The 57,671-nt window shown below is 43.0% G+C and carries 50 protein-coding genes and 1 other RNA gene (2 of these 51 only partly in view); 22 read left to right on the top strand and 29 right to left on the bottom strand.

Annotation, left to right across the window (positions count from 1 at the left end):
- Together AAFN85_RS23985 and AAFN85_RS23980 are read left to right on the top strand one after the other, a co-directional pair.
- Positions 1-755 carry the 3' end of a GMC family oxidoreductase gene (locus AAFN85_RS23985; RefSeq protein ID WP_347530270.1) on the top strand. It extends 955 nt beyond the left edge of the window, so 755 of the gene's 1,710 nt are visible here — the last part of the coding sequence; its start codon lies beyond the left edge, outside the window; it ends in the stop codon at positions 753-755.
- A 111-nt stretch (positions 756-866) separates the two neighbouring features.
- Entirely contained in the window at positions 867-1,586 is a 720-nt protein-coding gene (locus AAFN85_RS23980; RefSeq protein WP_347530269.1) for a ThuA domain-containing protein, read from the top strand.
- 129 nt (positions 1,587-1,715) lie between these two features.
- Here AAFN85_RS23980 and AAFN85_RS23975 read toward each other — a convergent pair whose 3' ends face one another.
- The 4 genes from AAFN85_RS23975 to AAFN85_RS23960 all read right to left on the bottom strand — a co-directional run bounded on the left by AAFN85_RS23975 (position 1,716) and on the right by AAFN85_RS23960 (position 5,538).
- Complete coding sequence (locus AAFN85_RS23975) at positions 1,716-2,975, bottom strand: nucleoside permease (protein WP_347530268.1); 1,260 nt, start codon at positions 2,973-2,975, stop codon at positions 1,716-1,718.
- A 195-nt stretch (positions 2,976-3,170) separates the two neighbouring features.
- On the bottom strand, positions 3,171-3,773 hold the full coding sequence (locus AAFN85_RS23970; RefSeq protein WP_347530267.1) for a bifunctional nuclease family protein: 603 nt from the start codon (positions 3,771-3,773) through the stop codon (positions 3,171-3,173).
- A 22-nt stretch (positions 3,774-3,795) separates the two neighbouring features.
- On the bottom strand, positions 3,796-4,773 hold the full coding sequence (locus AAFN85_RS23965; protein ID WP_347530266.1) for an electron transfer flavoprotein subunit alpha/FixB family protein: 978 nt from the start codon (positions 4,771-4,773) through the stop codon (positions 3,796-3,798).
- Between the two features lie 27 nt (positions 4,774-4,800).
- Complete coding sequence (locus AAFN85_RS23960; RefSeq protein ID WP_347530265.1) at positions 4,801-5,538, bottom strand: electron transfer flavoprotein subunit beta/FixA family protein; 738 nt, start codon at positions 5,536-5,538, stop codon at positions 4,801-4,803.
- Between the two features lie 46 nt (positions 5,539-5,584).
- Between AAFN85_RS23960 and AAFN85_RS23955 the strand changes: the two genes are divergently transcribed.
- Positions 5,585-5,926 (top strand): tetratricopeptide repeat protein, encoded by a 342-nt coding sequence (locus AAFN85_RS23955; RefSeq protein ID WP_347530264.1) that lies wholly within the window; start codon positions 5,585-5,587, stop codon positions 5,924-5,926.
- A gap of 46 nt (positions 5,927-5,972) precedes the next feature.
- Complete coding sequence (gene chrA / locus AAFN85_RS23950) at positions 5,973-7,172, top strand: chromate efflux transporter (protein WP_347530263.1); 1,200 nt, start codon at positions 5,973-5,975, stop codon at positions 7,170-7,172.
- A 253-nt stretch (positions 7,173-7,425) separates the two neighbouring features.
- Here chrA and dnaB read toward each other — a convergent pair whose 3' ends face one another.
- A complete protein-coding gene (gene dnaB, locus AAFN85_RS23945; protein ID WP_347530262.1) occupies positions 7,426-8,979 on the bottom strand; it encodes a replicative DNA helicase in 1,554 nt (517 codons plus the stop codon).
- A 305-nt stretch (positions 8,980-9,284) separates the two neighbouring features.
- Here dnaB and rlmB point away from each other — a divergent pair, with 305 nt between their 5' ends.
- The gene (gene rlmB / locus AAFN85_RS23940; protein WP_347530261.1) at positions 9,285-10,052 is read left to right on the top strand and encodes a 23S rRNA (guanosine(2251)-2'-O)-methyltransferase RlmB; all 768 of its coding nucleotides are present in this window, start codon (positions 9,285-9,287) and stop codon (positions 10,050-10,052) included.
- A gap of 75 nt (positions 10,053-10,127) precedes the next feature.
- Here rlmB and AAFN85_RS23935 read toward each other — a convergent pair whose 3' ends face one another.
- A complete protein-coding gene (locus AAFN85_RS23935) occupies positions 10,128-11,213 on the bottom strand; it encodes a mannose-1-phosphate guanylyltransferase (protein ID WP_347530260.1) in 1,086 nt (361 codons plus the stop codon).
- A 259-nt stretch (positions 11,214-11,472) separates the two neighbouring features.
- Here AAFN85_RS23935 and recQ point away from each other — a divergent pair, with 259 nt between their 5' ends.
- Positions 11,473-13,665 (top strand): DNA helicase RecQ, encoded by a 2,193-nt coding sequence (gene recQ / locus AAFN85_RS23930; RefSeq protein ID WP_347530287.1) that lies wholly within the window; start codon positions 11,473-11,475, stop codon positions 13,663-13,665.
- Between the two features lie 122 nt (positions 13,666-13,787).
- On the opposite strand, the gene AAFN85_RS23925 is transcribed toward recQ, so the two are convergent.
- From AAFN85_RS23925 to AAFN85_RS23915, 3 genes are all read right to left on the bottom strand, one after another.
- The gene (locus AAFN85_RS23925) at positions 13,788-14,447 is read right to left on the bottom strand and encodes a carbohydrate-binding protein (protein ID WP_347530259.1); all 660 of its coding nucleotides are present in this window, start codon (positions 14,445-14,447) and stop codon (positions 13,788-13,790) included.
- Positions 14,448-14,551: 104 nt separating this feature from the next.
- Positions 14,552-16,453, bottom strand: coding sequence for an OmpA family protein (locus AAFN85_RS23920; protein ID WP_347530257.1), 1,902 nt, complete (start codon positions 16,451-16,453; stop codon positions 14,552-14,554).
- Positions 16,454-16,485: 32 nt separating this feature from the next.
- Positions 16,486-17,109: a 7-carboxy-7-deazaguanine synthase QueE gene (locus AAFN85_RS23915; protein ID WP_347530256.1), complete on the bottom strand. Its 624-nt coding sequence runs from the start codon at positions 17,107-17,109 to the stop codon at positions 16,486-16,488.
- A gap of 256 nt (positions 17,110-17,365) precedes the next feature.
- Between AAFN85_RS23915 and AAFN85_RS23910 the strand changes: the two genes are divergently transcribed.
- Together AAFN85_RS23910 and AAFN85_RS23905 are read left to right on the top strand one after the other, a co-directional pair.
- Positions 17,366-18,130 (top strand): hypothetical protein, encoded by a 765-nt coding sequence (locus AAFN85_RS23910; protein WP_347530255.1) that lies wholly within the window; start codon positions 17,366-17,368, stop codon positions 18,128-18,130.
- Positions 18,131-18,146: 16 nt separating this feature from the next.
- Positions 18,147-18,479: a Rieske 2Fe-2S domain-containing protein gene (locus AAFN85_RS23905; protein ID WP_347530254.1), complete on the top strand. Its 333-nt coding sequence runs from the start codon at positions 18,147-18,149 to the stop codon at positions 18,477-18,479.
- A 76-nt stretch (positions 18,480-18,555) separates the two neighbouring features.
- Here the strand turns inward: AAFN85_RS23905 and AAFN85_RS23900 are convergent, their stop codons facing one another.
- Both AAFN85_RS23900 and lepA read right to left on the bottom strand, forming a co-directional pair.
- On the bottom strand, positions 18,556-19,437 hold the full coding sequence (locus AAFN85_RS23900) for a tetrahydrofolate dehydrogenase/cyclohydrolase catalytic domain-containing protein (RefSeq protein WP_347530253.1): 882 nt from the start codon (positions 19,435-19,437) through the stop codon (positions 18,556-18,558).
- 385 nt (positions 19,438-19,822) lie between these two features.
- Positions 19,823-21,610: a translation elongation factor 4 gene (gene lepA, locus AAFN85_RS23895; protein WP_347530252.1), complete on the bottom strand. Its 1,788-nt coding sequence runs from the start codon at positions 21,608-21,610 to the stop codon at positions 19,823-19,825.
- Between the two features lie 93 nt (positions 21,611-21,703).
- On the opposite strand from lepA, the gene AAFN85_RS23890 reads away from it, so the two are divergent.
- Positions 21,704-22,570, top strand: a complete 867-nt coding sequence (locus AAFN85_RS23890; RefSeq protein ID WP_347530251.1) for a fructosamine kinase family protein — start codon at positions 21,704-21,706, stop codon at positions 22,568-22,570.
- On the opposite strand, the gene AAFN85_RS23885 is transcribed toward AAFN85_RS23890, so the two are convergent.
- From AAFN85_RS23885 to AAFN85_RS23850, 8 genes are all read right to left on the bottom strand, one after another.
- On the bottom strand, positions 22,567-24,192 hold the full coding sequence (locus AAFN85_RS23885) for a hypothetical protein (RefSeq protein WP_347530250.1): 1,626 nt from the start codon (positions 24,190-24,192) through the stop codon (positions 22,567-22,569). The genes AAFN85_RS23890 and AAFN85_RS23885 overlap by 4 nt on opposite strands.
- Before the next feature lie 164 nt (positions 24,193-24,356).
- Positions 24,357-24,827, bottom strand: a complete 471-nt coding sequence (locus AAFN85_RS23880) for a hypothetical protein (RefSeq protein WP_347530248.1) — start codon at positions 24,825-24,827, stop codon at positions 24,357-24,359.
- Between the two features lie 98 nt (positions 24,828-24,925).
- On the bottom strand, positions 24,926-26,311 hold the full coding sequence (locus tag AAFN85_RS23875) for a sigma-54 dependent transcriptional regulator (protein ID WP_347530247.1): 1,386 nt from the start codon (positions 26,309-26,311) through the stop codon (positions 24,926-24,928).
- A 182-nt stretch (positions 26,312-26,493) separates the two neighbouring features.
- Positions 26,494-26,878: RNase P RNA component class A (gene rnpB, locus AAFN85_RS23870), an RNA gene on the bottom strand.
- Positions 26,879-27,211: 333 nt separating this feature from the next.
- Positions 27,212-27,628 carry a cytochrome c gene (locus AAFN85_RS23865; protein WP_347530246.1) on the bottom strand — a complete coding sequence of 139 codons (417 nt, stop codon included), beginning with the start codon at positions 27,626-27,628 and terminating at the stop codon, positions 27,212-27,214.
- Complete coding sequence (locus AAFN85_RS23860) at positions 27,625-28,275, bottom strand: SCO family protein (protein ID WP_347530245.1); 651 nt, start codon at positions 28,273-28,275, stop codon at positions 27,625-27,627. Before AAFN85_RS23860 ends, AAFN85_RS23865 begins: the two co-directional genes overlap by 4 nt.
- Positions 28,275-28,685, bottom strand: a complete 411-nt coding sequence (locus AAFN85_RS23855; RefSeq protein ID WP_347530244.1) for a hypothetical protein — start codon at positions 28,683-28,685, stop codon at positions 28,275-28,277. The genes AAFN85_RS23860 and AAFN85_RS23855 overlap by 1 nt, the downstream gene beginning before the upstream one ends.
- Positions 28,686-28,729: 44 nt before the next feature.
- Complete coding sequence (locus AAFN85_RS23850; protein WP_347530243.1) at positions 28,730-29,197, bottom strand: DinB family protein; 468 nt, start codon at positions 29,195-29,197, stop codon at positions 28,730-28,732.
- Positions 29,198-29,495: 298 nt separating this feature from the next.
- Between AAFN85_RS23850 and AAFN85_RS23845 the strand changes: the two genes are divergently transcribed.
- Positions 29,496-30,857 (top strand): GH1 family beta-glucosidase, encoded by a 1,362-nt coding sequence (locus AAFN85_RS23845; protein WP_347530242.1) that lies wholly within the window; start codon positions 29,496-29,498, stop codon positions 30,855-30,857.
- A gap of 127 nt (positions 30,858-30,984) precedes the next feature.
- Here the strand turns inward: AAFN85_RS23845 and AAFN85_RS23840 are convergent, their stop codons facing one another.
- The 4 genes from AAFN85_RS23840 to AAFN85_RS23825 all read right to left on the bottom strand — a co-directional run bounded on the left by AAFN85_RS23840 (position 30,985) and on the right by AAFN85_RS23825 (position 37,492).
- A complete protein-coding gene (locus tag AAFN85_RS23840; RefSeq protein ID WP_347530241.1) occupies positions 30,985-33,063 on the bottom strand; it encodes a tetratricopeptide repeat-containing sensor histidine kinase in 2,079 nt (692 codons plus the stop codon).
- A 160-nt stretch (positions 33,064-33,223) separates the two neighbouring features.
- On the bottom strand, positions 33,224-35,317 hold the full coding sequence (locus tag AAFN85_RS23835) for an ATP-binding protein (RefSeq protein WP_347530240.1): 2,094 nt from the start codon (positions 35,315-35,317) through the stop codon (positions 33,224-33,226).
- Positions 35,318-35,421: 104 nt separating this feature from the next.
- A complete protein-coding gene (locus AAFN85_RS23830) occupies positions 35,422-36,603 on the bottom strand; it encodes an acyl-CoA dehydrogenase family protein (protein WP_347530239.1) in 1,182 nt (393 codons plus the stop codon).
- A 199-nt stretch (positions 36,604-36,802) separates the two neighbouring features.
- Entirely contained in the window at positions 36,803-37,492 is a 690-nt protein-coding gene (locus tag AAFN85_RS23825; RefSeq protein ID WP_347530238.1) for an HAD family hydrolase, read from the bottom strand.
- 202 nt (positions 37,493-37,694) lie between these two features.
- Between AAFN85_RS23825 and AAFN85_RS23820 the strand changes: the two genes are divergently transcribed.
- Together AAFN85_RS23820 and AAFN85_RS23815 are read left to right on the top strand one after the other, a co-directional pair.
- Positions 37,695-38,054 (top strand): DUF1493 family protein, encoded by a 360-nt coding sequence (locus AAFN85_RS23820; protein ID WP_347530237.1) that lies wholly within the window; start codon positions 37,695-37,697, stop codon positions 38,052-38,054.
- 80 nt (positions 38,055-38,134) lie between these two features.
- Positions 38,135-40,114, top strand: a complete 1,980-nt coding sequence (locus AAFN85_RS23815; protein WP_347530236.1) for a glycoside hydrolase family 97 protein — start codon at positions 38,135-38,137, stop codon at positions 40,112-40,114.
- Between the two features lie 324 nt (positions 40,115-40,438).
- Here the strand turns inward: AAFN85_RS23815 and AAFN85_RS23810 are convergent, their stop codons facing one another.
- The gene (locus AAFN85_RS23810; RefSeq protein ID WP_022830549.1) at positions 40,439-40,660 is read right to left on the bottom strand and encodes a PspC domain-containing protein; all 222 of its coding nucleotides are present in this window, start codon (positions 40,658-40,660) and stop codon (positions 40,439-40,441) included.
- Position 40,661: 1 nt separating this feature from the next.
- Positions 40,662-41,948, bottom strand: coding sequence for a DUF2851 family protein (locus tag AAFN85_RS23805; protein ID WP_347530235.1), 1,287 nt, complete (start codon positions 41,946-41,948; stop codon positions 40,662-40,664).
- A 134-nt stretch (positions 41,949-42,082) separates the two neighbouring features.
- Between AAFN85_RS23805 and AAFN85_RS23800 the strand changes: the two genes are divergently transcribed.
- From AAFN85_RS23800 to AAFN85_RS23790, 3 genes are all read left to right on the top strand, one after another.
- Positions 42,083-43,408, top strand: a complete 1,326-nt coding sequence (locus AAFN85_RS23800) for an MFS transporter (protein WP_347530234.1) — start codon at positions 42,083-42,085, stop codon at positions 43,406-43,408.
- Positions 43,409-43,584: 176 nt separating this feature from the next.
- On the top strand, positions 43,585-44,649 hold the full coding sequence (locus tag AAFN85_RS23795) for a M20 family metallo-hydrolase (protein ID WP_347530233.1): 1,065 nt from the start codon (positions 43,585-43,587) through the stop codon (positions 44,647-44,649).
- A gap of 281 nt (positions 44,650-44,930) precedes the next feature.
- A complete protein-coding gene (locus tag AAFN85_RS23790; protein WP_347530231.1) occupies positions 44,931-46,415 on the top strand; it encodes an aldehyde dehydrogenase (NADP(+)) in 1,485 nt (494 codons plus the stop codon).
- An 88-nt stretch (positions 46,416-46,503) separates the two neighbouring features.
- Here the strand turns inward: AAFN85_RS23790 and AAFN85_RS23785 are convergent, their stop codons facing one another.
- Entirely contained in the window at positions 46,504-47,667 is a 1,164-nt protein-coding gene (locus tag AAFN85_RS23785; protein ID WP_347530230.1) for a metallophosphoesterase, read from the bottom strand.
- 154 nt (positions 47,668-47,821) lie between these two features.
- On the opposite strand from AAFN85_RS23785, the gene AAFN85_RS23780 reads away from it, so the two are divergent.
- The 5 genes from AAFN85_RS23780 to AAFN85_RS23760 all read left to right on the top strand — a co-directional run bounded on the left by AAFN85_RS23780 (position 47,822) and on the right by AAFN85_RS23760 (position 53,496).
- Positions 47,822-48,298, top strand: coding sequence for a rhodanese-like domain-containing protein (locus AAFN85_RS23780; RefSeq protein WP_347530229.1), 477 nt, complete (start codon positions 47,822-47,824; stop codon positions 48,296-48,298).
- A gap of 108 nt (positions 48,299-48,406) precedes the next feature.
- On the top strand, positions 48,407-49,429 hold the full coding sequence (locus tag AAFN85_RS23775; protein WP_347530227.1) for an SDR family NAD(P)-dependent oxidoreductase: 1,023 nt from the start codon (positions 48,407-48,409) through the stop codon (positions 49,427-49,429).
- 84 nt (positions 49,430-49,513) lie between these two features.
- Positions 49,514-50,323, top strand: coding sequence for an AraC family transcriptional regulator (locus AAFN85_RS23770; protein ID WP_347530225.1), 810 nt, complete (start codon positions 49,514-49,516; stop codon positions 50,321-50,323).
- A gap of 131 nt (positions 50,324-50,454) precedes the next feature.
- On the top strand, positions 50,455-52,413 hold the full coding sequence (locus AAFN85_RS23765; RefSeq protein ID WP_347530223.1) for a PAS domain-containing protein: 1,959 nt from the start codon (positions 50,455-50,457) through the stop codon (positions 52,411-52,413).
- A 126-nt stretch (positions 52,414-52,539) separates the two neighbouring features.
- The gene (locus AAFN85_RS23760; protein ID WP_347530222.1) at positions 52,540-53,496 is read left to right on the top strand and encodes a DUF1080 domain-containing protein; all 957 of its coding nucleotides are present in this window, start codon (positions 52,540-52,542) and stop codon (positions 53,494-53,496) included.
- A gap of 92 nt (positions 53,497-53,588) precedes the next feature.
- Here AAFN85_RS23760 and AAFN85_RS23755 read toward each other — a convergent pair whose 3' ends face one another.
- From AAFN85_RS23755 to AAFN85_RS23745, 3 genes are all read right to left on the bottom strand, one after another.
- Positions 53,589-54,515, bottom strand: a complete 927-nt coding sequence (locus AAFN85_RS23755) for a DUF6268 family outer membrane beta-barrel protein (protein WP_347530221.1) — start codon at positions 54,513-54,515, stop codon at positions 53,589-53,591.
- A gap of 40 nt (positions 54,516-54,555) precedes the next feature.
- A complete protein-coding gene (locus AAFN85_RS23750) occupies positions 54,556-55,008 on the bottom strand; it encodes a MarR family transcriptional regulator (protein WP_347530219.1) in 453 nt (150 codons plus the stop codon).
- Between the two features lie 147 nt (positions 55,009-55,155).
- Complete coding sequence (locus AAFN85_RS23745) at positions 55,156-55,932, bottom strand: SDR family oxidoreductase (RefSeq protein WP_347530218.1); 777 nt, start codon at positions 55,930-55,932, stop codon at positions 55,156-55,158.
- A gap of 126 nt (positions 55,933-56,058) precedes the next feature.
- Here AAFN85_RS23745 and AAFN85_RS23740 point away from each other — a divergent pair, with 126 nt between their 5' ends.
- Both AAFN85_RS23740 and AAFN85_RS23735 read left to right on the top strand, forming a co-directional pair.
- Positions 56,059-57,072: an FAD:protein FMN transferase gene (locus AAFN85_RS23740; protein ID WP_347530216.1), complete on the top strand. Its 1,014-nt coding sequence runs from the start codon at positions 56,059-56,061 to the stop codon at positions 57,070-57,072.
- 4 nt (positions 57,073-57,076) lie between these two features.
- A protein-coding gene (locus tag AAFN85_RS23735; protein ID WP_347530215.1) for a Gfo/Idh/MocA family oxidoreductase crosses the window boundary here: on the top strand, positions 57,077-57,671 show its beginning. 605 nt of this gene lie beyond the right edge of the window; only the first 595 of its 1,200 coding nucleotides appear in the window; the start codon lies at positions 57,077-57,079; its stop codon lies beyond the right edge, outside the window.

Below are 57,671 nucleotides of genomic sequence, written 5' to 3'. Positions count from 1 at the left end.
CCGCTACCGAGATCTGGCCGGATGGCTTAGGAAGCAGCAGCGGGGAACTGGGTCACAATATTATGGATCATCACTACAACCTCGGCGCAAGCGGGCTGGTTGAAGGTTTTGAAGATAAATATTACTACGGCCGCCGCGCTAACGGTATCTATGTGCCTCGTTTTGCCAACCTGTTTGGTGATAAACGCGATTACCTGCGTGGCTTCGGCTACCAGGGTGCGGCAAGCCGCATGGGTTGGAGTAGGGAAATTGCCGAGCTAAATATCGGCGCCAATTATAAAGATGCCCTTACCGAACCCGGTCCGTGGACTATCGGTATTGGCGGCTTTGGCGAGTTGCTACCTTACCACGAAAACAAGATCACCCTCGATAAAACCCGAAAAGATAAATGGGGGCTAACAATATTGGCCATGGATGCCGAGATCAAAGAAAACGAAAAGAAAATGCGTTTTGATATCGTTCGCGAAGCCAAAGCCATGCTGGAAAGTTCAGGCGTTAAAAACGTAGAAACGCACGATAGGGGCCACAACGTAGGCGACGGCATCCACGAAATGGGTACTGCACGTATGGGCCGCGATCCAAAAACTTCAGTATTGAACGGCAATAACCAGGTTTGGGATGCCCAAAACGTTTTCGTTACCGATGGCGCCGCCATGACCTCAGCGGCTTGTCAAAACCCATCATTAACTTATATGGCGATGACTGCCCGTGCAGCTCATTTTGCTGTAGGTGAATTGAAGAAAGGGAATTTATAGTTGGTTGATTAGGTGAGTGGTTGATTGGGTGAATGGTTCTGTTTCGTTCTCCTTAAAAACTACTCACTTAATCAACTCAATCAACCGCTCACCATTATAAAACAATCAACCATGAAAAAACTACTAACCATTTGCCTCCTAATAGGCACAGCCTTAAGCCAGGCAATAGCGAAAGATAAAGTACTGCTATTTTATAAAACGGCGCAGTTTCACCACAACTCGATAGCCGTAGGTGTACCCGCCATTATAAAAATGGGACAAGAGAACAATTTTGATGTGGATACTACCATCAATGCCGAAAAGTTTACCACCGATAATTTAAAGCAATACAAAGCAGTGATATTTTTAAGCACCACTGGCGATGTGTTAAACGATACCCAGCAAGCCGCGTTTGAACAATACATTAAGCACGGCGGAGGCTTTGTTGGCGTACATGCTGCCACAGATACTGAATACGACTGGCCATGGTACGGTAAACTGGTTGGCGCTTACTTTAAAAGTCACCCAAGCAAACAACAGGAAGCTGTATTAAATGTGGTTGACAGAAATTTCATCGCCACCAAACACCTGCCCGAAACCTGGAAACGCCTCGACGAATGGTATAACTATAAATGGATCGGTGATGATTTACACGTACTGATCAAAATAGATGAGAAAAGCTACGAAGGCGGCGAGAATGGTGAAAATCACCCGATGAGCTGGTATCACAATTTTGATGGAGGCAGGGCTTTTTACACAGCACTTGGCCATACCGATGCATCTTATTCAGAGCCTTTGTATTTGGAACACCTTTTGGGTGGGATTAAATATGCGATGGGGAGGAAAAAATAGTCTGAATCAGAATTTACAGGATTTTAGAATTAACAGAATAAGTTGAAGTGAAAAAGCCTTGCTAAGTTGAACTTGGCAAGGCTTTTTTATTCTGAAAATTTTCAAATTCTGTAAATTCTGATTCAGAAATTATACATGCTTAATTGCTTCTTCCAAAGCTTTATTGTGCTTATATCTAAACACAAAAGGGAATATAATGGCAATTACCAACGCGTAGCCGGCAAAGGTTAGCCAGATGCCATGCCAATCCTTGCTTCCATCGGCATGGATAAAAAATTTATCGATAATAAAACCGCTGGCGATACTTCCAAAAAACGCACCGAAGCCGTTTACCATCATCATGAATAAGCCCTGCGCGCTGCCCCTGATCTCGGGTGTGGTTTGTGTTTCTACAAATAATGAGCCTGATATGTTAAAGAAATCGAAGGCCATACCATAAACAATACACGAAAGGATGATCATCCACAAGCCATTAACGGGATCTCCAAAAGCGAATAAACCAAAACGAAGCACCCAGGCAAGCATACTGAACAACATCACATTTTTGATGCCGAATTTGCGTAAAAAGAAAGGGATAGCTAAAATGAAAAGTGTTTCGGATACCTGCGAAATAGAAATAACAGCTCCTGAATGCTCAACTGCAAATGAACCCTTGTAGCTTGGATTTTTGGCGAAATCCAATATATAGGTAGTACCATAAGCATTGGTAAGCTGTAACGCTGCACCTAAAAGCAATGAAAACGCAAAGAAAATAGCGAATTTGGGTGTTTTGAATAATTCGAACGCGTTAAGTCCGAGGGCGTCTTTCAGCGTTTTTGTTCCTCCCTTACCCAGCAAAGGTGGGCATTTTGGTAATGTGAACGAAAATAAACCCAGTGCTAATGCCACACCAGATGCTATATAAAATTGATTGGCGCTTGTTTCGCTTTTGGTTGCATCAACAACTAATAGCGCGGCAATAAACCCTACTGTACCCCACACACGGATCGGCGGATATACCTTAACAACATCTTTACCTTGTTCTTTTAAAGCTGAGTAAGCAACTTTTATTGATAACGATAATGTTGGCATATAGCACAACATGTTCAGTAATATCACCCAAAAAAATACTGTTGGACTTGTTACCAACGGTACGCAGAAAAGTACCACTGAGCCAATAATATGTAATGTGCCGTATAGTTTTTCTGCGTGGATCCACCTATCTGAAATAATACCTGCAAGTGCCGGCATAAAAATGGACGAAATGCCCATAGTAGAGAAAATTGCCCCGAACTGAGCTCCCGACCAACCTTTGTTTTGAAACCAGTAAGCACCTACGGTTAACAACCAGGCCCCCCAGATAAAAAACTGCATAAAATTCATCAGTATTAAGCGGAACTTAATATTCATATGGTACCGGAATTAAATAATTTTGATCAGTGTTAAATTAAAAGCGGAAAGTAGTGAAATAAATGTAAATCAGAAAACTACCCTTGCAGAAATTACGCTTATTAAACAGAAACCCCGTTTAGGGTTCCTGTTATTTTATTTATGGAGAATGCTAAATAATAGATAATATTGAGGAGGATAACCAAAACTTCTAAATTACGAAGCTTTGCGTTTGTTCAGTTCGTCGCGGATCTTGGCCGCTTTTTCGTAAGATTCTTCGGCGAGGGCTTCCTGTAGTTTGGTTTTCAGTTCTTCGGTGCTGATAGACGCATATCCGCTTACTGATGAGGCTACCGATTTTTCCTCAGGGGCTGCTTCGTTAATGTTTTCTAAATAAACAAAATCGTTGCCTTCAATCACAATACCCGCGGTTGAAAGGATAAACTCGTAAGTAAAAATAGGGCAATCAAAACGTACAGCTACGGCGATAGCATCAGATGTGCGGGCATCAATCTCAATATTGCGTTTGCCGTCGCTGCAAATTAGTTTGGCGTAAAATATACCATCTACCAGGTTGTAAATGATCACTTCCTGCACTTCTATTTGGTAAGCCTGGGCAAAGCTTTTAAACAGATCGTGCGTAAGCGGGCGGCTCGGTGTCATCTTTTCTATCTCGATAGCAATAGCCTGGGCTTCAAAACTACCGATAATGATAGGCAACCGGCGACGGCCGCTAACCTCACCTAATACAAGCGCATACGCGCCAGATTGGGTTTGGCTGTATGATAAACCTACAATATCCAGCTTAATTTTTTTCATGTTATTCCCCATCACCCTGTATTTATGCCGAAGCTTTATATTGTTTAACGGCTGCAATTAATTGTGGCAATACTTCAAACGCGTCGCCCACAATCCCGTAATCAGCTACCTTGAAAAACGGCGCTTCGGGATCTTTGTTTATCACTACAATAACTTTTGATGAACTTACTCCGGCCAGGTGCTGAATAGCACCTGAAATTCCGACTGCAATATACAAATTTGGACTGACAGCTATACCGGTTTGTCCAACGTGTTCGCTATGCGGTCTCCAACCAGCATCTGATACCGGTTTTGAGCATGCTGTAGCCGCGCCTAATAAGGATGCCAACTCTTCGATCAATCCCCAGTTTTCAGGGCCTTTTAAACCGCGACCACCCGAAACAACGATCTCAGCATCAGGCAATGAAACCTTGTCACTTGCTCGGACGATATCTTTAATAATGGCTTTAAAGTCTGAATCTTTGGTTTCTGGTTTAAAATCAACCACCTCGGCAGTACCACCGGTTTCTACAACTTTATAAGAGTTAGGCACAAGCGAGATCACTTTAATTGCCGAGGTAAGCTCGACAGTAGCAAAAGCCTTGCCCGAGAAGGCAGTCTTTTTTACTTTGAATGAGCCACCATCCTGAACCGGCAGCGCGACAACACCATCGGCAACGCCAGCCTCCAGCTTAACGCCAATGCGAGGTGCTAAACCACGGCCAGAAAAAGTATTGGATAAAACAACAATAGCCGAACCTTCGCTTTTAGCTGCCTCGGCAATAACCGATGCATAGGCCTGGTTCACAAAATCTTTCAGCTTATCGCCAGATACATTGAGCACTTTATTAGCGCCGTATTTACCTAAAGCGGCAAGCTCGGCAGCATCAACGTTGCCTATTGATACGGCGGTGAGGGTAGTATTATTTTGATCGGCAATGGCGCGGGCGTAAGAAACGGCTTCGAAAACCGATTTTTTGAATTTGCCCCCGGCATTTTCCGCATATATTAAAACTGACATAGTTATCTGTTTATTTAGATTGATGTATTATATAACACGCGCTTCGTAATGCAGCAAATCAACCAATTGGGCTGTTTCGGCAGCGGCAACCAATTTTACCTGTCCGCGAGGTGCAGGCGTTTCATAACTTACAATTTCCGAAAAAGTTTTTACTTCAACAGGCTCAACAACGGTTAAGGGCTTAGTACGTGCCGACATGATGCCGCGCATGTTTGGGATCTTAGGTTCGGCAACGCCTTCGGCAGCACCTGCTACAAAAGGATAGGGGATGGTTAACACCTCTTTACCGCCCTCAATCTCACGTTCAACCGTAGCGTCACTGTCACCCGCGTCTAATTTTTTAATGATAGATACCGATGGCAGATCAAGCAGTTCGCCCAGCATCCCGGCAACTTTCGATCCGTTATAATCTATCGATTCACGACCGGTAAGGATCAGATCGAATGGATTGGCTTTTACATATTGCGCTATCTGATATGCTACATACCAGGCATCGTGCGGTTTAGCGTTTATACGCACCGCGTCGGTTGCACCAATGGCCAGGGCCTTGCGGATAGTTGCTTCTGTACTTGCGTCACCAACATTGATAACTGTAACCGTACCTTTGCCGCCATCAGTTAGTTCAATAGCGCGGGCAAGAGCAATTTCATCATAAGGATTAAGTATAAACTGAACTCCGTTTGTATTAAATTGCGTGTTATTATCGGTAAAAGTTATTTTTGTGGTGGTATCAGGAACATTACTTATACATACCAGGATTTTCATATTCAATAGGTTTTTGCAAATTTAGTTAAAAAAGAGAGAGTTTAAAATGGAGTTGAACAGATTGAATAAGCTGTTGGAGTTTATAAAAAATGAACCGAATGATGAGTTTCTGAAATACGCGCTGGCCACTGAGTATCTGCGTTTAAATGAGACAGATAAGGCACTGGAATACTATGAAGACCTGATCAATAACCACCCCAACTACGTAGGCACTTACTATCACCTCGGCAAGCTTTACGAAGCCCTGAACCGTAAAGACGATGCCATTAAAACCTACGAAACCGGCATGAAAGTAACCAAAGAGAAGCGTGATAACCACGCGTTTTCGGAGTTGCAGGCTGTTTATCGCCAGGCGATGGGTTTTGAAGAGGATGACGACGATTATTAGTCTTTAAGTTCATGTTTAGTTCATTTTCTATGAACAATATTGTTAAATGAAAAAACGGGAACTACTATTCCTGAGGGATGTTTTTATCTATACGTTTACAGCCTTTGGTGGGCCACAAGCGCATATAGCTGTTTTGCTGCGCGAATTTGTGGAGAAGCGAGGCTATGTAACCGAAGATGAACTGATGGAACTTAACGCCCTTTCGCAAGTGTTACCCGGGCCGTCATCTACACAAACACTGGTAGGGGTAGCTTGGAAGGTTGGCGGCTTGAGGTTGGCCATTATTACCTTTTTGATCTGGATCTTACCATCGGCAGCTATCATGTGTGCGGCTGCTATCAGCTATAATATGTTTGCCAATAAGGCCAAATTTGCGCACGTTATCAGTTACGTGCAACCTATAGCGGTGGGTATAGTTGCGTATGCCACTTATAACTTTGCCAACAAGTTTTTAAAAACAAAGGTAAGCCGGATGCTGGCCATAGGATCATTGCTGGTTACGCTGATATTACAAAATGCCTATGCTTTCCCGATATTGATTTTGCTTGGTGGCATTATATCATCTGCCATGGAAACGCAGCAGCAGGAAAATGAGCTGCGGGTTAAACTTTATGCTAATGTAAACCCCAATAAGGTGGGTTACTTTATAGGCATATTGTTGTTTTTTGCTGCTTTGGGCGCAGTGGTTAATCAAACTTCACCTTTCAGTTTACCTATCCGTTTGTTTGAGAATTTTTACCGTAATGGTATCCTTATTTTTGGTGGCGGGCAGGTGCTGGTTCCGTTGATGTACACTGAGTTTGTTGAGGTTAAGCACTATTTGGGTCGATCTGAATTTCTTTCAGGATATGCTTTGCAACAAGCCTTGCCAGGGCCAACTTTTTCCTTTACTTCGTTTTTAGGGGGCATCACACTTGGTAACAAGGGCTATAATGTTTGGGGGCAGGTAGTAGGAAGTTTGGTTGCCGTGATCGGCATTAATACACCCGGACTTATCCTTATTTTGTTCATTGTTCCTTTTTGGGAGGATTTGAAGAAGATCACCCGAATAAAAAACTCTTTGAGTGGTATCAATGCCGTAGCGGTAGGATTTATGGCGACAGCGCTTATTTTGTTGGTGCGCCCATTTGGCTTGAACTGGATAGCTTACCTGTTGATGGCCGGAACTTTTCTGTTGTTGCACTTCACCAAAATAAAAACACCGATAGTGATCATAATTGGCGTGGTGTTGGGGTTGATTTTTTGATTTGGGGTTGATAAGTGAAAGTCAATCGTTATCTAACTTTCCCACTTGCGCTCGTTTTTAACGAGTGCTTAAAGTGGGCTCGCGTTTGTAACGCGACTGGCGATGCAATCGCCCAACCATATGAAACGCTCGTTACAAACGAGCGCAAAGAGCGTACATTAAATAAGAAAAGCTTTCCATTTGAGGAAAGCTTTTCTTATTTAATGTTTTAAATCAACTCGCATAAAAACTCCCCCTCAGGGGGCCGGGGGGGTTAAAACGGCGCTTCATCATCCATATCATCCATCCTTGACGGGCGGATAATAAAGTTGCTTTGCTTCTCAAAATCCTGCGAAGGGGCGAGGCCTGCAAATGCATTGCCCGCTGCAGGCGGCGGGAAGCCCGCCATATCCTCTTCAAGGTTGGCGAATTTTACGTATTTACCTACGAATTTGAGCCTCACTGTACCCGTTTCACCGTTACGGTGTTTGGCAATAATTACCTCACCTACACCTTGGGTTGGGTTACCATCCTCATCTTCGGTTAGGCCGTAGTATTCTGGGCGGTATAGGAACAATACCATATCCGCGTCCTGCTCAATCGCGCCCGATTCACGTAAATCCGAAAGCATTGGCCTTTTTGAGTTACCCGGCCTGCTCTCAACCGCACGACTTAACTGCGACAGCGCGATTACCGGCACACTCAACTCTTTTGCAACCGACTTAAGCGCGCGGGAGATACTACTGATCTCCTGCTCACGGTTACCGCCCTTACCGTCAGATTTACCATGCATCAGCTGCAAGTAATCGATGATGATGAGCTGAATATCATACTGTGATTTTAAACGTCGGCATTTTGCCCTAAACTCAAAGATGTTAAGTGCCGGGGTATCATCGATAATGAAAGTAGCTTTTTCCAGGCGGCCAATTTTAGAGTGAACCTGCTGCCATTCCCACTCTTCCAAAGTGCCCTTACGGATCTTCTCCTGCTCAATTTCGGCTTCACCGGCAATCAAACGATTAACCAACTGTACCGACGACATCTCGAGCGAGAATACCACAACCGGCTTATCGAAATCAACGGCTGCGTTACGTGCACAGCTCAATACGAAAGCCGTTTTACCCATCGCCGGACGAGCAGCGATGATCACCAGATCGGATTTTTGCCAGCCCGAGGTCATCCTGTCAAGACCGGTAAAGCCGGATGCAACACCCGTTAAACCGTCTTTTTTATCTTTCAGGGCTTCAATATCGCGTAAAGCTTCATGCACCAGATCGTCCATGTTACGGGCATCACGGCGGAGGTTACTTTGGGCAATCTCGAACAGGTTTTTTTCGGCCATATCCAGCAAGTCGAACACGTCGCTGGTTTCTTCGTAGGCGTTATTGATCACCTCGGTAGAGATACGGATCAATTCGCGTTGGATGAACTTTTGGATAATGATACGCGAGTGAAACTCGATGTTGGCCGCAGATGCTACACGGCTGGTAAGCTCAGTGATAAAATATGCGCCACCTACCATTTCAAGGTCGCCAGATCTGCGCAGCTCGGCTGTAACGGTAAGAATATCTACGGGGTTTGTTTTTTCAAACAGCGTTTTAATGGCCGTGAAGATCTTTTGGTGATGAGTATGATAAAAAACCTCAGGCTTTAAAACGTCAATAACTGACGACAGGGCATCCTTCTCCAACATAAGCGCACCTAATACAGCTTCTTCCAAATCGGTTGCTTGAGGGGGAAGTTTGCTTCCTGCCGCGAAAGGAGTTGGGTTTCCAATTCGGTTTCGGCGTTCAAAGGTGTTGGGCTTGTTGTTATTATCAAAACTCATAAGGGTACAAAAATATACAAAAAAAGTTTTGAAGGGCGAAGTAAACACCTAACATAGTGTACCGGCTATTTAAAATAATCATACACAGGGTGATAATTTAAGGCTTTTTAACTAACACCGATGTGTGGATAACTTGTTGATAATGGCTTGCTTTGTTTGATTATCAACCTGTTGTAATTATGTTAATAAAGTTTTGGGATGTTGATAGCAATGCAGGCTTGTTGATTGTAAACCGATTAGGGTTATCAGTTCAATAAGTGCTTAATCAATTAATATAGCTACTTTTGCTAAAATTTAATTAGTAAATGGCATTTAATTCAAGACCTCAGCGCGAGAGTAACCAAATGGTTTTCGGCATCAGGGCGGTAGTGGAAGCTATCCGTTCGGGCAAAGAGATTGAGGCATTATTTATACAACGAGGCATAAGTGGCGGCCTGATCCTGGAGCTTAAAGAACTGATGAACGAGTATCAGATAACCGCCCAACAAGTACCGGTTGAAAAGCTGAACCGCATCACCCAGAAAAACCATCAGGGGGTGATAGCAGTGATTTCGCCTATTGTTTATCAAAAGATAGAGAACATTATTCCCGAAGTATTTGAAAAGGGCGAGGTGCCATTGATTTTGGTGTTGGATAGCATTACCGATGTACGTAACATGGGCGCTATTGCCCGTACGGCCGAGTGTGCCGGTGTACATGCCATTGTGATCCCGGCTAAAGGCTCGGCACAGATCAACCCTGATGCTATCAAAACATCAGCAGGGGCACTATATAAGATCCCGGTTTGCCGTCATGATAACTTTATGCAAACTGTAAGATTTTTACAGGAATCGGGCTTACAGCTGGTTTGCTGCACCGAAAAAACTCAGGATGATATTTACAAGCCTGATTATACCGCACCTACGGCTGTAATTATGGGATCGGAAGAGGATGGAATCCGTAACGAGATAATCCGCATCTCCGATCATTTAGCCAAGATCCCTATGTTTGGCGAGATCGAATCCTTGAATGTATCGGTATCTACAGGGATTATTTTGTATGAGGCGATAAGGCAACGCTCCGCGTTGAGTTAATCAGAGATTGGAGGTTAGAGATTAGTTGAGATTTGTTTATCCTAACCTCTAATCTCCAACCTCTAATCACTAAACTTAAATATACTTCGATCCAAATTTACTCTTCACATCAGCTACAACCTGCTTAATGTTTTGCTCCTGATCGCGTGGGCAAATTAGCAGGGAGTTGTTTGATTCTACTACGATAAAATCGTGCAGGCCTTGTAGTATCACCAGTTTCTCGCCAGGTACGTTTACCATACAGTTCGACGAATCATACATGATCACTTTTTCGGCAGGGATAACGGCGTTGCCTACATAATCCTTATCGGCCAGGTCATATATCGAGGCCCAGGTGCCAAGGTCGCTCCAGCCAAAATCCGAAGGCAAAACGTAAACGTTATCAGCTTTTTCCATAATGCCATAATCAATAGAGATGTTGATGCATTGCTGATAAGCGGTATGGATATGTGGTTTTTCTTCGCTCGAATTATAAACCGAACGGGCATCGGCAAAAATCTCGTGCATATCTGGCAGGTACTGGCCAAAAGCCTTAACAATAGCCTGCGCCGACCAAACGAAGATGCCTGCGTTCCATAAAAAGTCGCCGCTTTGGATGAATGTTTTGGCTATCTCAAGCGTTGGTTTTTCGGTAAAGGTTTTTACTTTATGAAAATCCTCGTTAATTACGTTATCGGTATATTGAATGTACCCGTAACCTGTATCTGGCCTTGATGGTTTTATGCCAAGGGTAATGAGATAATCATTTGCCGCTGCGGTTTCTAACGATTTTTCGATAGCTACGATAAAAGCATCTTCATCAAGGATCTGCTGATCTGAAGGGGCAACAACAATGGCGGCATTAGGGTTAAGGCTTTCAATTTTAAAACAACCGTAGGCCACGCAAGGGGCGGTATTACGCATTACCGGCTCGGTGAGGATCTGCTGATCTTCCATATCCGGCAACTGTTGTTTTACCAGTTTTGTATAATTTTCGTTGGTAACAACGTATATATTTTCTTTAGGACAAACTTTCAGGAAACGTTCGTAGGTATTTTGGATTAAGGTTTTACCGGTGCCTAATATGTCAATAAACTGTTTAGGATGTGAAGTTCGGCTAATTGGCCAAAAACGGCTCCCGATTCCACCTGCCATAATTATAGCATAATAGTTTTTATTCATGGGGATATAGAAGAATTTTAATTTGGTATGACGTCCGTAAAAATGAACAATTATCTGTTAATTATCCATTAAATAAAACTAAATAATTAATCTAATTAAACAAGCATTCTTGCCCGGTTTATATAATGACTTTGTAAACAAATTGTTTTTCATTTAATAATCATTTTTGCATAAAATTTAAAAGTAAATCCATCGTTTATTCTTAAAATTTTGTTACTTTAAACTTTTAAATACAATTTAAGAATTTGTTAAAATAATGATAGAAACAAAGAAATCGCTATTTGACAATCTCCAGAATTTTTTCGGGTTTGATAATTTTAAGGGGGAGCAAGAAGCGATAATCACCAACATCCTGGCCGGTAATGATACTTTCGTTATTATGCCTACCGGTGGTGGCAAATCGATGTGTTATCAATTACCCGCGCTAATGAGCGATGGCACAGCAATAGTAATTTCACCACTGATAGCCCTGATGAAAAATCAGGTAGATCAGTTAAGGGCTTTCGGTGGATCAGATAGTATAGCCCACTTTTTAAATTCATCACTTACAAAATCAGAAATAGCCAGGGTTAAGGAAGATGTGTTGGGCGGCAAAACCAAATTATTGTACGTTGCACCCGAATCATTAACCAAACAGGAAAATATCGATTTTCTGCGTCTCAATCATGTATCATTTGTAGCGGTTGATGAGGCGCACTGTATTTCGGAATGGGGACATGATTTCAGGCCCGAGTACCGTAAAATTCGCCAGGTGATCAGCAATATTGGCGAAAACATTCCTATCATTGCTTTAACAGCTACAGCTACTCCAAAAGTTCAGCAGGATATTCAAAAAAACCTGCAAATGAACAATGCTACGGTTTTCAAATCATCATTTAACAGGGCCAACCTGTTTTATGAAGTGCGTGCTAAACGCCACGTGATCAAAGAAATTGTAAAGTTTGTAAAGCAAAACCAGGGTAAATCGGGCATTATATATTGCCTTAGCCGTAAAAAGGTTGAGGAAGTGGCTGAGGCGCTTAATCTTAACGGTGTAAAAGCATTGCCATATCACGCAGGCCTGGATCCGAAAGTAAGGGCCGATACACAAGACAAATTCCTGATGGAAGATGTTGATGTGATCGTTGCTACCATAGCCTTTGGTATGGGTATCGATAAGCCGGATGTTCGTTACGTGATCCATCACGATGTGCCTAAAAGTATGGAAGGTTACTACCAGGAAACCGGTAGGGCTGGCCGTGACGGTGGCGAGGGTGTTTGCGTGGCCTTCTACTCGGAAAAGGATATCGATAAGCTTCAGAAATTTATGAAGGATAAGCCTGTTTCCGAACGTGAAATAGGCACCCAAATATTAAAAGAAGTTATTGACTATTGCGAATCGTCGGTTTGTCGCCGTAAACAGTTATTGCACTACTTTGGCGAAAACTTTAACGAGGCAGGTTGTAATAACATGTGTGATAACTGCTGTGGTCATAAAGAGCACTTTGATGGCGAAGAACATCTGCATAAAGTTTTAAGCCTGATTAAACACACAGGAGAGAAATTTGATGATCATCACATCATTAGCATTTTGATGGGTGTAGAAAACGCTCAGATCAAAAACTACGAACATGATCAGTTAGATTACTTCGGATCGGGCAAGGAGCAGGGTGAAAATCTGTGGAACTCGCTATTGCGCCAGGCGTTGCTCAATAACTACGTTTCGAAAGATATTGATCAGTACGGTTTATTACGCTTAACTAAATCCGGTAATTCTTTTATAGATAATCCTCACGGCATCCGCTTTGTACTGAACAAGGTAATGGAAGTTACTGATGATGATCATGATGATGAGGGGCCGAAACAAAGCGGTGGCGCGCTGGATACCCAGTTGCTGCAAATGCTTAAGGAACTGCGTAAAAAGCTGGCCAAGCAAAAAGGCTTACCGCCGTTTGTGATCTTCCAAGATCCATCGTTAGAGGAAATGTGTACGCATTATCCTATCAATACCGAAGAGCTGAAACAGATCTCGGGCGTTGGTGCTGGCAAGGCTTTGAAGTTTGGTAAACCATTTACCGATCTGATCCAGAAATACGTTGAGGATAATGATATCGATCGCCCTATTGACATGGTGATCAGGAGCGCGGCCAATAAATCGGCACTTAAGGTATTCATTATCCAGAACATTGATAGGCACCTTAACCTTGATGATATCGCAGCCTCAAAGGGCCTTACTTATGAGGAGATATTAAAAGAGGTAGAAACCATTGTAAACTCGGGTACCAAACTTAACCTTAACTATTATATTGATGAGGTTATTGACGAGGATAAGCAGGAAGAGGTATTCGATTATTTCCGCACAGCAGAAGCCGATTCGATTGATGAGGCCTTAGCTGAGTTAGGAAGCGACGATTACACACGTGAGGAAGTGCAATTGATGCGCATCAAATTCATGTCGGAATTAGGAAACTAAGGCCATTTGAAATAATTAAAACGTCATTGCGAGGTACGAAGCAATCGCACGAAAGCAGGTTCGCCCTGTATAGTTCGCGATTGCTTCGTACCTCGCAATGACGTTTTTGTTTGGCCGGTTTTTTATTTTATAACCTTGCCAAAATCCAGATAATCCAGGTTCATGTTACCATTGCTTACAATATGCAGTGTGATAACGTGAGTTCCTTTTTTAAGTGATATAGCGCCGATAGAATCCGAAGCGTTCCAATGGTGCCATTGTCGCCACTGAACGGTATCGCGGTCATCATGCGTAGATGTTATTGGCATTGGCCCGGTAGCATCTTTGCCATCAACATCAAGCGAAATTGATCCGTTACCATTTGAGGTATAAAGCACCCCAATGGGATAGGTGCCGCTTTTGGTTACTTTAACACTATAATTTATCCATTCGCCGGGCTGTGTCCATCCAACATAAAGTTTATTAATATCGCGAGGCGCTTTGTTAAATGGATTATTATCTATGTTGCCGGTTTTAGTGTAGGATAGATCTACGCCTTCCTTCATCCTGAACTCGTTTAAAAACGTGCCGTTAGCAGGGTTCAGTTTGCCGCTGCCGTTGTTGGTGCTGTCTGTATCATGATAGGCCACGCCTTCGCCGCCTTCATCATAAAGTTCACATTCCAACCTGCCGGGTAGTTGCTGCATTTTGCCTTGCCAGGGTTTACCAACATCCTTCATCTTAAAAAAAACAAACGCGCAGGATATTGCCGTTATACAAAGTATGGCGAACAGTTTTTTCATTTTTAGGTACCTGTTGAGCTTAAAGCTGAAGGCTTAAAGCAAAAAGCTATAAAAGTTTATTGGTCGTTTATTCTGAAGCTATTCTAAAGCTTTAGGCTTTCAGCTTACTTACCTATTATCATAAATTCAGTACGTCTGTTTCGGGCTTTGTCGTCATCCGTTGTATTAGGGGCTATCGGCTGTGTTTCGCCGTAGCCTTTATAAACCAACCTGGCAGCGGCAATACCATGGTTTATAAGGTATTGATAAACAGATTTTGCCCTGTTTTCGGATAATGTTTGGTTGTTGGCATGCTGACCAACATTGTCAGTATGGCCAGATACTTCAACCCGAACAGTTTTGTTCATCTGCAAAAAGTCGATCATTTTTGATAGCTCCGCTTTTGATTCGGCTTGCAGGTCGAACTTGTTTGTATCAAAAAATATATTTTTCAATATCACCTTGCTGCCCACTTCGATAGGAGATAGCAATGCTATTATATCAAATGGCTTAGTGCCTTTATAGTTTCGCAGCGAAAAGTTTTCGGAGTAAAAAAGGTAACCGCTTTTAGAAATATTAAGTCCGTAATTTTTACCAGAAGTAAGCGTAGCCAGGAAATCGCCATGTTCTTCGCCGCTGTAATCCTGGTAAACGGGGGTGTTGCTTTGTAGATCGATGATCTCGACCGCGGCTTCGAGCGGTTCCTGGGTTTTGGCATCTTTTACATGCCCCTTAACATAAGTAACCCTGTGCGGTCGGATATTTACCGGCAACTCGAAGGTATAAATATCATATCCGCCAAAACCATTCAAATTATCCGACGAGAAAAAGGCGTAATCGCCATTGGCTGTAAGCGAAAGACCACCTTCATCGCCGTTGCTGTTAATAGGGTAGCCCAGGTTTTCGGGTTTTTGCCATTTGCCATCTTTACCCATGCGGCTCACAAACAGATCTTTACTGCCCAATCCCGGCCAACCGTTGCTGCTGAAGTATAACGTGCTATCATCCGGGTGGATAAATGGCGATTGTTCATTATAAGCCGTATTAATGTTTGGCCCCAGGTTTTCGGGCTCGCCCCAGCCTTTATCTGTAAGCGTACTTTTCCAAATGTCATAGCCGCCATACCCGCCCTTACGGTTGCTCACAAAGTAAAGTGTGCGCCCATCATAGTTGATAGATGGCTGGGATTCCCATCCCGGAGTATTCACCGGTGGACTAAGATCGATCGGTTTAGCCCAATCGTCGCCACGTTTTTGTGCTATATAAATATCGCACCTACCCAAACCATCGGGACGGTTACAGCCGGTGAAAAACAGGTATTTGCCATCCTGCGATATAGATTGCGCGCCTTCATTGTATTTATCGGTATTGATCTGGTTGCTCAAATAAGTCGCTTTGCTCCACTTACCGTCAACTTTATCGCTTTTATAAAAATCTTCGTTATCGTTTATTTTTCGGGTAAATATTAACACGCTTTCATCGGCTGTGGCCACTGGCAGATACTCGTCATAAGCTGTATTGATTTCTGCACCTACGTTGATTGGTTTAAATGGTACCGGGTGCTGTACGGCCTGGATACTGAATTTTGCGTCGGCCAGAAGTTTTTGCGCATAGGCGTAGCTATCGGGAGCGGCTCCAGGATAGGTTAAATATTTTTCGAGGTGTTGTTTGGATTCGGTGTATTTGGCTTCGTTTATTTCAACCTCGCCAAGTTTAAGGTAAATACCCCGGTTAAATTCGGGATTGAGTGCTATGGTTTTGGTGTATTGTTCAATGGCCTGTTTGTATAGGCGTTTCATCCGGTACAGATCGCCGAGGAGCGCGCGGGCATCTATAAACTTTGAATCTTCTTCGAGGGATTTGTTGAGGTTTTGGATAGCCTCATCATACATATGGTCATCAATGTTTTGATTGGCTGCCGAGATATACTTAAGGGCTTCTTTGTTATTGGTAGAATATAATTTTTGTTGAGCTATCGCGGCTACAGACAAAAACAAAGACAACAATAAGGCTAAAGCAACTTTCATCGGTATTAAATAAATACCGTAAGTTACAATTATTATGGAATATTGAGATATTTATGTGTTTGTAACGAAATCTCCCATTGCGGGTTCTCTTTTACATAATCAACAATAAGCGGGATCATTTCTTTAGCTTTCGACCATTCGGGTTGTAAGTACAACTTGCAATCTGGCGATACCATTTTGGCATGATACTCAGCCCATTCAAAATCCGATTTATTGAAAACGATAACTTTCAGCTCATGAGCGCACTCGGCCACGTTAGGGGTAGGGGCTTTGAATTTTTTTGGTGAAAGACAGATCCAATCCCAATCGCCCGAAAGCGGATAAGCACCCGATGTTTCGATAAAGGTTTTGATGCCTTTTTCGTGCAGCTGATGGGTAAGGTAATCCAGGTTATAAATTAATGGCTCACCACCAGTTACTACTACAGCTTTTGCCGGATGGGCATCGGCATTGGTAACAATGGTATCGGCAGCTGTAAGGGGGTGCAGTTCGGCATCCCAGCTTTCCTTAACATCGCACCAGTGGCAACCCACATCGCAGCCCCCGAGGCGGATAAAATAGGCAGCTTTGCCTGTATTGTATCCTTCGCCCTGTATGGTGTAAAACTCTTCCATTAAAGGAAGCAGCGTGCCGTCGTCTGGTATCTGGTGTGCCATAGTAATTTAAGGGTGCAAAGGTACTGAAAGAAAGGCGAAAGCTGAAAGCTGAAAGGTAAAAGGTTACACTATTATGTGAGTAAGGCTTTATTGGGGTAAAAGGATAAAGATAAAAGCAAAAAGTAGCTGCTGCCTGGTGTATAAGAATTTGTTTGTTTTTTGCCTTTATCCTTTTACCTTTATCCATTAACCTTCTTATTTAGAATCCGTAAAAATGTTATAGCTCGTTCATCTATCTATAAATCGGCATGCGCTTATGAAAAAACTTTACCTTCCTTTAGTTTTCCTGGTAATACTTTGCTACAGTTCATGTGTTGATATTGAGGAACGTTACGATTTTAAAGACGATGGCAGCTGTAATGTAACCTATGGTTTTGATATGAGCCGCGCCGTATCTGTATTAGCTAACCTGATGACCGACTCTGTTAAAGAAAGCCCCCAGTTTAGTTTGGTTAAGGATACTACCCTTAATTTTTACAATGCTATTCCGGATAGTTCACTGCTTAAATTGAATGCCAGCGAAATTGAATTGGCCAAAAGCAGCGAACTTTCTGTTGATATGAATTTGAAGAAAAGCGTGATGAAAGTAACGCTGAACCATACCGCCAAAGACGCTGCCGATTTGCAATTCTATTTACAAAATGTTTCGAAAATAGCTTTGAACGGGCAGATCAATGAAGTTACTACCAACGCCAAGGCCAGCAAAGCCTTAGATGCCCGTCAGCTGGTAGCTGGCCAGGATTATTATTCGTACGATATCACCCCACATAAATTTTATCGCATTATTGATAAGGTAAAGTTCAACGCTTTTTTGAAAAAGACCCGCTCTACATTTATGATGGCCAAGGCTATGCTAATAGATATGCCATATAAGCTGGTGTTGAAATTTGCCCATCCCGTTAAAAAAATAGATAATTCAAAAGCCGTATTATCTGCTGATAGAACCGAAGTTACCTTGGTAACCAATATGGACGAGGTGATGAAAAACCCTAATTTGATGAACCTTAAAATAGATTTTTGATCTTTGCTGTTTTGTTATGAAATGGTATAAGATTGATGAAGCACCCATCGCGGATAAGCCATTTATAAAGAAAATTAAAGCTGGTAATAAAAGTATCTGCCTGGTTGGTTTTGAAGGAAAGCTGTACGCCATGTCAGCAAAATGCCCGCATGCTGGTGCTGATATGAGCGAAGGTTTATGTGTTCGAAAAATGATAGTTTGCCCATATCACCGTTACACTTATGATCTGGAAACAGGAAAGGGCGGAGAAGGTCAGAATGATTTTATTGAAACTTATCCGGTAGAGATGAAGGATGGGGACGTGTTTGTTGGAGTGCCCTCGTTTTGGGATAAGATAAGGGAAGGTTAATTAGGTGAGTAGTTGATTAAGTGAATGGTTCTTGAAAACACCAACCACTCACCTAATCAACTCTATCAACCATTCACTAAACGTAAACTTCTTTATTAGCCGAAGCCAAAGTATTCTTAAGCAAACCAACAATGGTCATCAATCCAACACCTCCCGGTACAGGAGTGATCCATGATGATTTTGGCGCTACATTTTCAAAATCAACGTCGCCATAAAGTTTAAAGCCTGATTTTGTTGTGGTTGATGTTTCGCGGTTCATGCCCACGTCAACAATTACAACGCCTTCTTTCACCATATCGGCAGTGATAAAGTTCTTTTTACCGATGGCTACGATCAGGATATCAGCATCAAGCGTGAATTTTTTAATATCAGGTGTACGGCTGTGGCAAATAGTTACCGTACAGTTGCCCGGAGTAGTGTTGCGCGCCATCAAAATGCTCATTGGCGAGCCTACAATGTTACTACGACCAACAACCACACAATGTTTACCTGCTGTTTCAATGCCATATTCTTTAAGCATTAAAGTAATACCATAAGGAGTAGCCGGGATAAACGATGGCAGGTTACGTTGCATACGCCCAAGGTTAACCGGATGGAAGCCATCCACATCTTTACGGTGATCAATACGCTCGGTTACTTTTTCAGGGTCGATATGTTTTGGTAGGGGAAGCTGAACGATGATACCATCAATGTCGGCATCAGCGTTAAGTTCTTCTACCTTTTTCAGTAACTCTTCTTCGGTAACGTCATCCTCATAACGCACCAATGATGATTTGAAGCCAACCTTTTCGCAGTTTTTCATTTTGCTGGCTACGTAAGTTTCGCTGCCACCATCATGACCAACCAATACCGCCACAAGGTGTGGTTTGCGGCCGGTTCTCTCTAATATTTTAGCTGCTTCTTCAGCTATTTCAACCTTAAGTTTTTCTGATACGTATTTTCCGTCTAAAAGCTGCATTGTTAGATGTTTTTAACGAAGTGATCAGGTAAGGGTGGCAGGTTTAAATCTGCCGTTTCTGATCGCAATCGCATTCGTATAAAAGGCCTGTTATTCAGGGATAATTTTAGTCCTTGGTTTTTATTTATCTTGCCGATGATACTTTTAATGGTTTCGTTTTTGTTGTTCAAGAGCAATTCATTGATCGTGAGATCTGAATTGGCCCTCGGCTTGAAAGCATTAATATGGTACCTGGCTTCTTTATTATCATATACAATCCATTCCCCGTAAACAATATCTCCTAAGTGAACACTTTTAAGAAGTCCGGTTATTGTATAATATGTTATTACCTTATACAGAATTTATAATTTATTGCCCGTAAGCTCACCTTAGGGAGCTGGGGGGGTTAGTCCAACTTCAAAACTGCCATGAACGCCGATTGTGGTATCTCTACGTTACCAACCTGGCGCATGCGTTTTTTACCTTGTTTCTGTTTCTCCAATAATTTACGTTTACGCGAAATATCACCACCGTAACATTTAGCGGTAACGTCTTTACGTAAAGCTTTCACCGTTTCGCGGGCAATGATCTTAGCACCGATAGAGGCCTGGATAATGATCTCGAATTGTTGACGAGGCAAAAGCTCTTTCAGTTTTTCGCAGATCCTTTTACCAAAATCGTACGAGTTGCCGCGGAAGATCAATGAAGAAAGAGCATCAACCGGTTCGGCATTTAAGCGGATATCTAATCTTACCAGATCAGATTGGCGGTAACCTATTTGATGATAATCAAACGATGCGTAACCTTTTGATATCGTTTTCAGCTTATCGTAAAAATCAAATACGATCTCACCCATCGGCATCTCAAAAATCAGCTCAACACGCTCGGATGTGAGGTATGATTGATTGGTGATAGTACCACGTTTTTGAATACAAAGTGACATTACCGGGCCAACAAATTCAGATTTAGTGATGATGGTAGCCTTGATGTATGGCTCTTCAACAAAATCAATTTTTGATGGATCAGGCAAATCAGACGGGTTATTTACAATAAACTCATCGCCTTTGGTGGTGTGGGCTACGTACGATACGTTGGGCACGGTAGTAATTACCGTCATGTTAAACTCACGCTCCAAACGCTCCTGGATAATTTCCATGTGCAGCATGCCCAGGAAACCGCAACGGAAACCAAAGCCTAAAGCCGCAGATGATTCCGGTTCAAAAACAAGGGACGCATCGTTTAGCTGAAGTTTTGCCATCGATTCGCGAAGTTCTTCATAGTCTTCAGTATCAACAGGGTAGATACCGGCAAATACCATCGGTTTTACCTCTTCAAAACCCTGGATCCCTATTTCGCATGGACGGTCTACCTGGGTAATGGTATCACCCACTTTTACTTCCTTGGCTTCTTTAATACCTGAGATGATATAACCTACGTCGCCGGTTTTGATTACATCCTTAGCCAGCGGACGAAGTTTTAATGTACCGACCTCATCGGCCAAATATTGCTTTTCTGTAGCAACGAATTTTACTTTATCACCTTTACGGATCTCACCATTTACTACTTTAAAGTAAGCGATGATACCACGGAAAGAGTTAAACACCGAATCGAAGATCAAAGCCTGTAATGGAGCTTTTGGATCACCAACCGGGGCAGGAACACGCTCAACAATAGCACGTAGTATATCATGTACGCCCATACCTGTTTTACCAGATGCGGCAAGGATCTCCTCGCGTTTGCAACCTATCAGGTCAACAATCTGATCTTTTACTTCCTCTGGCATAGCGCCGGGAAGGTCCATCTTATTCAGGATAGGGATGATCTCCAGGTCATTCTCTAACGCTAAATACAGGTTAGATATAGTTTGTGCCTGGATACCTTGTGCAGCATCCACTATCAATAAGGCACCTTCGCAGGCGGCTATCGAGCGTGATACTTCGTACGAGAAATCTACGTGGCCGGGGGTATCAATAAGGTTGAGCGTATATTTTTGACCATCAAGCTCATAATCCATCTGGATGGCATGGCTTTTTATGGTGATACCGCGCTCTCGCTCCAGGTCCATATCGTCAAGCAATTGTGCCTGCGATTCGCGCTGGGTGATGGTGTTAGTATATTCTAATAACCTATCGGCAAGTGTGCTTTTGCCGTGGTCGATATGTGCTATGATACAAAAATTACGAATGTGCTCCATTGAACCGCAAAAATAACTTTTTAAACTGATAATTTGCACCGGCTAATAAATTAACTATTTTGAAAGGCCTATTTTAAATATCAGTCCCTTAAAATGCCCGTATCTGCAGCTATTATAAATATCATTAAACAAAAACTAAACGTAGATATTAAGGCTGCCAGTCCGGTTAGTGGCGGGGATATTAACGAGGTTTATCGTTTACAATCGACAGGCGGGGACTATATTATCAAAATAAACAACAGGTACAAATTCCCCGAAATGTTTAAACGTGAAGCAGAGGGATTAGCAGCCATTAAGGCAACGAAAGCCATTGGCGTGCCTGATATTATTTTTGATGAAGAGGTAGGGGATGAGAGTTTTCTTTTAATGGAATGGATAGATGCAGGGCAATCGACAGCCTATGCATCACAGGCTTTAGGGCAACAACTCGCGCAGATGCACCGTACTGCCACCCCGCGTTTTGGCTTTGCTACAGATAACTACATGGGTTCTCTACATCAGAGCAATAAACAGCATGATAGCTGGGCTAATTTTTTTATTGCCGAACGTTTACTGCCTATGGTGAAAATGGCTGTGGATAATCATGAACTTTCGCAAACGGACATGCGCCGTTTTGAAGATCTATATAACAAACTTCCGGATCTGTTTATTGAAGAGGCACCCTCACTTATTCATGGCGATCTGTGGGGAGGAAACTATCTGATCAGTTCTGACGGAAAACCTTACCTGATAGATCCTGCTGTAAGCTATAGCAACCGTGAGTTTGATATAGCGATGACCACACTATTCGGTGGTTTCGATAACGCGTTTTACGAAGCCTATAACGCTGAATTTCCCTTGCAACCCGGATGGCAAAAGCGACTTAAGCTTTGGAATTTATATCCGCTATTGGTGCATGTAAATCTGTTTGGCGGTAGCTATGCCCAGCAGGTAAGGCAAAACCTGGCAGCTTTTGTTTAATTTACTCCCTCCACAATTATTGGCGTTTCGGATACGCTTACACTTAACTTGCCATTATTTGTGCTCGCAGTTTGCTTAGCAGCATCATTAGCTCCTTTGGTTAAAGTATAAATGTTGGCTTTCACTGTGCCTAAATCAAGTACATAAGTATTGGTACGTGCTTTTTGATCGGGTACTGTAAGTATATACATTGTTTTTGAACCGGAAACGTATTTATCAACCAGCGGATCAGCATTTATAGTACCTGCATAAGTGAAGTTGCCCAAAAGTTTGTTTACCTGTAAAATAAAATCGGCAGCGGGGCGGCGTTTGCCATTCTCGGCCAAGCCGGATGTTGCATACTGTACATCGGCATTTGGGGTATCATCAAAAAGCTGGTAAAAGAAAAGGCGTTGGATGCCATGCCGCATGTATAATAAAGATGTCCGCAGTATCCAGTCGGCCTGGGTTTCAACGGGAGTTTTATTGCCTACGTAGGTGGCTTTTTGATAACTGCCTTGGTTTATATCGTAACCTGCTTCTGTTACCCAAACAGGTATTGGAGTTTTTAACGAATTGGCAAGTTTAACAAAGCTATCGGCAATTTCGCCTGCCATTGATAATTCGGGGGCTATACCTGTGTTTGATTTGGTATGCTTTAAAATATTGCCGTTGTTGCTATAATAGTGATAATTAACAACATCAAAGCATAAGTTAATGCTTCCATCGGGCCTGTAACCACGGTTAGCCTTACACCAATCTATCATTTTTTGTACAAAGTTCACATCATCTGTAGCTAAGCCGCCCATTACTACCTGCATGTTAGGGTCGGCATTTTTTACGCCCGCATTTTTACCAAGCTTGCCCGTATCGCCATCGTAAAACGCCGACATGTTAGCCGCGTACTCCTCGGCAGTTTGTTCGGTTGCGGCACTTTTCCACCATTTATCACGCTCGTTATCGCACTCCACATATTTTATAAGCCCTAAGCCTATTTTTACATGGTTGGGCGGATCATTTGGCCAGCGGGTACTTGCATCAACTTTAACTAATGACCTATCTACATTTTTATTATAACCATAACGTGCTGCAAACTGGAAGGCCATATGGGCCTGTTCAACGTAACTGGCCGGATCACTTTTGTTTGAACCATAGGGGAGTGGCGCGTTCTCCTTATCCTGCATATCTTTAGGATAAGTATCCACCAACCACGGCGGACAGGTTTTGATATCGGCCAAAACAAAAATGCCGTCCTGTTTACAGCGCGTGTAGATCAGATCGTAATCCCAACTGCCATCATGCGCAGGACTAAAGGTGTAATTACCCTTAGTGCTCTCCATCCTCCCCCAATTAAGATAATGCCTGATGCCGCTGAAGGATTTAATGAGCGACATGTTGGTTTCGTAAATGGTACTTTTAAGGTTTGGGTTTGCCGGATCCTGCAAAAAATTCCACTCATAGGTATTTACCCCGAACATGTTTTTAAGAGGAACTACTGATGGGGCAGATGAAAGCACTTTATTATTTGGAACCGCCTGGGCGCTTTTTTTAGTACTATCGGCAGTTTGCGTATGGCAACGATTAAGCGATAAGCCAAACAACGATAAGGTTATCAGTGCTTTATAATGAAACAGGATAGACATGCAGCTTTGGTATTTATGGTGAAAAGCTACAAATAATTGAGGGGAATAAAAATGGTATAATAAAACGTGATGGTAGAGGGGGGAGATTAAGCGAGATGGCAATGCATGCTGAGACTTACGAAGTTTTTAAAACTTCGTAAGTCTGCAAAGTCCGGTTGGCGAACTTATTTCACCTTCACATAAGTCTCAATGATCTCATGGTCAACCTTTAGGCTATCATCTTTTTCGATGCCTTTTTGTACCAGTGTATCATTACTAATGGTGAGCTTAAATTTAAAATCTTTGTTTTCCCACTCGCGGGCGTTGCAGTAAGCGAGGTGCTCGGCATAATCATCGCCATTTAAGGTGTAGGTGCCCGCACCAGCCGAAAAAACAGGGCTGGCTACTTTACCATGTGCCAGATCATGAGTAAAAAACGCGAAGTTGGTAGCGTTAAACATCTTAAACATTTCCTGATCTTTTGGTGGAGTGGTTATAGTGGTATCTCCCTTCTGGATGCTTTTGCTCGAGATGAGGTGCCAGGTACCATCAAGAGTGTTTGCTGTCGCTTTAGGTGTTTCTGTAACTTCCTTTGATTGATTGTTGCAGGCTGCTAAGCTTAATAATAAAAATGAGGCTAAGTAGTAGGCTTTCATGGTGTTAATAAAGGTTATTGGATATACAATGATAGCATAAAAAAAGCATCGACAAATATTTTTGCCCATGCTTTTTAAAATAATTTCAAAAGTTGTATCTATTCGTTCCGTTTCAGGCCGAATTTCTCGATCTTACTGTACAGGTGACTGCGTTGGATATCGATGTCATCGGCAGTTTTTGATACGTTCCAGTTGTTTTTTTCCAATTTGAATTTAATGTACTCGCGCTCGGCATAGTCCTTATATTCCTGAAAGTTATTAAACTGGTCGAAATCTGTTTGAGGAGCAGCTGCTGCGGCTTCGCCTGCAACAACCGCAGCTGGTGCTGACGGGTTGGCAAATGCTTTCACATCGCTATCGGTAATGATCTTATCACTCAGGATGATCAGTCGTTCAACCATGTTACGTAGTTCGCGGATATTACCTGTCCACGGTAAAGCTTTTAAAGCTTCGAGGGCTGCATCCGAGATCTTTTTAACCGGCATACCATATTCGCTGCAGATCTCATCCAAAAAGCTTTGAGTTAACAGGGCGATATCATCTTTACGTTCAACCAAAGGTGGTACGTGTATCAGGATAACGCTAAGGCGGTGGTACAAGTCCATACGGAAGTTACCGGCTTCAATTTCTTTAAGTAGATCTTTATTTGTTGCCGCTACAACACGTACGTCAACATCAATTTCCTTTTCGCCGCCCACACGGGTGATTTTGCTTTCCTGCAGGGCGCGTAACACTTTGGCCTGGGCCGATTGGCTCATATCGCCGATCTCATCCAGGAAAAGCGTACCACCACTTGCCGATTCAAATTTGCCTATCCTTTGTTTAATGGCTGATGTAAATGATCCTTTTTCGTGGCCGAACAATTCACTCTCTATCAACTCGGAAGGAATGGCCGCACAGTTCACCTCGATGATAGGCGCGCTTGAACGGTTTGATTTTTCGTGCAGCCAACGGGCAACTAACTCTTTACCACTGCCATTAGCACCGGTTACCAACACACGGGCATCGGTAGGGGCCACACGATCAATAGTTTCTTTAATTTTAATAATTGCCTGCGATTCGCCTAAAATAGGGCGGACCTTAGATACTTTACGTTTTAAAACTTTGGCTTCAACAACCAAACTACCACGATCAAGCGCGTTACGTACGGTAATGAGCAGACGGTTCAAATCTGGCGGTTTCGAAATAAAATCGAACGCGCCTTTTTTGCTGGCCTCAACAGCGGTTTCAACCGTGCCGTGGCCGGAGATCATGATAAAAGGAAGATCGGGTTTAATGGCAAGGCCTTCGGTTAATACCTCCATGCCATCCATGCGGTTCATTTTTATATCGCATAATACCAGGTCGAAATCCTTTTTTTCAATAAGCTGTAAACCGTCAACGCCGTTATCTACGTCTTCAACTTCATAATCTTCATACTCCAATATCTCGCGAAGCGTGCTCCGGATTGACCGCTCATCGTCAATTATTAAAATTTTAGCCATGTTTTATATTTAAATCCAGGTAGTTATCTTCTGCTGCTAATATATAGGGTTTGTATAGAAAAACAAACACTTTTAATGTGCTAAAAAGGTTTAAAGCGCATAAATGTTTGCAAGGTTGTAAAGTTTTTTTTAAAAGTTGATGGATACAAACTAAAAACCCCTCGCTTTACAGCAAGGGGTAGTACAGCAGCAAACCTGTAAGCCGGGTTCTGTATTGCCAATTAAGGCAACTTCTATCATTTATCTGGCCTTGTTATCACTAACAAGTTTAAACAACCTACCCATCCCAACGACCAGCCTTGCGACTGATACGGGAGCGAGCAGCTCCGCTTTCGGGACCTATTTGGTTTTTCAACTCCTGAGGTTTACCGTCATCTCCGGTCGCCCGGTTATGCCGTGAGCTCTTACCTCACGTTTTCACCCTTACCCACCTAAGTGGGCGGTATTTTCTCTGTGGCACTTTGCTGTCGTCGGCTGCCGACGCCTTCCCGTTAGGAAGCAGGATGCTCTATGTTGCCCGGACTTTCCTCCGCCATACAAGCTGGCAGCGATAGAACGTTTTGCAGTTGCGAAGATAGGGAATTTAGTTGGGTTGGAGGGGAGCGAGTTGACAGATCATGGTTGACGGATAACAGTTTTGCGAATCAAAACAGTTATCCGTTATCAGCTATTCAGAGAAATCGCTTTTAAAAAGTAGGCACCTGCGGAGCCAAAAATGCCGTAATCATTGCTACAAACATGGTAATCCTACGGAGTTTGAAATATTCGCCATATAACTCCATAGGAGTATCATGTTTATAGGAAAAGAGAGGGACATTTTTTGGCTCCGTAGGTGCCTCCTAACTGTTAGTAAGTTTAAAGCTGATTGTCCTGACTAACTATCAATTGTGATTTAAAAAACTATTTGCAGTTCTTTAAATCACTCTGTACCTGTTCGAGGTTCATGGTGCCAAGTTTATTTCCGTACGAATTACTGATATAAGTCAAAACTTTGGCAATTTCCAGTGGGGTAAGGTCATCACCCTGCATCTGGTCATCAAACAGGCGGCCGTTGATGGTTACCTTTCCTTCAAGGCCGTTTTTAACAATGCAGGCCAGTTTGGCTTTGTTGTTTTTTAAATAGGTAGAATCAGTAAGTGGAGGGATCAGCGACTGTAAGCCTTGTCCCTTATCGCCGTGGCAATTTTGGCAATGCTGCTGGTAAACCAAGCTGCCTGCCGTGTAGTAGCGGTTAAATTCCATCTCCTGGTCGCTTTGGCATGATGTTACTATCACGCCAACAAGCAGGATCAAAGTACCTATTAATTTCAGTTTCATTTAGCGGCAATTTGATCCGGCTCGGCTTTCAGTATTTTGATATCGCCTATCATTTTGGTAACCTCGGCAGCGTCAGTCCCTTCATAGGTGCCGCGGATGCGTTTTTGCTTATCGATCAAAATAAAAAATCCATCATGAATAAATTCGCCTTTGGGATTTTTTTCGGATACAGTTTGCAGGTAGCTTTTGGCTATGCCGTAAGTATCACCTTTTTCGCCGTGTAGCAGCCACCATGTATCGCCTGTAATGCCCAGCTTATCGGCATGGCGTTTTAAAACCGGTACGGTATCATATTTGGGGTCGATGGTGTGCGATATGATCCTGAAATTAGGATCATCCTTAAACTCTTTATATACATTCAGCATATTGCGGTGCATAACCGGACAAATAGAAGGACATGTGGTGAAAAAGAAATCGGCCACGTAAATTTTGCCGTCCAGGCTTTTGTTGGTGATGGTATCGCCGTATTGGTTTACAAACTTAAACGCGGGTATGGTTTGATAAACGGTATCGGTTACTGTTTTGCCATTAACGGTTTTGGTTTCGGTAGTTTTATTACCTAAAATGGGTAGTGCCGTTTTGTTGTTGCTCGGGCTGCAGGCGTTAAATAGCGCTAATGCTATAAAGCCTATCCATAATTTTTTCATTATTTGGCCGGTATTTGGGTAATGTATTTAGTTGAACCGGTAACGGCTGTATTGATCTGTGTATCTATTTTGGCTATCAGTTTTTTTTGCGCTTCCAGATAATCCATAATTTCCTGGTGTGATTTGCCTTTATTTTCGGCATCAAAATGGTGCATCCAATCGCTCATGGCATTATCGGCATCATCAACCAATTTCAGGTAAACCTGTGCCGAATCTTTATTGATAGCTGTCGAGTTATTTTTGATCAGGCTATCCAGCAACATTTTATTTTTCATCAGTTGCTCGTCGCTGGCCATAACTTTATCGTGTACGGCTATAACCTGGTTTAAAAGGTCTTTCTCTTGTTTTTTGGTATCGGTGCAACCGGCTAAAGCTATGCCGGCCAAAAGCGCTAATAATGATTTTTTCATAGTTGATATGATAGCGTGTGGAACCCTGCAAATATGGTAAATGTTTAGCTGTTTAGCAGCCTTAAATAATAACTATAATCAGTAGTAGGTAAAGTTTCAGCCCCTGCAAATTTTAACTGTTGGCCTATCTGCGCGCGGGTGTGCGTGCCGTGATTAATTACATGCGTTATGATCTCATTCAGCTCGTTTTTGAACGTATCTCCACTAAAGGTTTTGTATAGGATAACCTTGTCGAAATCAGCATCCGTCAGTCCGTTCAGAAAATCGATCCATGCTCCGTATCTCGATGCAACCAAATCTTTACATTGCGCTAAAGAAAACTGCTGGGGCCAGGGCGACGGCAAGGTAGGAGGCACCAACGTACATCGCTCCAGCCAAATAAGCTCGGCAGCGAGCAGATGTGTCATTAATTTTAAGGTAACAGCCGGCGCGCCGTTCGTTTCCATGGCCTGTAAAATTTGTTCGGTGGTGTACCGGTTATAGCCGAACATTTTGATAAAATATGCTTTCATGTGCATCAAAAAAATAACTGAAAATTTAATATTGATTTTGTATATTGGTTGATGAATAGGCTGGTTAACAATAATATAACATAGTTTATATATTCAGCAAACATCTGCTAACTACCTTTATGTTGTAACTAAAAGGCAATGTTATGAAATTCATATTCAATATCTCAAAATTGATCACCGGTTTTCGCCAGTGGCTGATGCTTAAAAGTATGCGTTCGTCGTTCATACATTAAGTTATCATTTATAGTTTTTCATTTATAAATATAATTGCACTTTTGGGCTTTTGTAGCTCAAATTAATGGAACTTACTGACCGGGATATACATTTAAGCAAGGATCTTTTTGGCAACGACTTTGAATGGGGCGTATCTACAGCTGCATTTCAAATTGAGGGCGCTCACGATGCAGATGGTAAAGGCCTATCCGTATGGGACGTGTTTACCACCAAAAAAGGAAAGATACTAAATGGCGACCACGCCATCGAAGCCTGCGATTTTTATAACCGCTACGAGCAGGATATCGACCTGATCAAGCAACTCAATATCCCTAATTTCCGCTTCTCCATTTCCTGGACACGTATTTTACCCGATGGTACCGGCAAGGTTAACCAGGCAGGTATTGACTATTATAACCGGGTTATTGATTACTGCATTAAGCAAGGCATCGAGCCATGGCTTACTGTTTACCATTGGGATCTGCCCCACGTACTGGAAGTAAAAGGCGGCTGGACAAACCGTGAATCTATCAGTTGGTTTAGCGAGTTTATAACCATTTGCGCCCAGAGTTTTGGCGATAGGGTAAAGCACTGGATGGTAATGAACGAACCGGTAGTATTTACCGGTGCCGGGTATTTTTTCGGCATCCACGCGCCCGGCCGCAGCGGAATGAGAAATTTTACTCCGGCTATTCACCACGTTACTTTAAGTATTGGCGAAGGAGGGAGGATCCTACGCAAATTGTTGCCTGCAACAGCCCAGATAGGCTCCACTTTTTCATGCTCGCAAATTGAACCGCTTACTGATAAGCCAAGGGATGTAGCCGCAGCCGTGCGTGCCGACGCCCTGATTAATCGTTTATATATTGAGCCTTTGCTGGGTATGGGCTATCCAATAGCTGATTTGCCTGCGCTTAAAGATTTAAAGAAATATTTCTACCCTGGCGATGAAGATAAACTGGCTTTCGATTTTGATTTTATCGGTATCCAGAATTACACCCGCGAAATTGTAAAATACTCATTCTTTACGCCCTACATCCACGCCAGCATGGTTAAGGCCGAAAAGCGTGGTGTTGATCTGACTGCCATGCGTTGGGAGGTTTATCCGCCTTCTATCTATTATATGATCAAAAAATATGATGCTTATCCGGGTGTTAAAAAGATCATTATTACCGAAAATGGTTCGGCTTTTCCGGATACGCTTGCCGATGGAGAGGTAAACGATCCTAAACGACTACAATACCTGCAAGATTATTTGAGACAGGTGCTAAAAGCTAAAAACGAAGGCTGTAAAGTTGATGGTTATTTTGTTTGGACTCTAACCGACAACTTTGAGTGGGCCGAAGGTTATCACCCACGGTTTGGATTGATCCATGTTGACCACGCTACGCAAAAACGGACTGTTAAAGCTTCGGGACGGTGGTATGGGGAGTTTTTGAGAGGGTAGGTTATTCCTCTCTAAGTCAAATCTGCTCTTCCGGTGGTCGTGTCTTCACGACCGCATGCTGATAAAGTACTATTGGCGACGCTGATGGCGATTCGTGGAGACACGAATCGGGGGGAGCTTTCAGCTCCTATTTAGGCAGCGTAAAATAAAACGTAGTACCGTTCTCCGTATCACTATCAAACCAAATCCTGCCGCCGTGCTTTTCAATTATTTGCTGGCAGATGGAAAGGCCAAGCCCAAATGATTTTTCACCCGCAGTTCCCGGACGCTTAGCATCGGTAAACATATTGAAAACCTGATTTTTAAGCTTATCAGGTATGCCTATCCCGTTATCTTTTACTGAGATTTCTATTTCATGCCCGGCATCTTCAGCTTTCACCAAAATAGCCGATGCTACTGGACTAAATTTAATTGCGTTGCTGATGAGGTTACTGATCACCCGCCAGATCTTTTCCCGGCTGATGCAAATTTCCATCGATTGGCTTAACATTACAAGGCTGATAACCTGCTGCTTTTCTGCGGCTTTGAAACGAAGCAACTCGGCGCTGTTACTGATCAGGGAATTGATCTCAACCGGTTCTTTATTTAATACTACCGATGTAGAATTGGTGGCCTCTAATATCTCATTGATCAGTTCGATAGAGTTGAAGGAGGTTTCTTTGATCAGCTTGATCATTTCCTTTTGCTCGTCGGTATAATCCTCCTCGCTCATTACGCTGGTGAGCGATGCTATGCCGCCAATAGGGTTGCGTAAATCGTGGGCCACGGTACGTAATATGCGGTCTTTTTCCTGGCTGTTTAACTGTAGTTCGTTCAGGGCTTTTTCCAGATCGTGGTTTTGGTTGTTGATCTGGTTGTTAAGCCCACCCAGCATTTTGATGTTCTTTTTTGATTTTTGCCAGTTAAAAAATATCAGTGAGATGATAACGATGAGCATGATAGCGAAAACGCTTGTTACGTTCAGGTACAAGTGCTGTAGCTCGTTATTCTTTTTCAGGTTATTAAACTCGTTATCTTTTTCAAGGCTTTTCACTTGTTCGGCAACGTCGGCTTCTTTCAGTTTGCGGTTGTTGCTGGTGATGGTATCCTTGATCTCATCATATTTTTTAAAATGCAGCATAGCCTGCTGCGGGTTATTCAGCTTCGAAAACTGGTGCGACATCAACAGGTTCCAATCCTGTTCAGCTTCCGGACTTTTAACGCTGTCAAATTGTAGTTTGATGGTATTCAGGATATTCTGAAGCGAGTCATTAGCGTTTTGATCATCGTAAATAGCGGCAAGTTTAAGCTCGGCATATTGGGCGTCGGAGTTATCATTGCCCTTACGCAGGTTAATGGCTATACTCTTCTTAAGCAGGTTTTTAGCCCTGTCGTAATCTTTTTGCCTGAGATAAATATCGGCCATATTGCCATAAACAACACCTTTGGCCACTTCGCCCATTTGAGGCTTGTCTTTAAACCTCGCTTTATTTTGCTCAAGATATTCAAGCGCCTTATTGTAAAAATACATGGCGCTGTCGTTCATCAGTTTTTTGCCATAGCTAAGGCCGGTGTTATTAAGCAGCTCCTGGCGACGATAGAAGTAGTTGAAACTGCCATCGCAGGCAGCGGTTTCGTCAAAACTCTTTTTAAAAAAGCGCGCCGCGCGGCCGTACCGTTCCTGCTTGTATAAGATCATGCCCATCCGATAGCTGTAATCACCAAGAGTACAATCATCCAGGTTGTTATTGGCAATTACTTTACCGCTATAAAAATAGCCGTAAGCTTCGTTGTAACGGCGCAGATCAAATAAAACATCCCCCTTTGATAAATGGGCCTGCCCGTATTCGTTGGTGAACTTTAGCTTCTTTTCGGGGGTATCAAAAATGTTGAGCATACTATCGGCATATAGTAAAGCCGTGTTCTTATCATTTTTGATATGCAGGTTATAATTGTAAATGAAAAAGTAATAATTATAAACCTGTTTAAAACCTAACGCGGTTGATTCATGAAAGGCCGAGTCGAGGCAATGAACAGCCTTTTCGTACTGTCCATTATCATATAACTTGTTTGCGGTATCTGCTATTTTATTGTAGGCCGATGATGATAAATGCCCTTTTTGCTGATGCTGACATGAACTTATTAATGTAAAAATAAAGGCAGTAAGGAAACATATCCATAAATTACCGGATAGCCGTTTTTTTGTAAAGCCTTTATTTATAAACATCAAAGTTAAATTATGGCAGGTTGGTTGGTGCTATAAACACTTGGTTAAACTAAAAATAATTTTAAAAATAACCGCAGAGTTTTTAAGAATATTGTTAATTAATTATCTATAAAGAAATTTATAATCAGATTAAAAAAATAAAGTAATACTACATGCCTGGTTAAGCTTCGGTAGGGAGGTAAACATGGAAGGTTGATCCATCATTTACCTCGCTTTTTAACCAGATTTTGCCACTATGTTTTTCAACTATTTGCCTGCAAATAGATAACCCAAGGCCAAAAGATTTTTCGCCATCAGTTCCCGAACGTTTGGCATCGGTAAACATATTAAATACCTGGGTTTGCAATTGGTTGGGAATGCCTATGCCATGATCTTCAACACATAATTCAACGCCGTTATCCTTTTCTGTAAGATATACATTGATCACAGCTCCCTTTGGGCTGAACTTGATGGCGTTGCTTATTAAATTACTCATTACCCGCCATATTTTTTCGCGATTTATAAGTAGCTCGGTGGGGTTATCGAGTGGGGTCAGTATAATTTCCTGCTTTTTCTCGGCGGCTTTAAAACGCAAAAGTTCAACACTATTACTTACCAGGCTGTTAATTTCAACCCATTCTTTATTAAAGGATATGCTGGCTGTATTAGCCGCCTCCAAAATTTCATTGATCAACTCAAGCGAGTTGAATGATGTTTCTTTTACAAGGTTGATCAAACTGATCTGCTCTTCATTGTTCGTATCATCAGCCATAACCGATGATAGCGCCGCGATCCCTCCCAGCGGATTACGCAGATCGTGTGCTACAGCACGCAGGATCCTGTCTTTTTCGCGGGTGGCCAGGTTTACGTCTTCCAATGTACTTTCCAGTTCAGCTTTTTGTAGCTTAATTTGGTTGTTTAGTTTTTTTACAGCGATAACATCTTTTTTTGAACGCTTAAGGTTTCGGAAAACTAAAAATATGATGATCACCGCCATCACCGAAAATAATACCGCTAAATAGATGTAAATGAGCTGTAACGTGTTATGATCCTTAAGGCTCTCGATCTTATCTTGTTTATCCAGGCTGGCCTGTTGCTGACTGATATCAGTACGCTTTAAGGTTAATGCCCTTTTTGACAACGAATCTTTTAACGCCGAATAACTTTTTAAATAACGAAGTGCGTTATCCTCATTTTTTTGGTTTACGTAATAGCTACTCATCAGCTTATTCCAACTGGTTTCGGCTTCTTCGTTTTTGAGCGTATCAAGCTGGGTACGCAGGGTTTGCAGTATATTGAATAGCTCGTTTACCCGGTTGGTTTTAAGGTACAGGCGCGCCAGTTTTATTTCGGTTAATTGTGCGTCACGGTTATCATTGCGGGGCAAAAGGTTAATGGCGATGCTTTTTTTTAGTAGCTCTTCGGCCCGGGCGTGGTCGTTAGTAAGTAAAGCTAAATCTCCCTGGTTACCGTAAACAACACCGCGTGCTATCTCCAGTTTAGCCGGATCATCGTTAAAGCGTTGCGCATTGTCGTTAATGTAATCAAGTGCCTTTTGCAGGTATAATTTTGCACTGTCAATGTCGCCGCTGTTTTTATAGCTCTCGCCTATATTATCAATTAATTCCTGTCTTTGGTAAAAGGCTAAAAAAGTATCGTGGTAAGCAAAGCTTTGCTTGTAACTTATTTTAAAGTAGTTGGCCGCTTCGCGAAAATGCCCCTGCTTAAATAGCATCATGCCCATGCGGTAGGTGTATTCGGCTAAGATAGCATCGTCCAAGCCGCTTTTACCTATGTAATATCCCTGGTAAAAATACTTATAGGCTTCGTCGTACTGTTGCAGGTCGGAATAAGCATCGCCGGCGGCAAAGCTTGCCTCAGCGTATTGTTCCTGGTATTGCTTTTGGTTTACGCTTTTTTTGGCAATAGTCAGCATGCTATCGGCATATGCTATAGCAGCTTTAGTATTATGTAGTTCTTTGCGGTTGTAAAGAAAATGGAAGGCGTAGTAACGGAAGCGATCGCCCACAAGGGGTGCTTTTACAAATTTGTATGCCGAATCCAGATATTTGATAGCCTTGTGGGGATTTTTCCAGGTGGTATTGTAGAGCGTTACTGTATCAAATATTGGCTTAAAACTTGCCGAGTATCCGCCTGTATCATTAACCTTGTTTTTACACGAGAAAAAAAACAACAACAATGCTGTTGCCAGCCAGTATACCCGGCGGCATTGTGATAGTTTAAATTTGTTTAGGCGATGGGGGATCGAAAACATTAACTGTACAATAACACAAATTAGCATCCGTAACTATTACGAACAATATTTATACGTGTAAACAACAGTTATGTTACTATAAATTAAACATACCGGTTGTATAATTATTTAAACGCATCGAGCCCTGTAACATCCATGCCTGTTATCAACAGGTGTATGTCATGCGTACCCTCATAAGTTATTACCGATTCGAGGTTCATCATGTGTCTCATAATGGGGTATTCGCCGGTAATACCCATGCCGCCAAGCATTTGTCTTGCTTCGCGGGCAATAGTGATGGCCGTTTCGACACTGTTTCGTTTAGCCATCGAAATTTGGGCAGGAGTGGCCCTGTTCTCATTTTTCAATGTACCCAAACGCCAAACTAATAGCTGGCCTTTGGTTATCTCGGTTATCATTTCGGCCAGTTTTTTTTGCTGAAGCTGGAAACCGGCTATTGGTCGGCCAAATTGTTCGCGTTCTTTAGTATAACGTAAGGCTGTATCATAGCAATCCATAGCGGCACCTAAAGCCCCCCAGGCAATACCGTAACGGGCCTGATTTAAACATCCCAGCGGGCCTTTAATGCCAATTATGTTAGGGAAAATATTTTCTTTTGGCACTTTAACATTATCAAAAACAAGCTCGCCGGTGGCTGATGCCCTTAACGACCATTTATTGTGCGTAGCAGGCGTAGTAAAACCTTCCATGCCGCGTTCAACCACCAGTCCGCGGATTTTTCCTTCCTCATCCTTAGCCCAAACAACTGCGATATCTGCAAAAGGCGAATTAGAGATCCACATTTTGGCACCATTTAAAATATAATGGTCGCCGGCATCTTTAATATTGGTGGTCATGCCGCCGGGGTTTGAGCCATGATCCGGCTCGGTAAGGCCAAAGCAACCCATTAACTCGCCTGTAGCCAGTTTGGGCAGATATTTTTTACGCTGCTCTTCGCTGCCGTAAGCGTAGATAGGGTACATTACTAACGATCCCTGCACAGAGGCCGTTGAGCGGATGCCAGAATCGCCCCGTTCCAACTCCTGCATAATAATGCCGTACGATATGTAATCTAAACCTGCACCGCCATCCTCAACCGGGATGGTAGGGCCAAAAGCACCAATCTCGGCCAGACCTTTTAACAGTTGCGAAGGGAACTCGGCACGTTGAGCGTAATCCTCAATAATGGGGCTTAATTCCTTCTTCACCCAATCGCGCACCGAGGCGCGGATCAGCTTATGTTCGTCGGTAAGAAATTCATCTAACAGGTAATAATCGGGCGCTTCGTACAGATCTGTTTTAGCCATAACATTATAGTTGGTAAACAAATATAACGGATTTGTTTACGGTAAAAGCAAACAGAAAATGCCGTTTTTTGATATGTGAGGGCCGTTTTAGTGCGGAAAGTAGGTTTAAACGGTTTAAAGTGGGTTTTTACTGCGAGAAAAAAATAAAAGAAAATTTTTTGTGGATAATTAAGTGGAAGTGCGGCGGCCAATAATGTTGTTAGATGCTGATAAACTCCAACACCTCACTAATTTTATCTACCTGCTTAAAATTTTGGTGCGTTAAAACGGTTTCCACATGCTCGTGTGCCCAGGTGGTATGATAAGGAACATGAACGGCATGTCCGCCTATATTGATTACCGGCATTACATCCGATTTAAGCGAGTTACCTATCATCATAAATTGAGATGGTTCAATATCGAGGTGTTTGATGAGCTTGATATAATCGGCCTCCTTTTTATCGCTCATGATCTCGATATGGTGAAAATAATGGGCCAGTCCCGATTTTTTAAGTTTGCGTTCCTGGTCAAGTAAATCTCCCTTGGTGGCAACTACCAAACGGTAGTGGTCTTTTAGTGATGATAGCACTTGCTCCACATCATCAAGGATCTCGATGGGCTGGTTAAGCATCTCCTTGCCGTATTCCAAAATGGTTTCAATCACTTCAACGCTGATGTTTTTTTCAGAAATGCTCAGGGCGGCTTCTATCATGGATAGGATATAGCCCTTAATACCATAACCGTAAAGCGGCAGGTTATCAACCTCAACCTTAAAAAGCTCTTTTGATATGGTATGCTGCGGCGAAAAGTTTTCCAGCAGGCTGCAAAATTTCTCTTCGGTGGCTTGAAAATAAGGTTCGTTTACCCAAAGGGTATCGTCGGCATCAAAGGCAATTACTTTCAGGTTCATATTTGGGAGCAAATTATTGATGCAATAATAACATAATAAGGGCATTTATAGATATAACGGGCGTTTTATCCTGCGTTAAATATTTAACAATTATTAACCAATAAGCTAAAACTGTCGTTTTCAAAATAAAGTAAATTTGTATGCAACCTTATTTCAAAAGCTACGTCTCATAACTTAAATGGTCAAATTAATATTCGTTTAAATGGAAGAGATACTGCCCCCCTTAAAAGAATTTATTGTTGATTATTGCAATCGGTACAAGATCCGCAAGGTTGACCCACACAGCCTGAGCCTTGATACCAGTATCGACCTCGATCTGGATATTTTTGATATTGAGATAGATCTTTTTTTAGCCGATTTTGCCGAACAATTTAACGTAGACCCATCCAAATTTACCTGGTATAAATACGGTTACCCCAAAGGCTCAACCCGGGTAAAAATGATCAAACTGATGTTTGGTTATAACACAACCTGGGCAAAGCAGCTTGCCCAATATTGCTACACACCAAAATTTAAAGTGCGTAATTTGCAGGATGCAGTTAAAACCGGGAAACTGGTTTAATCGTCTGTATTTGTTTGATTTAACGAACCCTGCTTATTACATTTAGGCTTTTAATCACCACCCAGTTAAGCCTAATTTATATGTCAATCATTCGCCATGCTTTTTGCGCGGTATTGTTATTTGTATCGATAACAAGCTACGCCGCTAAAATTGTCAATTTATCATCGCCCGATGGTAAGATCAAATTTTCATTAAGCACCGATCAACATGGCTTGTTTTACAAAGTAACTTACAAAGGGAAGCTAATGGTTGATAACTCGCGGCTTAACATCAGCTTTAAAGAGGGTGGGACCTTTAACAATGATCTCATTTTAGGCAAATCGAAGCAAGAAAGGATGATTGATGATTATGATCTCATCATAGGTAAAACCAGTAAGGTACATAGCGAGTGCAATCGCGTTACAATTCCTGTAAATGAGCAATCGGGCGCTAAGCGTAGTTTAAGTATCGAGGTAAAAGTATTTAATGATGGGGCCGCTTTCAGATATCTGCTGCCCGAGCAACACCAATGGAAAAGTGTGGAGATAACCGATGAGCTAAACACTTTTAACCTCGCAGGTAATCCGGAAGTGACCACCTTGCTCCGCGAAAATTTTACCACATCGCACGAGGGAATTTACACTAAAGCTAAGCTCAACGATTTAAAGGCTGATACGTTAATGGATCTGCCAGCCTTATTTGAGTTTCCTAACGGCAACTACATGGCCATAACCGAAGCCGCTTTGCTTGATTACGCGGGCATGTACCTCATAAAACATAATGGTGTGTTAGAAAGCCGTCTGTCGCCGTTGCCTGGGCAAACGGATATTAAAGTAAAGGCAACGTTGCCGCACAGCAGCCCATGGCGGGTAATGATGATAGGCGATAGGGTTGGGGCGCTTATCGAATCGAACATTCTGACAACGTTAAGCCCGCCATGTAAGTTTAAAGATGTTTCGTGGATAAAACCGGGTAAAACTACCTTTCCGTGGTGGAATGGTAATGCTATACCTGATACTTCATTCGCGCCGGGCAATAATTACGAAACCAATATGTATTACGTAAACTGGTGCGCCAAATATGGTATCGATTACCATTCTGTAGTTGAATATGGTTTGCACGAGTGGTATGTGAATGATGGGGCTGGTTTTCAGCCCGGTGCGCATGCAGATCCTTCAAAAGCGGTGCCCGGTTTGGATATGCAGGCCGTATGCGATTCGGCGAAGAAACGTGGGGTAGGTATCCGTGTATGGATCCACTGGAAAGCGTTATATCCTAAACTGGATGAAACATTTACCCAGCTTGAAAAATGGGGTGTAAGCGGCCTGATGTGCGATTTTATGGATCGGGACGATCAGGAAATGGTGAACATCCAAACCGAAATACTGGAAAAAACCGCCCAGCACAAACTGCATATCCAATTTCACGGTGCGTATAAACCAACAGGCCTGAGCCGAACCTATCCCAACGAGTTTACCCGCGAAGGAACCCTGAACTACGAGAACGATAAATGGAATGATATTGTAACGCCGGATGCCGATATCAATATCCCTTTTACCAGAATGCTGGCCGGCTCGACAGATTATCATCTCGGCGGTTTCCATGCAGCCAATAAAAACACTTTTAAGGTACACTATACGCGCCCGTATGTATTGGGCACCCGCTGCCATATGCTGGCCATGTATGTAGTATTGGAAAATGCTTTAGGCATGGTTTGCGATGCGCCAGATGTTTACATTGGTCAGCCAGGCTTCGAGTTTTTGCAACAGGTACCAACTACCTGGGATGAAACAAAAGTAATAGCAGCCAAAGCAGGGAAATACCTGGCCATAGCCCGTCGCAAAGGTACCGACTGGTATATTGGCGCGATAACTGACCATGATAGTGTCACGTTAACCCCTAAACTCGATTTTTTATCCAATGGAAATTATCGGGCGGAAGTTTACAGCGATGCAAAAGATGTTGAACAATATCCTGATCATCTGATAGAGGAAACCAGAGATCTCACAAAAGCGTCTACGTTGAATATGACGTTGGCAAAAGGAGGGGGCCAGGTAATAAGACTGAGATTAGTTAAGTAAAGAAGCTGAACAAATGGAGGCGGTAAGTAAGGGGCGTGCCTACCCACGACAAGTTTAAAAAAAGGTGTCATGCTAAGCATGTCGAAGCATGGTGGGCTGGGCCTCTGCGCGCGACCCTTTGACAAGCTACCCATGACATAATTGAAAAGTGGGTCATGCTGAGCCTGTCGAAGCATGGTGGGTAGGCCTCTGCGCACGACTCTTCGACAAGCTCAGAGTGACAGGCCCGCCCGCCAAATGTCATATAATCCCTCAGAGGTGAACGCTTTTACTTACTCAGGGTGACAGGCCTCCCCGCCTAATGTCATAACAACAAACGTATTCTTAAAGATCTGTCACGCCGGTATGTTTGCGTTTGATGAAATTTCTGATATCCAGAACAATCCCCGCAAAAAAGTAAAATATCAGCGGAAAACCTACTGCCAGGAAAGATGAGTAAATAAAGAAAAGCCTGATCTTGGAGATAGAGATATTAAAGCGCTCGCCAAGATAGGTGCATACACCAAAGGAGTACCGTTCAAAAAATGTAAGTATTCGCTGTAGCATGTCAGGCCAGTTTTAGTATTTTATTACCAACGCCGCATTGCAGGCATTTCTTATAGTTGCAGTAATTATTTTTTAATTCGAGCAAAGCCTGCGATTCGAAAGCGGTATTAATTTTCACTCCTAAGTTAACAAAATCAGCGATAATATTGTTCTTCTCGGCTGGTAAATTTTCTAATAATTTAAGGCTGCGGCTAATGTAGTATTGCTGCTGGTGCTGTTTACCATAGCTGAACAGGAATAAAGCCACCGTATTGAGTAGTAAAATATCTATTGATCCATCGCCCATGTTTTTTGATGATGGTTTAGATGGCACATCAAAGCGGTAATGATCTTCCCAATAATCATTCACTTTTATCTCGGTAAACAGTCCGCGTAAAGCTTTTACCTCTTTAATATCCAGTATTTTAGATAGCAGATGGTTTGATTGCACAATAAGCGCTGCAAATTGCGCCAGCCTGATGGTAGGGAAGTTTTGCGGCCGTAGGCGCATAAATTTCCAAAGGTGGTTCTCTATCGGTTTAAGGTTATATTTTTTACGGAGATAGCCATATTCCTGCTGGAGTTTTAGTGGGTATTCATCTTTAAATTCTCCTTCCAAAAAGCCTGCCTGCCCAAATATCAGCGCCTCAATCTGCATCGGGTTGTTTTTATTTTTGGCGAGGGTGAGCTGCGGCAGGGATTTAGCCATCAGCTCAAATGGTAAGGCGTTTACCTTAAAACCGAAGTTTGCCGCCAGAAACTGGTAAAAAGTCTCTTCCCAATCGCCTTTATTAAGTGCGAGGGCGGCCGCTACATTTGCCGATCTTTTTTCCATTCGCTCAACCAGTACACGGGTTAGCCAGTTTTGCATAGTAAGACCATCAACTGTGTTGATGCCGCTCTCGCAGGGGATAAAAGTTTGGTTGCCGAAAACGAGTTTGTGGTATTTGTTATATAATTCTTCGCTAATGCGGTTGTGTAGTTCGAGTGTTGGTACTTTGCGTCCGTTTGATAAAAACAGCGGTACGTCATCTCGGTAAACTACATGTAGGATCACATTATCATAAGCGCCATCGGTAGCATGGCCATGTTTTTGCCAGTCGGATGCTGAAAGGTGAACTTCCACATTGCCGGCCCAAACAGTTTCACCAATCCTGATCCTTGCGTTATGAAAATCCGGCCCCGAATCAGAATTATGGAGCCCAGCTGAAAATATCTCTAACTCTTCACCATCTACAGTTTGCAGGTTTTCGCGCTCAAAAAGTCTGAACTTCCAGATATAATGCAAAAAATCTTCAGTAAATAACATGGCTGGTGAATGGTTGATAAGGTTGATTAAGTTGTTTGTTTTCGGCGCTACAAATATATCGGTTATACCCGGCTATTGTGGCTGTATTTTAAAATACCTAATATTACGGAAACCAATAATATCTGCCAAATCCTATGAATGAAATAAAATCACCTCCACCTCAAACTACGGGCGGGCGCATCAAATCCATTATAGGTGGCTCACTCGGCAATTTGGTTGAGTGGTACGATTGGTATGCTTACACCGCTTTTTCCCTGTACTTTTCAGATGCTTTTTTTCCGTTGGATAAATCGCTTACCCCTAAAGAAAACCAAACTGTACAGTTATTGCAAACAGCAGGTATTTTTGCCATAGGCTTTTTAATGCGGCCAATAGGTGGCTGGGTGATGGGTACATTTGCTGATAAACGTGGACGGAAAACAGCGCTTACCTTTTCGGTATTGCTAATGAGCCTCGGTTCGCTCATTATCGCCATAACGCCAACCTATCAAACTATCGGTGTTGCCGCGCCTATACTGTTGCTGCTTGCCCGGATTATTCAGGGTTTAAGTGTTGGCGGCGAATATGGTACAAGTGCCACCTATCTCAGCGAGATGGCTACAAAAAAACACCGCGGCTTTTATTCAAGCTTTCAATATGTAACTCTCATTATGGGGCAGCTGCTTGCACTGGGCGTACTTGTGCTGCTGCAAAGAGCATTTTTAACGGAAAAACAATTGTTTGATTGGGGCTGGCGCATCCCATTTGTAATAGGAGCGGTATTGGCTATTATAACCATGTATTTGCGCCGCAGCCTGAAGGAGTCGGCTTCGTTCGAAAAAGAAAGCCCTAAAACAAGGGCTTCACACGGTACATTGAAGGCGCTTGCGCAACATCCTAAAGCTGTGCTTACTGTAATTGGTTTAACAGTTGGTGGTACGCTGGCTTTTTATACCTTCACCACGTACATGCAAAAGTTTTTGGTAAATACTTCCGGGTTTAATAAAAGCGATGCCACGCTCATCTCTACCTTAACACTCGCTGTTTTTATGCTGCTGCAACCCGCGTTTGGTTTATTGTCGGATAAAATAGGTCGTAAACCTTTGCTTATTGGCTTTGGCATTTTGGGCACGCTTACTACTGTACCCATCATGACTCTGTTGGGACAAACTAATAATGTATGGGTTGCGTTTACGCTGATCCTTTGCGCGCTCATCATTGTAAGCGGCTATACTTCAATAAATGCGGTTGTAAAGGCCGAACTTTTTCCGGCGAATGTGCGCGCCCTGGGTGTAGGCTTTCCTTATGCTATAGCGGTATCGTTATTTGGTGGCACTGCCGAATATGTTGCGCTGTCATTTAAAAAAGGCCATCATGCCGAGTGGTTTTACTGGTATGTAACCATATGTATAGCACTCTCGCTAATACTTTATATCACCATGAACGATACACATAAGCATTCAAAAATTGAAGATGAGTAGATTTAAAATGTGCAGATTACAGATGTGTAGATAATAAGGTAATGTTTGTGTTAATTGACCGTTAAGTTATTGATAAATCTGTTTGCGGGGCTTAATGTTCAGGAAATGTATTTCATCCGCATAAATAAAAAGTATTAATTTTGCCCGTTCATCACCGGGGACTGTTCCCTTAATTTATGACTGATACCAACAATTTATTTCAAAAGGCGGTAACCTTACTGCAACAGCTGATCTCGATCCCATCGTTCAGCAAAGAGGAAGACCGTACTGCCGATCTGATCAACGAGTTTCTGCAAACGCACGGGGTAACAACGCACCGCAAGCTTAATAATATCTGGGCCTGGAACAAACATTTTGATCCGGCTAAGGAAACCATCCTGCTCAATTCACATCACGATACGGTTAAACCCAATTCGGGCTATACCCGCGACCCATATGATGCCAAAATTGAAGACGGCAAACTGTTTGGCCTGGGTAGTAATGACGCCGGTGGATGTTTGGTATCGTTAATAGCGGTGTTCCTGTATTTTCACGATAAAGAGAACCTTAAATATAATTTCTGTTTAGCTACCACTGCCGAAGAGGAGATCTCGGGTGTAAACGGGCTGGAATTGATCATTCCTGATCTTGGTCAGCTATCTTTCGGTATCGTAGGCGAGCCAACATTAATGCAATTGGCTATTGCCGAGCGCGGTTTAATGGTATTGGATTGTACAGCCCACGGTCGTGCCGGCCACGCCGCGCGCGAAGAAGGGGAGAACGCTATCTACAAAGCTTTAACGGATATCGAGTGGTTCCGTAGCTTTAAATTCCCTAAAGAATCGGAAGTATTTGGCCCGATCAAAATGTCGGTTACCATAATCAATGCCGGTTCGCAACACAATGTGGTGCCTGCCAGCTGTGTTTATACGGTTGATGTGCGGGTTACCGATGCTTACCGAAATGAGGAAGTATTGGAGATCATCCGCGAGCATGTAGCCAGCGATGTTAAACCGCGTTCCATCAGGTTAAAACCATCATCAATACCAAAAGAACATCCTATAGTTCAGGCTGGTATAGCGCTTGGCCGTACTACTTATGGTTCGCCAACCACTTCAGATCAATCATTGCTGGATATCCCATCTATAAAAGTAGGCCCTGGAGATTCTGCCCGTTCACATACTGCCGATGAGTTTGTTTATGTGGATGAGATAAGAGAGGGGATAGAGCTGTATGTGAAGATGTTGGAGAGCATCAATTAAATCGACGGTATTTAACTTTTTATATTTAAAATTGAGAGCCTGGATATTATTCATATCCAGGTTTTTTGTTTTAAATAGTGATCATAAGCCATCGTTGATCGCTGTTATCTGCAAGTAATTAAGCATTTTTTGACCTTCGATATCTACGCTCATTAAAAACAGGATAAAATACTGCTAATTGTAGATAGGAAATTTTTACCCGGCTTAGTTGGCGGTTAGATATCTTTGCTAACACAAAACAAAGGATCAATCCTTTTACATAAAACATAAGATCATCTGCCATGGCTAATAATTTTAAAGAAGCAAGTGTTGAAGAAATAAACCAGGTAATGCAGCAGGCGCAAACCGCGTTTGAGGCGTATCAAAAAACAAGTGTTGAAGAAAAAAGTGTTTTTTTAGAAACCATAGCTAACGAAATAGAGGCTTTAGGCGAGGCTTTGCTATTAAAAGCATCCGAAGAAACTAACCTGCCATTGCCCCGCCTTACAGGCGAGCGCGCCCGTACTACCGGACAGTTACGCATGTTTGCCGGTATGTTACGTGAGGGTAGCTGGGTTGAAGCCAGCGTTGATACAGCTTTGCCGGAAAGAACTCCGTTACCGCGACCTGATCTGCGTAAAATGCTGGTACCGCTTGGGCCGGTGGTTGTTTTTGGGGCGAGTAATTTTCCATTCGCTTATTCAACTGCAGGTGGCGATACGGCCAGCGCGTTGGCAGGTGGCTGCTCGGTAGTGGTGAAAGCCCATCCGGCCCATGCCGAAACTTCCGAACTGGTTTATGGTGCCATAAAAAAAGCGATCGCAGCCTGTAATATGCCTGAGCATATTTTTCAGCACGTACATGGTACTTCGTTTGAAAGCGGCAAAGCTTTGGTTCAGGCTGATGATACTGCGGCGGTTGGCTTTACCGGTTCTACCGGTGGTGGCCTGGCTTTATTACAATATTCATCGCAACGCAAAAAGCCTATCCCCGTATTTTCAGAAATGGGTAGTACAAATCCGGTTGTGTTTTTACCGGATACGCTCAATAAAAACGCCGCTGATCTGGCTGCTCAATACACCGGTTCCATAACCTTGGGCATGGGCCAGTTTTGCACTAACCCCGGCCTGATGCTGGCAGTTGAAAGCGAAGGATTACATAATTTTATCGGTGCTTTGGGTGCAGGTATTGAGGGCGTTAAACCTGCCAAAATGTTGCATGCCGGTATCCATTCGGCATACGAAAAAAAGTGCAGTGCCGCGCTTGGTCAGCAGGGCGTAACCGAAATTAAAAGATCGGCAACTGAGGCCGCGGATATTGAAGCCCGTCCAATTGTTGCAACCGTTAGCGGTGATACTTTTTTACGGAACCCATTGTTGCACGAAGAGGTTTTTGGCCCATACTCATTAATGGTGATCTGCAAGGATGAGCCGGAATTGATCAAAGTATTAAAATCAGTATCAGGCCAGCTTACTACAACAGTTATGGGTACGGATGATGATTTTGCAGCCCATCCGGCGCTGTTACAATTATTGCCAACCATTGCGGGCAGGGTGTTATTTAACGGTGTGCCAACCGGTGTGGAGGTTTGCGCAAGTATGGTGCATGGCGGCCCGTTCCCGGCAACTACCGATAGCCGTTTTACAGCGGTGGGTATCAACGCTGTGAAAAGATGGGTACGCCCGGTAAGTTTTCAAAGTTGCCCGGATGCTTTATTGCCTTTAGCACTTCAGCAAGCCAATCCGCTGGGTATTTGGCGCTTGTTTGACGGGGAGTGGAAGAAGTAAATTTCAATTGTAGAGCCAGACTTACGAAGTTTTTAAAACTTCGTAAGTCTTCAATAAGCTCCTCCGCGTGTGACTTGATAACAACAACTTAATTCCTCTTCAACGTAATCACCGCTATCTCCGGCCACATCCCAATACGGCCTTTCAATCCTAAAAAGCCAAAACCACGGTTCACGTACAAATACAACCCGCTTTTTTGATACAGGCCTGCCCATTGTTTATAAACGTATTTGATAGGGCTCCACTTAAAACCAAATAACTCAAAGCCAAATTGCGCCCCATGGGTATGCCCGGATAGGGTGAGATGAATAGGCTGACGATGATCAAGAGTAACTGCATCCCAATGCGATGGGTCGTGCGACATCAGGATCTTAAACGCGTTATCAGGAACTTCGGAAGTAGCTTTATCCAGATCTCCGTATTTATGGAAACCACCTTTACCCCAGTTTTCAACGCCTATTAGTGAGATCTCTTCATTTTCCTTTTGGATAGGGGTATGCTCATTAAGCAATAATTTAAAGCCGATATCTTTGTGTACCTGTTTTAACCGGGCAAGATTTGCCTGCTGATCGGCTTTGTTTTCCCATTGAATGTAATCGCCATAATCGTGGTTGCCCAGCACAGAGTATTTTCCATAAGGTGCTTTTAGTTTAGAGAAAGCCGGGATCCAGGGATCCATTTCGCTGGCCTCGTTATTCACCAAATCACCGGTAAACAGGATCACATCGCTTTGTTGGGCGTTAACAAGGTCGAGGCCTTTTTGTACGCCTTTGGCATCGCTAAAGCTGCCGGAGTGCACATCTGATAGCTGGGTAATGGTAAAACCATCAAACTTTTCGGGCAGATCATCAAAAAACAAAGTTTCGCGGCGCACTTTGTAATAATGCCTGCCGCGGGTGATGCCAAACAATAAGATGCCTGCAAACGCGAAGGCTACGATGACAACAAATTCGCTTACCGCATAGCTGCGTGGTGGAAAGCCGCGGAATAATCGTGTAATATCCTCAAGCAATAGTATTAGAGAGCCAACAAGCTTAGGCACAAAGGATAACAGCATCAAAGCCATCAGCCAGGAAATAAACCTCCGGCTCCGTGCAAAAGCGCTGATCACTATGGCCGAGGTAAGCAGGGCATCAAACAGCCAGTACCCAAGTTTAACATTGCTGTTTAGGCCCAGCGTTTCAATCACATTAAAAAAATAGATATCAATAATAAGCCATAACAAAATGATGGCTGGAATACGTGTTCTCATATATAGCAATGACGAACTACTGTAAAAAACATTTTAAGCAGATAACTTTAGTTACTATTTGATGACAAATGACTGCTTTTGGGTTGGCGGAAATTATACATTTGTATAGTGCTCGTTATATTGGATATCGAGATAAAAAAAGAAACAGATAATCATGAAAAATAAAATACTCGTGGCCTTGTGCGGCATTTTAATAGCATTGATCTCATCTACTGTTACCAAAGCACAAACATCGCCCGTAGCCCAGCCCTCACTACTGGAAAATTACCCATGGACAAGCCATGACCTGATAGAACCAGAAACCTTAGCGGGTATGATCAAGGATACGCCTGCCAAACTCCTGCTTATTTTAAACATAGGCGCTGTTGAGGATATTAAAGGTGCTAAACATATAGGCGCAGCCAACAAGGCCGAATATATGGCGGCGCTTAAAAATACAGTATCCACATTGCCAAAAAATGCCAGTATTGTTATTTATTGCGGTTGCTGCCCGTTTACCAAATGCCCTAATGTTCAGCCTGCTTTTAAAGAGTTAAAGGTCATGGGTTTTACTAACGTTAGACTGCTTAATCTGCCGGTTAACCTGCACACAAATTGGACAAGTAAAGGATATCCTTTAGCGTCAAACTAAAACTCTTATCTTTTTTAAATTGACGCTTTAAACAAAGTAAGTTGACGTTTTAAACAAACCTGATTTTTTCCAACGACTGTAGTTTTGTCTTTATAAAAAATGATAAAGATGAAACTAAACGATAATTACAATGGCGCGCTGCAACAGCCGCTTAACTCAGGCTTCAATGCCAAATCAACCACACATGATGTTATTAAGGGCGTAAGCTTAAAAGGCAAAACCATTATTGTTACGGGCGGTTATGCTGGTATAGGCTTAGAAACTGTAAAAACCTTTGTTGCCGCCGGTGCAAAGGTGACCGTGCCCGCCCGCGATGTAAACAAAGCTGCCGAAAACCTGAAAGGGTTGGAAAACATAAGCATCGAACAAATGGATTTGATGGATCAGGAATCGGTGGATGCTTTTGCCGATAAATTTTTATCAACCAATGATACACTCCATATTTTGGTTAACAATGCGGGCATCATGTGGGTGCCGCTGCAACGCAACAACAAAGGTTACGAGTCGCAATTGGCTACTAACCACCTTGGGCATTTTCGATTAACTGCCGGGCTTTGGCCCGCATTGAAAAAGGCGAATGGCGCGCGGGTGATCAACGTATCGTCATTCGGCCACCAGATAGCTCCTTTTGATTTTGATGATCCTAATTTCCTGATAGGCGAGTACAAAACACTGCAAGGGTACGGGCGGTCGAAAACGGCCAATAACCTGTTCTCGGTCGAGCTTGACCATCGTGGTAAAGGCCTCGGCGTAAGGGCCTATTCATTGCACCCCGGTTCGGTTATCGGTACAGATTTGGGTAGGGTAGCGCCTATGGAGTTATTCCAGCAAATGGGCACGCACGATGAAAATGGCGAGATCTTCCCGGAAGTTGCAGCAAGGCTTAAAAACGTTGAGCAAGGCGCGGCTACCACCGTTTGGTGTGCCGTTAGTGATCAGCTAAATAACATCGGTGGGGTGTATTGCGAAGATGCTGATATAGCTGAATTAGATAACGGAAATATCGCGCATGATTATAGCGATCCTTCAACCTTAAGAGGAGTGAAGCCTTATGCCGTTGATGCGGAAAACGCGAAAAAACTTTGGGCACTATCCGAAGAAATGACGGGCACAATATTTCCAGCAAATTGATTTTAACTAATAATACCCCTAATTAATAACAAGCCGGAGTTACTTATCCGGCTTGTTATATTTTGTAATTTTACCATTATGCCCATGGAATTTGAAACCAAGTATATCACGCCGGATATCAAACTTTCGGAGTTTACAGGTAACACCTTTAAAACCGAAGTGATATTTGAACACCATATTTTGGTTTGGTTCATTTCGGGCGAAACGAAGATCATCCAGGCCGATGGGACTTATATTTTTAACGCCGGAGATATTTTCCTGATCCCCCGAAACCAATTGGCTACGGTTATCAATTACCCTAAAGATGGCCTGCCGCACAAGGCCGTGGCTATGCATCTTACCAAACAAAGGCTAAAGGACTTTTACTCCCGGTATAAAGCCAAGGGCAGGCTGCAGCCATTAAAAAAGGTATATAGCTTTCCAAAACATCCTTTGCTGCAAAGCTGTCTCGCTTCGCTCATTCCCTACTTTGATCTGGGCGAGGATTTACCGAAAGATGTAGCCGATATTAAGATAGAAGAAGCCATCAGCATACTACGCTCTATCGATAAAGATATTGACGGCCTGTTATCCAACTTTGACGAACCGGGCAAAATAAACCTTACCGATTTTATGGAGCGCCACTACATGTTCAATATGGCGCTGGATAGGTTTGGCTACCTTACCGGCCGTAGCCTGGCCACTTTCAGACGCGATTTTAAAAAAGCCTTTAATACCACGCCCCAAAAATGGCTTACCGAAAAGCGCCTTCAATTAGCCCACTATCAAATATCCGAAAAGCAGCAAAGGCCTGTTGATGTGTATATGGAAGCTGGTTTTGAAAATCTTTCGCATTTTTCGTACGCTTTTAAAAATTATTTTGGCTATCCGCCAAACACGCTGGTTGGTAAATAACTGTAATTTATACAGGAAAATAAACAGTAGCCTCCCTTTGTTTTATTACTTCTTGAATATGAACCAAATGAACAAAGGTACGGGCCTCCGGGGTGTGTAACAAATGCCCCGCTTAATCGTATAACTAACTAATGGGTTTCTCTTTTTCGATAAAGCACGGGGCACTCCGTATAGTGTTGTTGTATTTATTGGCCAGCTTATGTTGGATCACCTTTAGCGACCGTATCCTGTTTTACATGGCCGTTAATTTACCGCACGATCAGTTTTTATGGTTAAGCACTATAAAGGGGTATTTATTTGTAGTTATAACAGCCATTTTTCTTTATTACCTCATCCGCTCGGATAGTAAAAAGCTTGAACAAGGCGAATCTCAGTACCGCAATATGTACGAGGCGAACCCGGTGCCAATGTGGATCTATGATGAAGACTTGAAGATAGTTTCTGTAAACGATGCCGCGGTAGTTAACTATGGTTATACACGGGAAGAGTTTTTGGAGTTGAGTATCCTCGATATCCGCCCGCCCGAAGACATCGAACAGGTAGTTGAATCTGCAAAAAATATGTCGTCCCGCCTTAAGATCAGCGGTAATTGGCGGCATATAAAAAAGCATGGCGAGCTTTTGTACGTAAATGTAGCCTCACACAAAATTATCTTCAATAACAAACCCGGCGTTTTAGTAATGGCCCGCAACATGACCGAGGTGGTAGTTATGCAACGAAAGCTGGAGCTGGCAAATCAGGAACTGGTTGAGGAAAAGAGGAAACTGAAAGAAACGCAACTGATATCGGGCGTGGCAGGTTGGGAGTTTTATCCTGATACACAAAAACTGACCTGGGCCGAAGAAATTTACGAAATAACTGGCCTTCCCAGAGACGATGAACGGCCTGCCTTTGATATTTACATTGAACATATTTTTCCTGAAGATCGCCGATTGATGCTTGAAGGCCTCCAGGCCTTGATAAGCCTTGGCGTACCGCTTGATGTTACCCATCGCATTAAAGATGTTAAAGGAGAAACCCGTTTTATCCGTCAGCTTGCCACCATCGAACCGGGATCGGTACCGCTTAAGCTGATAGGTTCCATGCAGGATATAACTAAGTTAAAACAACTTGAAAGCGAACGCGACGATTTCAGGAACCGCCTCGAAACAACACTAAATTCCATAAACGACGCTTACTTCGCCCTGGACAAAGACATGACCATTATAGGTTATAACCAGGCCTTTAAAGACCTGATAGGGAGCAATATCCCGCAAATGATGGGCGAAAATATTTTTACCATAATCCCTAAAAATCGTAACCGTTTATATCCATCATATCAAAAAGCGCTGGAAGATCGCGTAATTGTAAAAACGGTTGATTACTCGTTGGTGCTTGATAAATGGATAAGCCTTGCCGCTTACCCTACCGAAGAAGGCGTAGCCGTTTATTTTTCGGACGTTACTGAGGATAAGAAAAAGGATGCAAAGCTGAAAGAGGCCCTCGAACGGTATGACCTGGTTGCCCAGGCCACGCGCGACGTGATCTACGATCTGGATATTGTGAACGACCAGATCATTTATAATACCAGTCTCTCTAAATTAATAGATCTGCCTTACGAGGATATTGAGTATGATCTCGGTTGGTGGCGCAGTCTGATCTGCGAGGATGACCTGCAGGAGGTTGTAAACAGCCAACATAAAATAAGTAGCGAGGGTAAAACCAACTGGGCCTGCGAGTACCGCATTAAAAGCGGCCATAACGAGTATAAATACATAATGGACCAGGGCTATTTTATTTATAACGAGCAAATGAAGCCTGTGAGGCTTATTGGCGTTATTAAAGATATTGATGAGCTAAAGCGTTCGATACAGGAAAATAAACGCCAGAACGAATTGCTGAAACAGGTAGCCTGGATGGGATCGCACCAGATCAGGAAGCCGGTTGCCACCATGCTCGGCCTCATGAACCTTGCAGATACAGCCGACGATAAGGCCGAGATCATAGAACTTTTACCGATGATGCAATCATGCGTGCAGGAAATGGACGGCATTGTACACGAAATTAACGACAAGATAGATGCTGTTGTTGATTTTGATACCAAAGCCTAACCAAAGCCGTTTTTTGATAAATCGAAAATAAAAAACTACCTTTCGATATTGATGGTTATTAAAACCAGGTAACCATTACGGGGCGATAATAAGCCTTATTCCTCAAATAAAACCGCTATAACGAATATGAAAAACTTATCGATGTTTTGCCGTTTTCAGGCTGTACTGCTATTGATTGTTTTTGGTGCTGTTAAAATATCATCGGCACAGCAAAAAAAAGATCCCGATGTAATTGGTCGCTGGGATATTACTCTAAGTAAGGATGGTAAAAACCTGCCTTCGTGGCTGGAGGTTCAAAAATCAGGAACCCATACGCTAATTGGACGTTACGTGTACGCATTTGGCAGTGCCCGGCCAATATCTGAAGTTAAAGTTAACAACGGTAAATACAGTTTTTCTATTCCGCCGCAATGGGAGCAGGGCGACCGCAATATGGATTTTGAGTTTGAAGTAAGCGGCGATCAGTTAAAAGGAACGATGGTTTATACCGATGGACAAACATCTGAGTTTACCGGTGTACGCGCCCCTGTATTGATCAGGGCTAAAGCGCCGGTTTGGGGCAAGCCTGTAAAATTATTTAATGGTAAAGATACCAAAGGCTGGAATGCCGATGGTAAAAATCAATGGGTGGTAGAAAAAGGCATTTTAAGAAGTCTGCATTCTGGCGCTAACCTCATCACCGATAAAACCTTTACCGATTTTAAACTGCATATCGAGTTCAGGTATCAGCAGGGCAGTAACAGCGGCGTTTATTTGCGCGGCCGTTATGAGCTACAGATCATCGATACCAAAAGCGGCGATCCCGAACCTTATAACAATCAGTTTAGCTCGATATATGGCTTCATCGCCCCTAATAAAATGATGGCGAAAAATCCCAACGAGTGGCAATCGTATGATGTAACGTTGGTTGGAAGGATGATCACCGTTGTGGCTAACGGTAAAACAGTTATCTGTGATCAGATCATCCCCGGTATAACCGGCGGTGCTATCAACAGCCAGGAAGGCGAACCTGGTCCGCTACTAATTCAAGGCGATCATGGGCCTATTGATTATCGGAATATTGTGATAACGCCTGTTAAGTAACAAGATGTTAAATAGTAAAGCCTTCCCGTTTCTAGGAAGGCCTTGTTGTTTAATAGGGGATTAATAATAGAGTAGTTTATATGTTTTTTATCCTAAAATTCATAACTCAATCCGCCCTGAAATAAAAATGAATTTTGGCGATAGGAGATATTGGCAATACGATCATTTAGTTTGGTAAACCCGTTAAATGATACTTTTTGATCGAGGTTAAATGTTTCCAGTCGTTGTGAAAATGTGCGCCCGGCTATAAGGTTTAGCTTCCATCTGCGGGCAAGTTTCAGGTCATAAATCAGTCCGCCGCTGCTTTGGCGTAAATGAATGTATTGATCGGTTGCGCCTTCGTTAAGGCGGTACATACTGCCATTTAATGAGGCGGTAACACCAAAAGATTGCGATGCCGATAGCTTATATTTTAATGATGCCCTGGCCGGAATGATACCGGCGAAGCTTAATTTATCGCTAATGGCCCAATCAATATCCGGTAACGGAAGAATGAACTTTCCGGTATAATTACTCATATAAGCAAGCGTAACTCCGTACCTGAATGATTTGGACGGACGAAAGCCTAACCGGATGCCTACGGTGTACAAGATATCATTGGCATCTATATTTTGCTTAAAATCCGATCCTGCAGTAGCTACGCCTACAAATGATATGCTGGTGGTTTGCGAAAATGAATAATTCAAAAGCAAAGGAACCGTGATGGAATGAAAAGCATTGCCACCAATATTTTCTTCGCCCGAAAGATAAAGGCCCTGGTAACGGATGCCTGCTTTTATCAGTAGGGGATGCCCGGTTGAAAAATCTTTATATACCGGGAAGCCAATATCGGCAATGGGTTGTTGTATAGTAAAGGTATTACCATTGGTATTAACCGAGGTTACCATATCAGATACACTCACTCCACCCAAAAAAGGAGCAGTTGTTGTGAGCTTTTTGCGGGTACTGCTCGTGTCAGAATTTTGGCAATAGCCGGCCAGGGGCAATAAAATGCCCATCAAAAAAAGAAGTCTTTTCATGTTGTTAATTTGTTTTTGGTAGACGAGAGAAAGCGCTACATCATTTGCATGGGGTTACTGTTTCGATCAATTTCAGCATCGTTTTATTAAACTCTCCTTTTTCGTTGTCGGTTAAATCTGCAGAGAGCACTACGTCAAATTTTGCAAGCATTACGTCGGCCTGCTCAGCTAAACTTTCTCCTTGGGGGGTTAATTCTACCTGTGTTTTTCTCTTGTCGGTGGTGTCTTGTATTACTTTAACCAACCCGTTTTTTAACAGGAAAGATATTGTTCTGTTAACAGATGCCTTGTCGCGACCAAGGGATGTTACAATATCTTTTTGAGTTGCTCCGCCCGAGTAGTATAAACTCATCAAAACGGGGATCTGATCCATTTGAAGAGGGAAATCGTGTTCCCTGAAAAGTTTATCACATTCTTTATAGATCCTGTGGTAAAGGGAACCAATTTGGGCCAGCAGGGAAGGAGGTGTTGGACGACCAGCTTTATTAATCATGATACAAAAGTATATAATTGGTTGATATATCAACCAATTATATTGAAAACAATTTTCCCTCTTTGTAAGATCGATATTTGCGCTGCTGTAAGGTGCGGCCACTACCTACTGTTTTGAGGATAGCGGGTAGTGGCACAAAAGGATGGCTTAAAGAATAGCGCGGCTTGCACCACCATCAATTTGGATGGTGGTACCGCTAATATATGCAGCCTGTGCCGATGCAAGGAAAGCCACTAACGCCGCAAACTCTTCCGGTTTGCCAATGCGCCCCAGCGGGATGCTTTTAGTTTTCTCTTTGATTGCTTCTTCCGGATCAATATCCTGGGGTAGGGTGTGTTTGATCCTGTCAGTAAATATCAACCCTGGGGCTACGTTATTAACGGTGATGCCATAAGCGCCCAGTTCATCGGCCAGCATTTTAGCGGTTCCAATAACAGCCATGCGCATGGAGGTAGATAGTACTGAATTGGCCAGCACCGATTTAACCGAACCGCTGATAACATTAATAATACGGCCGCTACCGGTGGGTTTCATAAACGGCAATACCAGCCGCGATGTACGTACAAAACTCAGCATGTTTTGCTCAAAAGCCTGTTGCCATTGCGTATCGTCAAAGCTTTCGAATTTGCCGAAGGGAGGGCCACCCGCGTTGTTAACAAGTATATCTATCCGGCCATAAATGTTGCCTGCCTCGTTAATAAAAGCTTCTAATTGTTCGGCATCGGTAACATCTACCTGGATGCTATGCACTTCGTTGCTTGTTTGACTACGGATCTCATCTGCAGCTGCATTCAGTTCGTTGATATTGCGGGAGCCGATGATCACTTTCGCGCCCTCGGCGGCTAATGTCAATGCTGATGCTTTTCCGAGTCCTTTACTTGCTGCCAGTACTACGGCTACTTTTTCGTTTAATCCGAGGTTCATAGGTAAGGGTTTTAAAATTTGCTGCCACTGTTGTTTCGGCAGTTATGTCGCTAAACTGTTACGATGAGCTTATCATCAAAAATGAAGAAAAAAACGATAAGGAACATTACATTTGACTGTCAAACTATGAAAAATGTATTACTGACAGTTGCTTTTTGCCTTGTGCTATTGTTTTGCGCTTTTGTTAAGAAAGGCGAAGTACGCCGTTTTGAGCTTAGCGGCTACGCGCAAGGAACAACCTATAACATAGTATATTATGCGGCCGATAGCCTGGTTACACAGGGGCAAACCGATAGCTTGCTGCAAAACTTTGACAGGTCGGTATCGCTGTATCAGCCTAACTCACTTATTTCAAGGTTTAATCGTTCGGAAAAAGGAGTGGAGGTTGATGGAATTTTCAAAACCCTGGTCATTCATGTCCGGCAAATTAACCGCGCTACCGCTGGTTTGGTAGATCCAACTGTAAAGCCATTAGTTGATGCCTGGGGATTTGGTGTAAAGAAACCCGATCATGAACCAGGTAAAGAAGAAATAAAAAATATATTGCGTTACGTTGGCCTGGATAAAATTAGCCTTAAAGGCAATTTTTTATCAAAAAGAAATCTCCATATACAACTTGATCTTAACGGAATTGCTCAGGGGTATTCGGTTGATCTGCTGGCAGACTTGTTAGAGCGTCATCATATCAATAGTTATCTCATCGAGCTTGGCGGCGAGTTGCGTATTAAAGGGCAAAAGCCCGGCAACGAACCTTTTAAGGTAGGAATTGAAGGCATCACCGGCGATGACCTGGATCCGGCACCGATGCGCAAAGTAATCGAACCGGGAGACGGTGCCATCACTACATCTGGCAATTATCGTAAGCATCATGAGGCCGGCGGTAAACAGATCTCGCACCTGATGGATCCCCTAACAGGTTACCCGGTGCAGAACGAGATGATCAGCATTACCGTTTATGCTAAAAATGCCATCACCGCCGATGGATACGATAATGGTTTTATGGCGATGGGCTTGAAACGCACGATGGCTTTTTTATCAAAGCATAAAGAGATGGGCGCTTATATAGTTTACCGGAAACCCAATGGCGTTGTCACTGATACGGTAAGCACTTATTTTAAAGGACATCCAAAACTGAACTGAAATAATGGAGAGACGAACTTTTTTAAAAAATACAGGCCTGCTTGGTGGTGGCCTGCTGCTTAGCAATAGCCTCAGCGCGCTAACAAACTATAATAACCCGATAAAAATAGCTGTAATAGGCTGCGGCGACCGCGGTACAGGCATTATGAACATCCTTAACGTAATGCCCAATCAGTTTAGGATGGTTTCGATATGTGATGTGCTTGATTTCAGGCTTACCGCCGCGCAAAAGATAAGCAAAACCGGTACGCTGAAAACCTACACAGATTACCGCAAGTTGTTGGATGATAAAGAAGTGGAAGCGGTTATAGTAGCTGTTCCCCTACACCTGCACCACCCGGTAGCAACAGCGGTGATCAACTCAGGAAAGCACCTATATCTCGAAAAAACAATGACCTACACCATAGATCAGGCGCTTGACTTAGTGAAACAGATGCAGGGTCGCGATAAACAGGTTTTGCAGGTAGGGCACCAGTACCGGTATTCGCCACTGTATTACCGGGTTAAAGAGATGATAGAGAAAGGGTACCTGGGTAAAGTTACACAGGTAGATTGCCGCTGGGACCGCAACGGTAACTGGCGTCGACCGGTGCCAAACC

This window comes from Mucilaginibacter sp. CAU 1740 (genome assembly GCF_039839285.1).
In the GTDB taxonomy this organism is placed as follows: Bacteria; Bacteroidota; Bacteroidia; order Sphingobacteriales; family Sphingobacteriaceae; genus Mucilaginibacter.
The sequence above is the reverse complement of the archived record's forward strand: the minus strand, read 5'-3'. Positions and strand labels throughout refer to the sequence as shown.

Excerpts from the sequence above, each read along its gene's own strand:
- AAFN85_RS23845 (WP_347530242.1), top strand. The coding sequence starts at position 29,496 with ATGGAACTTACTGACCGGGATATACATTTAAGCAAGGATCTTTTTGGC.
- AAFN85_RS23910 (WP_347530255.1), top strand. The coding sequence starts at position 17,366 with ATGAAAAAACTTTACCTTCCTTTAGTTTTCCTGGTAATACTTTGCTAC.
- AAFN85_RS23790 (WP_347530231.1), top strand. The coding sequence starts at position 44,931 with ATGGCTAATAATTTTAAAGAAGCAAGTGTTGAAGAAATAAACCAGGTA.
- AAFN85_RS23955 (WP_347530264.1), top strand. The coding sequence starts at position 5,585 with ATGGAGTTGAACAGATTGAATAAGCTGTTGGAGTTTATAAAAAATGAA.
- AAFN85_RS23800 (WP_347530234.1), top strand. The coding sequence starts at position 42,083 with ATGAATGAAATAAAATCACCTCCACCTCAAACTACGGGCGGGCGCATC.
- AAFN85_RS23785 (WP_347530230.1), bottom strand. The coding sequence starts at position 47,667 with ATGAGAACACGTATTCCAGCCATCATTTTGTTATGGCTTATTATTGAT.
- AAFN85_RS23770 (WP_347530225.1), top strand. The coding sequence starts at position 49,514 with ATGGAATTTGAAACCAAGTATATCACGCCGGATATCAAACTTTCGGAG.
- AAFN85_RS23795 (WP_347530233.1), top strand. The coding sequence starts at position 43,585 with ATGACTGATACCAACAATTTATTTCAAAAGGCGGTAACCTTACTGCAA.
- AAFN85_RS23880 (WP_347530248.1), bottom strand. The coding sequence starts at position 24,827 with ATGAAAGCCTACTACTTAGCCTCATTTTTATTATTAAGCTTAGCAGCC.
- dnaB (WP_347530262.1), bottom strand. The coding sequence starts at position 8,979 with ATGAGTTTTGATAATAACAACAAGCCCAACACCTTTGAACGCCGAAAC.
- AAFN85_RS23860 (WP_347530245.1), bottom strand. The coding sequence starts at position 28,275 with ATGAAAAAATTATGGATAGGCTTTATAGCATTAGCGCTATTTAACGCC.
- AAFN85_RS23970 (WP_347530267.1), bottom strand. The coding sequence starts at position 3,773 with ATGAAAAAAATTAAGCTGGATATTGTAGGTTTATCATACAGCCAAACC.
- AAFN85_RS23775 (WP_347530227.1), top strand. The coding sequence starts at position 48,407 with ATGAAACTAAACGATAATTACAATGGCGCGCTGCAACAGCCGCTTAAC.
- lepA (WP_347530252.1), bottom strand. The coding sequence starts at position 21,610 with ATGGAGCACATTCGTAATTTTTGTATCATAGCACATATCGACCACGGC.
- AAFN85_RS23740 (WP_347530216.1), top strand. The coding sequence starts at position 56,059 with ATGAAAAATGTATTACTGACAGTTGCTTTTTGCCTTGTGCTATTGTTT.
- AAFN85_RS23765 (WP_347530223.1), top strand. The coding sequence starts at position 50,455 with ATGGGTTTCTCTTTTTCGATAAAGCACGGGGCACTCCGTATAGTGTTG.
- AAFN85_RS23750 (WP_347530219.1), bottom strand. The coding sequence starts at position 55,008 with ATGATTAATAAAGCTGGTCGTCCAACACCTCCTTCCCTGCTGGCCCAA.
- AAFN85_RS23745 (WP_347530218.1), bottom strand. The coding sequence starts at position 55,932 with ATGAACCTCGGATTAAACGAAAAAGTAGCCGTAGTACTGGCAGCAAGT.
- AAFN85_RS23915 (WP_347530256.1), bottom strand. The coding sequence starts at position 17,109 with ATGGCACACCAGATACCAGACGACGGCACGCTGCTTCCTTTAATGGAA.
- AAFN85_RS23810 (WP_022830549.1), bottom strand. The coding sequence starts at position 40,660 with ATGCTACAGCGAATACTTACATTTTTTGAACGGTACTCCTTTGGTGTA.
- AAFN85_RS23780 (WP_347530229.1), top strand. The coding sequence starts at position 47,822 with ATGAAAAATAAAATACTCGTGGCCTTGTGCGGCATTTTAATAGCATTG.
- AAFN85_RS23980 (WP_347530269.1), top strand. The coding sequence starts at position 867 with ATGAAAAAACTACTAACCATTTGCCTCCTAATAGGCACAGCCTTAAGC.
- AAFN85_RS23905 (WP_347530254.1), top strand. The coding sequence starts at position 18,147 with ATGAAATGGTATAAGATTGATGAAGCACCCATCGCGGATAAGCCATTT.
- AAFN85_RS23830 (WP_347530239.1), bottom strand. The coding sequence starts at position 36,603 with ATGGCTAAAACAGATCTGTACGAAGCGCCCGATTATTACCTGTTAGAT.
- AAFN85_RS23965 (WP_347530266.1), bottom strand. The coding sequence starts at position 4,773 with ATGTCAGTTTTAATATATGCGGAAAATGCCGGGGGCAAATTCAAAAAA.
- AAFN85_RS23850 (WP_347530243.1), bottom strand. The coding sequence starts at position 29,197 with ATGAAAGCATATTTTATCAAAATGTTCGGCTATAACCGGTACACCACC.
- chrA (WP_347530263.1), top strand. The coding sequence starts at position 5,973 with ATGAAAAAACGGGAACTACTATTCCTGAGGGATGTTTTTATCTATACG.
- AAFN85_RS23935 (WP_347530260.1), bottom strand. The coding sequence starts at position 11,213 with ATGAATAAAAACTATTATGCTATAATTATGGCAGGTGGAATCGGGAGC.
- AAFN85_RS23855 (WP_347530244.1), bottom strand. The coding sequence starts at position 28,685 with ATGAAAAAATCATTATTAGCGCTTTTGGCCGGCATAGCTTTAGCCGGT.
- AAFN85_RS23815 (WP_347530236.1), top strand. The coding sequence starts at position 38,135 with ATGTCAATCATTCGCCATGCTTTTTGCGCGGTATTGTTATTTGTATCG.
- AAFN85_RS23820 (WP_347530237.1), top strand. The coding sequence starts at position 37,695 with ATGGAAGAGATACTGCCCCCCTTAAAAGAATTTATTGTTGATTATTGC.
- AAFN85_RS23835 (WP_347530240.1), bottom strand. The coding sequence starts at position 35,317 with ATGTTTTCGATCCCCCATCGCCTAAACAAATTTAAACTATCACAATGC.
- AAFN85_RS23875 (WP_347530247.1), bottom strand. The coding sequence starts at position 26,311 with ATGGCTAAAATTTTAATAATTGACGATGAGCGGTCAATCCGGAGCACG.
- AAFN85_RS23900 (WP_347530253.1), bottom strand. The coding sequence starts at position 19,437 with ATGCAGCTTTTAGACGGAAAATACGTATCAGAAAAACTTAAGGTTGAA.
- AAFN85_RS23840 (WP_347530241.1), bottom strand. The coding sequence starts at position 33,063 with ATGTTTATAAATAAAGGCTTTACAAAAAAACGGCTATCCGGTAATTTA.
- AAFN85_RS23885 (WP_347530250.1), bottom strand. The coding sequence starts at position 24,192 with ATGTCTATCCTGTTTCATTATAAAGCACTGATAACCTTATCGTTGTTT.
- AAFN85_RS23890 (WP_347530251.1), top strand. The coding sequence starts at position 21,704 with ATGCCCGTATCTGCAGCTATTATAAATATCATTAAACAAAAACTAAAC.
- rlmB (WP_347530261.1), top strand. The coding sequence starts at position 9,285 with ATGGCATTTAATTCAAGACCTCAGCGCGAGAGTAACCAAATGGTTTTC.
- AAFN85_RS23975 (WP_347530268.1), bottom strand. The coding sequence starts at position 2,975 with ATGAATATTAAGTTCCGCTTAATACTGATGAATTTTATGCAGTTTTTT.
- AAFN85_RS23825 (WP_347530238.1), bottom strand. The coding sequence starts at position 37,492 with ATGAACCTGAAAGTAATTGCCTTTGATGCCGACGATACCCTTTGGGTA.
- AAFN85_RS23805 (WP_347530235.1), bottom strand. The coding sequence starts at position 41,948 with ATGTTATTTACTGAAGATTTTTTGCATTATATCTGGAAGTTCAGACTT.
- AAFN85_RS23755 (WP_347530221.1), bottom strand. The coding sequence starts at position 54,515 with ATGAAAAGACTTCTTTTTTTGATGGGCATTTTATTGCCCCTGGCCGGC.
- AAFN85_RS23865 (WP_347530246.1), bottom strand. The coding sequence starts at position 27,628 with ATGAAACTGAAATTAATAGGTACTTTGATCCTGCTTGTTGGCGTGATA.
- AAFN85_RS23760 (WP_347530222.1), top strand. The coding sequence starts at position 52,540 with ATGAAAAACTTATCGATGTTTTGCCGTTTTCAGGCTGTACTGCTATTG.
- AAFN85_RS23960 (WP_347530265.1), bottom strand. The coding sequence starts at position 5,538 with ATGAAAATCCTGGTATGTATAAGTAATGTTCCTGATACCACCACAAAA.
- AAFN85_RS23920 (WP_347530257.1), bottom strand. The coding sequence starts at position 16,453 with ATGAAAGTTGCTTTAGCCTTATTGTTGTCTTTGTTTTTGTCTGTAGCC.
- AAFN85_RS23925 (WP_347530259.1), bottom strand. The coding sequence starts at position 14,447 with ATGAAAAAACTGTTCGCCATACTTTGTATAACGGCAATATCCTGCGCG.